The organism is Streptomyces sp. NPDC003393 (assembly GCF_053589015.1).
The window spans coordinates 56794-113597 of the sequence record NZ_JBSFRB010000008.1 but is presented as its reverse complement, the minus strand read 5'-3'; the positions used below and the strand labels follow the sequence as shown (position 1 = coordinate 113597).

General features: G+C 70.7%; 51 protein-coding genes and 1 pseudogene (1 of these 52 running past the window's edge). 35 read left to right on the top strand and 17 right to left on the bottom strand.

Going from position 1 to position 56804, the window contains the following annotated elements:
• Positions 1-218 precede the first annotated feature (218 nt).
• The 4 genes from ACWDUZ_RS11145 to sbnB all read left to right on the top strand — a co-directional run bounded on the left by ACWDUZ_RS11145 (position 219) and on the right by sbnB (position 7755).
• On the top strand, positions 219-2891 hold the full coding sequence (locus tag ACWDUZ_RS11145) for a Pls/PosA family non-ribosomal peptide synthetase (protein WP_451631535.1): 2673 nt from the start codon (positions 219-221) through the stop codon (positions 2889-2891).
• Positions 2892-2970: 79 nt separating this feature from the next.
• Positions 2971-5556 carry a non-ribosomal peptide synthetase gene (locus ACWDUZ_RS11140; RefSeq protein ID WP_451631534.1) on the top strand — a complete coding sequence of 862 codons (2586 nt, stop codon included), beginning with the start codon at positions 2971-2973 and terminating at the stop codon, positions 5554-5556.
• A 58-nt stretch (positions 5557-5614) separates the two neighbouring features.
• Complete coding sequence (locus tag ACWDUZ_RS11135) at positions 5615-6652, top strand: TauD/TfdA family dioxygenase (protein WP_451631533.1); 1038 nt, start codon at positions 5615-5617, stop codon at positions 6650-6652.
• Between the two features lie 35 nt (positions 6653-6687).
• Positions 6688-7755, top strand: coding sequence for a 2,3-diaminopropionate biosynthesis protein SbnB (sbnB, locus tag ACWDUZ_RS11130; protein ID WP_451631532.1), 1068 nt, complete (start codon positions 6688-6690; stop codon positions 7753-7755).
• Between the two features lie 462 nt (positions 7756-8217).
• Here the strand turns inward: sbnB and ACWDUZ_RS11125 are convergent, their stop codons facing one another.
• Together ACWDUZ_RS11125 and ACWDUZ_RS11120 are read right to left on the bottom strand one after the other, a co-directional pair.
• A complete protein-coding gene (locus ACWDUZ_RS11125) occupies positions 8218-8397 on the bottom strand; it encodes a hypothetical protein (protein WP_451631531.1) in 180 nt (59 codons plus the stop codon).
• Between the two features lie 228 nt (positions 8398-8625).
• On the bottom strand, positions 8626-10767 hold the full coding sequence (locus tag ACWDUZ_RS11120) for a protein kinase domain-containing protein (RefSeq protein WP_451631530.1): 2142 nt from the start codon (positions 10765-10767) through the stop codon (positions 8626-8628).
• 485 nt (positions 10768-11252) lie between these two features.
• On the opposite strand from ACWDUZ_RS11120, the gene ACWDUZ_RS11115 reads away from it, so the two are divergent.
• Complete coding sequence (locus tag ACWDUZ_RS11115) at positions 11253-13751, top strand: SpoIIE family protein phosphatase (RefSeq protein ID WP_451631529.1); 2499 nt, start codon at positions 11253-11255, stop codon at positions 13749-13751.
• A gap of 217 nt (positions 13752-13968) precedes the next feature.
• Here ACWDUZ_RS11115 and ACWDUZ_RS11110 read toward each other — a convergent pair whose 3' ends face one another.
• From ACWDUZ_RS11110 to ACWDUZ_RS11055, 12 genes are all read right to left on the bottom strand, one after another.
• Positions 13969-14721: a class II aldolase/adducin family protein gene (locus tag ACWDUZ_RS11110; protein WP_451631528.1), complete on the bottom strand. Its 753-nt coding sequence runs from the start codon at positions 14719-14721 to the stop codon at positions 13969-13971.
• Entirely contained in the window at positions 14718-15965 is a 1248-nt protein-coding gene (locus tag ACWDUZ_RS11105; protein WP_451631527.1) for an NAD(P)/FAD-dependent oxidoreductase, read from the bottom strand. Before ACWDUZ_RS11105 ends, ACWDUZ_RS11110 begins: the two co-directional genes overlap by 4 nt.
• Positions 15962-16159 carry a ferredoxin gene (locus ACWDUZ_RS11100; protein ID WP_451631526.1) on the bottom strand — a complete coding sequence of 66 codons (198 nt, stop codon included), beginning with the start codon at positions 16157-16159 and terminating at the stop codon, positions 15962-15964. Before ACWDUZ_RS11100 ends, ACWDUZ_RS11105 begins: the two co-directional genes overlap by 4 nt.
• Positions 16160-16196: 37 nt before the next feature.
• Positions 16197-16982 (bottom strand): 3-(cis-5,6-dihydroxycyclohexa-1,3-dien-1-yl)propanoate dehydrogenase, encoded by a 786-nt coding sequence (gene hcaB, locus ACWDUZ_RS11095; protein WP_451631525.1) that lies wholly within the window; start codon positions 16980-16982, stop codon positions 16197-16199.
• Positions 16979-17284, bottom strand: a complete 306-nt coding sequence (locus tag ACWDUZ_RS11090; RefSeq protein WP_451631524.1) for a hypothetical protein — start codon at positions 17282-17284, stop codon at positions 16979-16981. The genes hcaB and ACWDUZ_RS11090 overlap by 4 nt, the downstream gene beginning before the upstream one ends.
• Positions 17281-17910: a 3-phenylpropionate/cinnamic acid dioxygenase subunit beta gene (locus ACWDUZ_RS11085; RefSeq protein ID WP_451631523.1), complete on the bottom strand. Its 630-nt coding sequence runs from the start codon at positions 17908-17910 to the stop codon at positions 17281-17283. Before ACWDUZ_RS11085 ends, ACWDUZ_RS11090 begins: the two co-directional genes overlap by 4 nt.
• Entirely contained in the window at positions 17907-19373 is a 1467-nt protein-coding gene (locus tag ACWDUZ_RS11080) for a Rieske 2Fe-2S domain-containing protein (RefSeq protein WP_451631522.1), read from the bottom strand. The genes ACWDUZ_RS11085 and ACWDUZ_RS11080 overlap by 4 nt, the downstream gene beginning before the upstream one ends.
• Positions 19374-19586: 213 nt before the next feature.
• Positions 19587-20369, bottom strand: a complete 783-nt coding sequence (locus tag ACWDUZ_RS11075) for an ABC transporter ATP-binding protein (protein WP_451631521.1) — start codon at positions 20367-20369, stop codon at positions 19587-19589.
• Positions 20366-21130 carry an ABC transporter ATP-binding protein gene (locus tag ACWDUZ_RS11070; RefSeq protein WP_451631520.1) on the bottom strand — a complete coding sequence of 255 codons (765 nt, stop codon included), beginning with the start codon at positions 21128-21130 and terminating at the stop codon, positions 20366-20368. Before ACWDUZ_RS11070 ends, ACWDUZ_RS11075 begins: the two co-directional genes overlap by 4 nt.
• Positions 21127-22149, bottom strand: coding sequence for a branched-chain amino acid ABC transporter permease (locus ACWDUZ_RS11065; RefSeq protein ID WP_451631519.1), 1023 nt, complete (start codon positions 22147-22149; stop codon positions 21127-21129). The genes ACWDUZ_RS11070 and ACWDUZ_RS11065 overlap by 4 nt, the downstream gene beginning before the upstream one ends.
• The gene (locus ACWDUZ_RS11060; protein WP_451631518.1) at positions 22146-23024 is read right to left on the bottom strand and encodes a branched-chain amino acid ABC transporter permease; all 879 of its coding nucleotides are present in this window, start codon (positions 23022-23024) and stop codon (positions 22146-22148) included. The genes ACWDUZ_RS11065 and ACWDUZ_RS11060 overlap by 4 nt, the downstream gene beginning before the upstream one ends.
• Positions 23025-23027: 3 nt before the next feature.
• Positions 23028-24263 (bottom strand): ABC transporter substrate-binding protein, encoded by a 1236-nt coding sequence (locus ACWDUZ_RS11055; protein WP_451631517.1) that lies wholly within the window; start codon positions 24261-24263, stop codon positions 23028-23030.
• Positions 24264-24424: 161 nt separating this feature from the next.
• Between ACWDUZ_RS11055 and ACWDUZ_RS11050 the strand changes: the two genes are divergently transcribed.
• The 8 genes and pseudogenes from ACWDUZ_RS11050 to ACWDUZ_RS11015 all read left to right on the top strand — a co-directional run bounded on the left by ACWDUZ_RS11050 (position 24425) and on the right by ACWDUZ_RS11015 (position 29969).
• Positions 24425-25216 carry an IclR family transcriptional regulator gene (locus ACWDUZ_RS11050; RefSeq protein ID WP_451631516.1) on the top strand — a complete coding sequence of 264 codons (792 nt, stop codon included), beginning with the start codon at positions 24425-24427 and terminating at the stop codon, positions 25214-25216.
• Positions 25217-25275: 59 nt separating this feature from the next.
• On the top strand, positions 25276-25548 hold the full coding sequence (locus ACWDUZ_RS11045) for a hypothetical protein (protein ID WP_451631515.1): 273 nt from the start codon (positions 25276-25278) through the stop codon (positions 25546-25548).
• Positions 25549-25677: 129 nt separating this feature from the next.
• Positions 25678-27363, top strand: a complete 1686-nt coding sequence (locus ACWDUZ_RS11040; protein WP_451631514.1) for a tetratricopeptide repeat protein — start codon at positions 25678-25680, stop codon at positions 27361-27363.
• 117 nt (positions 27364-27480) lie between these two features.
• Positions 27481-27852, top strand: coding sequence for an FAD-dependent oxidoreductase (locus ACWDUZ_RS11035; protein ID WP_451631513.1), 372 nt, complete (start codon positions 27481-27483; stop codon positions 27850-27852).
• A 32-nt stretch (positions 27853-27884) separates the two neighbouring features.
• Positions 27885-28403, top strand: coding sequence for an FAD-dependent oxidoreductase (locus ACWDUZ_RS11030; RefSeq protein WP_451631668.1), 519 nt, complete (start codon positions 27885-27887; stop codon positions 28401-28403).
• Positions 28404-28502: 99 nt separating this feature from the next.
• Positions 28503-28859 carry a hypothetical protein gene (locus ACWDUZ_RS11025; protein WP_451631512.1) on the top strand — a complete coding sequence of 119 codons (357 nt, stop codon included), beginning with the start codon at positions 28503-28505 and terminating at the stop codon, positions 28857-28859.
• Between the two features lie 226 nt (positions 28860-29085).
• Positions 29086-29515 (top strand): annotated as a pseudogene (locus ACWDUZ_RS11020) (VOC family protein).
• An 88-nt stretch (positions 29516-29603) separates the two neighbouring features.
• On the top strand, positions 29604-29969 hold the full coding sequence (locus ACWDUZ_RS11015) for a hypothetical protein (protein ID WP_451631511.1): 366 nt from the start codon (positions 29604-29606) through the stop codon (positions 29967-29969).
• Between the two features lie 81 nt (positions 29970-30050).
• Here the strand turns inward: ACWDUZ_RS11015 and ACWDUZ_RS11010 are convergent, their stop codons facing one another.
• A complete protein-coding gene (locus ACWDUZ_RS11010; protein WP_451631510.1) occupies positions 30051-30623 on the bottom strand; it encodes a hypothetical protein in 573 nt (190 codons plus the stop codon).
• A gap of 212 nt (positions 30624-30835) precedes the next feature.
• Here ACWDUZ_RS11010 and ACWDUZ_RS11005 point away from each other — a divergent pair, with 212 nt between their 5' ends.
• Complete coding sequence (locus ACWDUZ_RS11005) at positions 30836-31639, top strand: arylamine N-acetyltransferase family protein (RefSeq protein ID WP_451631509.1); 804 nt, start codon at positions 30836-30838, stop codon at positions 31637-31639.
• Between the two features lie 246 nt (positions 31640-31885).
• The gene (locus tag ACWDUZ_RS11000) at positions 31886-32530 is read left to right on the top strand and encodes a dihydrofolate reductase family protein (RefSeq protein ID WP_451631508.1); all 645 of its coding nucleotides are present in this window, start codon (positions 31886-31888) and stop codon (positions 32528-32530) included.
• 7 nt (positions 32531-32537) lie between these two features.
• Here ACWDUZ_RS11000 and ACWDUZ_RS10995 read toward each other — a convergent pair whose 3' ends face one another.
• Positions 32538-32822: a hypothetical protein gene (locus tag ACWDUZ_RS10995; RefSeq protein ID WP_451631507.1), complete on the bottom strand. Its 285-nt coding sequence runs from the start codon at positions 32820-32822 to the stop codon at positions 32538-32540.
• A 56-nt stretch (positions 32823-32878) separates the two neighbouring features.
• Here ACWDUZ_RS10995 and ACWDUZ_RS10990 point away from each other — a divergent pair, with 56 nt between their 5' ends.
• Both ACWDUZ_RS10990 and ACWDUZ_RS10985 read left to right on the top strand, forming a co-directional pair.
• Complete coding sequence (locus tag ACWDUZ_RS10990; protein WP_451631667.1) at positions 32879-33412, top strand: NUDIX domain-containing protein; 534 nt, start codon at positions 32879-32881, stop codon at positions 33410-33412.
• Positions 33413-33621: 209 nt separating this feature from the next.
• The gene (locus ACWDUZ_RS10985) at positions 33622-34212 is read left to right on the top strand and encodes a carboxymuconolactone decarboxylase family protein (RefSeq protein ID WP_451631506.1); all 591 of its coding nucleotides are present in this window, start codon (positions 33622-33624) and stop codon (positions 34210-34212) included.
• Positions 34213-34320: 108 nt separating this feature from the next.
• Here ACWDUZ_RS10985 and ACWDUZ_RS10980 read toward each other — a convergent pair whose 3' ends face one another.
• Complete coding sequence (locus tag ACWDUZ_RS10980; protein ID WP_451631666.1) at positions 34321-35091, bottom strand: DUF6597 domain-containing transcriptional factor; 771 nt, start codon at positions 35089-35091, stop codon at positions 34321-34323.
• Between the two features lie 96 nt (positions 35092-35187).
• On the opposite strand from ACWDUZ_RS10980, the gene ACWDUZ_RS10975 reads away from it, so the two are divergent.
• From ACWDUZ_RS10975 to ACWDUZ_RS10890, 18 genes are all read left to right on the top strand, one after another.
• On the top strand, positions 35188-35772 hold the full coding sequence (locus tag ACWDUZ_RS10975) for a TIGR03086 family metal-binding protein (RefSeq protein ID WP_451631665.1): 585 nt from the start codon (positions 35188-35190) through the stop codon (positions 35770-35772).
• A 757-nt stretch (positions 35773-36529) separates the two neighbouring features.
• A complete protein-coding gene (locus tag ACWDUZ_RS10970; protein ID WP_451631505.1) occupies positions 36530-37576 on the top strand; it encodes a LacI family DNA-binding transcriptional regulator in 1047 nt (348 codons plus the stop codon).
• A gap of 330 nt (positions 37577-37906) precedes the next feature.
• On the top strand, positions 37907-39154 hold the full coding sequence (locus tag ACWDUZ_RS10965) for a sugar ABC transporter substrate-binding protein (RefSeq protein ID WP_451631504.1): 1248 nt from the start codon (positions 37907-37909) through the stop codon (positions 39152-39154).
• Positions 39155-39157: 3 nt separating this feature from the next.
• A complete protein-coding gene (locus tag ACWDUZ_RS10960; protein WP_451631503.1) occupies positions 39158-40213 on the top strand; it encodes a carbohydrate ABC transporter permease in 1056 nt (351 codons plus the stop codon).
• Positions 40210-41100, top strand: coding sequence for a carbohydrate ABC transporter permease (locus tag ACWDUZ_RS10955; RefSeq protein ID WP_451631502.1), 891 nt, complete (start codon positions 40210-40212; stop codon positions 41098-41100). The genes ACWDUZ_RS10960 and ACWDUZ_RS10955 overlap by 4 nt, the downstream gene beginning before the upstream one ends.
• A gap of 190 nt (positions 41101-41290) precedes the next feature.
• Positions 41291-42748, top strand: a complete 1458-nt coding sequence (locus ACWDUZ_RS10950) for a glucoamylase family protein (protein ID WP_451631501.1) — start codon at positions 41291-41293, stop codon at positions 42746-42748.
• Positions 42745-42975: a hypothetical protein gene (locus ACWDUZ_RS10945; RefSeq protein ID WP_451631500.1), complete on the top strand. Its 231-nt coding sequence runs from the start codon at positions 42745-42747 to the stop codon at positions 42973-42975. The genes ACWDUZ_RS10950 and ACWDUZ_RS10945 overlap by 4 nt, the downstream gene beginning before the upstream one ends.
• Entirely contained in the window at positions 42975-43130 is a 156-nt protein-coding gene (locus ACWDUZ_RS10940; RefSeq protein WP_451631499.1) for a hypothetical protein, read from the top strand. Before ACWDUZ_RS10945 ends, ACWDUZ_RS10940 begins: the two co-directional genes overlap by 1 nt.
• A 123-nt stretch (positions 43131-43253) precedes the next feature.
• On the top strand, positions 43254-45398 hold the full coding sequence (locus ACWDUZ_RS10935) for a glycoside hydrolase family 3 N-terminal domain-containing protein (protein WP_451631498.1): 2145 nt from the start codon (positions 43254-43256) through the stop codon (positions 45396-45398).
• Positions 45399-45543: 145 nt separating this feature from the next.
• Complete coding sequence (locus ACWDUZ_RS10930; RefSeq protein ID WP_451631497.1) at positions 45544-46980, top strand: sulfatase family protein; 1437 nt, start codon at positions 45544-45546, stop codon at positions 46978-46980.
• Between the two features lie 12 nt (positions 46981-46992).
• Positions 46993-48651 carry an alpha-amylase family glycosyl hydrolase gene (locus tag ACWDUZ_RS10925; protein ID WP_451631496.1) on the top strand — a complete coding sequence of 553 codons (1659 nt, stop codon included), beginning with the start codon at positions 46993-46995 and terminating at the stop codon, positions 48649-48651.
• Positions 48648-49592, top strand: a complete 945-nt coding sequence (locus tag ACWDUZ_RS10920) for a formylglycine-generating enzyme family protein (protein WP_451631495.1) — start codon at positions 48648-48650, stop codon at positions 49590-49592. Before ACWDUZ_RS10925 ends, ACWDUZ_RS10920 begins: the two co-directional genes overlap by 4 nt.
• Positions 49593-49719: 127 nt before the next feature.
• Positions 49720-50304, top strand: a complete 585-nt coding sequence (locus ACWDUZ_RS10915; RefSeq protein ID WP_451631494.1) for a DinB family protein — start codon at positions 49720-49722, stop codon at positions 50302-50304.
• Positions 50305-50319: 15 nt separating this feature from the next.
• Complete coding sequence (locus ACWDUZ_RS10910; protein WP_451631493.1) at positions 50320-51264, top strand: LysR family transcriptional regulator; 945 nt, start codon at positions 50320-50322, stop codon at positions 51262-51264.
• A gap of 120 nt (positions 51265-51384) precedes the next feature.
• Positions 51385-52686 carry an FAD-dependent oxidoreductase gene (locus ACWDUZ_RS10905; RefSeq protein ID WP_451631492.1) on the top strand — a complete coding sequence of 434 codons (1302 nt, stop codon included), beginning with the start codon at positions 51385-51387 and terminating at the stop codon, positions 52684-52686.
• A 144-nt stretch (positions 52687-52830) separates the two neighbouring features.
• Complete coding sequence (gene ilvD, locus ACWDUZ_RS10900) at positions 52831-54504, top strand: dihydroxy-acid dehydratase (protein WP_451631491.1); 1674 nt, start codon at positions 52831-52833, stop codon at positions 54502-54504.
• 151 nt (positions 54505-54655) lie between these two features.
• On the top strand, positions 54656-56038 hold the full coding sequence (locus tag ACWDUZ_RS10895; RefSeq protein WP_451631490.1) for an MFS transporter: 1383 nt from the start codon (positions 54656-54658) through the stop codon (positions 56036-56038).
• Positions 56039-56102: 64 nt separating this feature from the next.
• Positions 56103-56804, top strand: the 5' portion of a protein-coding gene (locus ACWDUZ_RS10890; RefSeq protein ID WP_451631489.1) for an aconitase X. The gene runs 600 nt beyond the window's last position; the window shows 702 of its 1302 coding nt (coding positions 1-702); the start codon lies at positions 56103-56105; the stop codon falls past the right edge of the window.

The following is a 56804-nucleotide window of genomic DNA, read 5'->3' as shown; positions in this document are numbered from 1 at the left end:
GCGCCGGCTCGGTGCCTTCCGCCCGGACTTGTCCCGGCGTGTACCGCTGCCCATGCGCGGTGTCAAGTCACGAGATTCAGCGGCGTGACGAAGCCGTGGCCGGCCGGGCGTACTGGTGGGGCGGGCGTCAGAAATCCGCCGCGATGAGGCTCTGGCGCTTTCGCGGGTGACAAAAACCCGCCCCACCACCACACCGACGACATCGGGGAGCAGCTCACATGGCAGGGAATTCCTCCCTCACCCGGACGGCCGGCCCGTCCCGCCCCTCAACGCGCCCCGACGGCAGCACAGAGCCCGCATCCGCCGCCGACGACGGGTCGCCGGCTGGCACCGCACGGCTGCTGGCCGAGGTGCTGGCCGGTGTCCTGGGCGTGGACCATGTGCCGGCCGGCAGTCATTTCTTCGACGATCTGGGTGCGGATTCGATGGTGATGGCCCAGTTCTGTGCGCGGGTCAGGAAGCGGGCGGACCTGCCGCCGGTGTCGATGAGGGACGTCTACCGGCATTCCACTCTTAAGGCTCTGGCCGCCGCGCTGACCGGGCCCGACACCGGGGCCGTATCCGCCGCCACCGGTGCGGGCAGCGCGGCCGCCGGGCCCACGGCCGGCGCGTCGGCCCCCACGGCGCCCCCCACACCCCTCTCCATGCCCCACCAGCCGTCCGCCCCCGCCCCGGCGCCGGCCGCGAACACCGCGCAGACCTCCAACGGGATGGCCGTGCGGGCCGGCACGCGTCAGTACATGCTGTGCGGAGTGCTGCAGCTGTTGTTCTTCCTCGGCTACTGCTACCTGGCCGCGCTGGCCGCGACACGGGGCTACGCATGGATCGGCGACGGCTCCGCCCTCGCCGACCGCTACCTGCGTTCCGTGCTGGCCGGCGGCGCCGCGTTCATCGGCCTGTGCGCGGTGCCGATCCTGGCCAAGTGGACGCTCATCGGCCGCTTCACGCCCCGTCAGTTCCCCGTGTGGAGCCTGACCTATCTGCGCTGGTGGATCGTCAAAACCCTGATCCTGACCAGCCCTGCCCGCCTGTTCGCGGCGTCGCCGCTGTTCGTGCCGTATCTGCGGGCGCTGGGCGCGAAGATCGGCCGCGATGTCGCGATCTTCTCCACGCACATTCCCGTGTGCACGGATCTGCTCACCGTCAAAGACGGCACGGTCATCCGCAAGGACGCCCTGTTCTCCTGCTACCGCGCCCATGCCGGCCTCATCCAGATGGGCCCGGTCACGCTCGGCAGGGACGTCGTCGTCGGTGAACAGGCGGTCCTGGACATCAACACCTCCATGGGCGACGGGTCCCAGCTCGCCCATGCCTCGTCCCTGCACGCCGGGCAGGCCGTACCCGCCGGGGAGCGCCGGCACGGTTCACCGGCCGAGCCCACCGGCACCGACTTCCGCAGTGCGCACGCCGCCGACCGCTCCACCGCACGGAAGGTCCGCTACGCCCTGGGGCAGCTGCTGGCCCTGCTGCTGGTGTATCTGCCCCTGGCCGCGGGCGGCACGGCCCTGCTGGTCGCCGCGGTACCGCAGCTGAAGGCGCCCCTGGATGCCGGGTCATGGCCGCACGCCGGCTCGGCGCTGTGCCTGAGCGCGCTGGCCACCTCCTTCATGCTGTTCTTCGGCGCCGCCCTGGCCGGGCTCGCCCTGCAGGGCGTGGTGCCGCGTCTGCTCGACAAGGCGCTCGAGCCGGACACGGTCTACCCGCTCTACGGCTTCCACTACGGTCTGCAGCGGGCGATCGCGACCCTGACCAACCGGAAGTTCTTCACCACGATATTCGGGGACAGCTCCGCGATCGTTCACTACCTGCGCTACCTCGGCTACGACCTGTTCCACGTCACGCAGACCGGCTCGAACTTCGGCACGGAACTCAAGCACGACAGTCCGTTCTTCACCTCGGTGGGCAGCAACACGATGGTCGCCGACGGCCTGTCGGTCATCAACGCCGACTTCTCCCACACCTCCTTCCGTCTTCGCCGCGCCTCGATCGGAGCGGACAGTTTCCTCGGCAACCGCATCGCCTATCCGGCACAGGCCCGCATCGGCGACGACTGCCTGCTGGCCACGAAGGTCATGGTGCCTGTCGACGGAGAGACACGGCGGGGCGTGGGTCTGCTGGGTTCGCCTCCTTTCGCCATTCCGCGCACCGTGATGCGGGACGCCCGGGTGAACAACCTGGCGGGCGGCAGCGAACTGCGCGACCGCCTCGCGCGGAAGAACCGGCACAACGCGGTGACCGTGGTGCTGTATCTGCTGGCGCGCTGGTTCCACGTCTTCGTCCTCACCCTGCTGACGCTGACAGCCGGAAGCCTCTACCCCTTCCTGGGCGCATCGGCAATCGCCCTGTCCATGGTCGCCGGCCTCGCCTTCAGCGTCTGCTACTTCACCCTGATCGAGCGGGCCGCCACCGGGTTCGCGGCACAGCGGCCGCTGACCTGCTCCATCTACGAGCCGTCCTTCTGGCGGCACGAACGCTTCTGGAAGATGGCGGCCGTCGATCACGCCCAGATGTTCAGCGGCACCCCGTTCAAGACCATGGTTCTGCGGATGCAGGGCGCCCGGATCGGCAAGCGGGTCTTCGACGACGGCTCCTTCTTCCCCGAACGGACGCTGGTGACCATCGGCGACGACTGCACCCTGAACGCGGGCACGGTCGTGCAGTGCCACTCCCAGGAGGACGGCGCCTTCAAGTCCGACCGCACCACGATCGGCGCCCGTTGCACGCTCGGTGTCGGCGCGTTCGTCCACTACGGCGTCACCCTGTCCGACCACGTCGATCTGGCCTGCGACTCCTTCCTGATGAAGGGCGAATACGTGCCCGCGCAGGCCCGGTGGGGCGGAAACCCGGCCCGTCAGCTGCCCGACAGCACCCCCGCCCACCCGTCGTCCTGACCCCCCGCACCTGGCGCCGCACCCCCCGGCACCCCGCCGCATCCGACCACCTCAGCACCCGAACGAAGGACCGATTCCGATGGCACCCGACACTCCCGCCGCCCGAGACTTCTGGCACGGCGTCCTGACAGAGTCCGGCGGCCGCACGCCCCTTCCGCGCTTCACCCGCGAGCCGGCCCCCCGCCCGGCCGGGCACCAGACACCGGGCTTCACCCGCGAGCCCGCCCCGGCCGAGCACCACGCGCTGATCCCCGCCCGTGACGCGGCAGCCGTGCTCCGGCTGGCCGAGGAGATGGCCGTGCCGGTGAGCACCGTGCTGCTGGCGGCGCACGCCACAGTGCTGGCCGCGCTGACCGGTGAATCCACCGTCACCGTCGGCCTGACGGGGCTCGCCCCCGGCCGGCCGCTGCCGTGCCGGCTGACCACCGCACCCCGCTCCTGGGAGGCCCTGCTGGCACACACCCACCAGGCCGTCTCGCAGGTTGGCGCCCACCGGGACTACCCGGTCGACGACCTCAGGCGCGAACTCGGCCTCGAGGAACCGTCCTGCGACACCGCACTGGATGTCACCGGCCCCGGCGACACCCCCGCCGCGGACGACAGTACCCCGGCCACCGGCACGGTGCTGCGGGTGGGCATCGCGCACCACGACGACGGCGGGCTCACCCTGCGGATGCGCTACCGCACCGATGTCCTCGACGCCGACAGCGCCGCCCGCATCGCCGGCTACCACCTCACCGCGCTCGCCCTGATCGCCGCCGACCCGGCCGCGGAACACGCCCGACAGAGCCTGCTGTCCGATGAGGAACGACGCTTCCAGCTCGAAAAGCTCGCCGCCGGACCCCGGCGCAGCCTGCCCGACGCCGCGGTCCACGAACTGTTCGAGCAGCGCGTCCGGCACGACCCGCACGCGGTCGCAGCGGTGCACGGCGACCGGGAGTGGACCTACCGGGAACTCAACGCCCGCGCCAACCGGCTGGCCCGCGCCCTGCTGGCGCGAGGACTCCAGCGCGAAGACGTCGTCGCGGTGGTGATGGACCGAAACCTTCACTGGCCGGCCGCCGTACTGGCCGTCTTCAAGGCCGGAGGCGCCTACCTGCCCATCGAGCCGCATCTGCCCGCCGAACGCGTCAAAGCCATGCTCACCGCCTCCCGGTGCACGCTGGTGCTCACCGCACCGGCCACCCCCACCAGCCTGCGCACGGCCCTGGCGTCCCTGCCCGCCGTACGGACGCTGCACACCCACGCCGCCGAGGAGGAGGGCCACGCCGACGACGACCTCGCTGTCGCCGCGGCAGCCGACCAGCTGGCCTACCTCTACTTCACCTCCGGCTCCACCGGTACGCCCAAAGGCGCCATGTGCGAACACGGCGGCATGCTCAACCACCTCCACGCCAAGATCGACGACCTGGAGATCAGTGAGGGACAGGTCGTCGCCCAGACCGCACCGCAGTGCTTCGACATCTCGCTGTGGCAACTGCTGTCCGCGCTCCTGACGGGGGGACGGACCCTGCTGGTCGAGCAGGACGTGATCCTCGACGTCGGGCAGTTCCTCGACACCATCGCCCGCGAACGAGTCGGCGTCCTGCAGGTCGTTCCGTCGTACCTGGAAGTCGTCCTCACCTGCCTGGAGCAGCACCCGCGCGCACTGCCCGACCTGCGGTACGTGTCGGTGACCGGCGAGGCGCTGAAGAAGGAACTCGCCCAGCGCTGGTTCGCCGCCCAGCCCCACGTCAAGCTGGTCAACGCCTACGGACTGACCGAGACCTCCGACGACACCAACCACGAGATCATGGACCGGGCACCGCAGGGCGACCGGGTCCCGCTGGGCCGGCCGGTCCACAACGTCCACCTCTACGTCGTCGACGAGCACCTGAACCCGGTGCCGCTCGGCGCGCCGGGCGCGATCGCCTTCTCGGGGATCTGCGTCGGCCGCGGCTACGTCAACGACCCCGAACGCACCCGCCCCGTCTACCTGGACGACCCCCACCGCCCGGGCCGGCGCTTCTACCTCAGCGGCGACATCGGCCGCTGGCGGCCCGACGGCAAGCTGGAGTTCCTCGGCCGCCGCGACACCCAGGTCAAGATCCGCGGCTTCCGCATCGAGACCGGCGAGATCGAGAACACCCTGCTGCGGGTGCCCGGCGTCCACGACAGCGCCGTGGTCGTCGCCGAACGACCCGACCACAGCACCCACCTGGTGGCCTTCTACACCTCCCCCCGGCCCCTGCACACCGACGTCCTGCTGAAGAGGCTGAACACCGTACTGCCCCCCTACATGGTCCCTTCGGCCGTCCACTGGTACGCGCACCTGCCGCTGACCGCCAACGGCAAGGTGGACCGCAAGGCCCTGACGGCCCTGGCCACCCGGCTGCTTGACACCGCGAAGGACGACCCCGAAGCGCCCGCCACCCCCACCGAACGGCGGCTGGCCGCCGCCTGGGCCCGCGTCCTGGACGTCGGGCAGGACCGGATCGGACGCCACGACCACTTCTTCGACCTGGGCGGCACCTCGCTGACGGCCGTGAAACTCGCCGTCGGCCTGGACCGCCTGGTGTCCCTGGCGGACATCACCCGCCACCCCGTCCTCACCGACCTGGCCCGCCTCCTGGCAGAGCAGGAGCGCGGCCGGCAGCAGCCGACCGCCCGGCAGGCCTCGGCCTGACCCGTCCGACGTCCCCGACCCCACGCACACCCCCCGACCCGCGAAAGGACACGTAAAGATGTCACTGCCCACCCCCGCCCTCCGCACGCCCGCCGCCGCACCCATGCCTGCCACAGAACTCGACATGCACCCCGGCAACCCCCCCGTCCTGCACACCGGCGCCCACGCCCGCAAGGACGCGCCGGGCTGGGCGGCCCAGCACCGCCAGGCCGTCCGCCGCCTGGTCACCGAACACGGCGCGCTCCTCATCCGCGGCCTCGCCCTGCACGAGGCCGGCCAGGCAGGAGCCGTCCTGCACCACCTGGCTCCCGCCCCGATCACCGAGAGGGAGGCCTTCGCACCCCGCCCCACCCGCGCCCCGGGCCTGTACTCCTCCACCCCCTGGCCGCCCAACCAGCCCATGTGCATGCACCACGAACTCAGCTACACCCACGCACCCCCCGGCCTGCTGCTGATGGCCTGCCTGACCGCGCCCCGCACCGGCGGAGCCACCGCCCTGGCCGACGCCACCGCCGTCCTCGGCGCGCTGCCGCCCGACCTGGTCCAGCGGTTCGAACAGGAGGGCTGGCTGCTCACCCGCACCTACCACGACGAGATCGGAGCCTCCTGGCAGGCCTCCTTCGGCACCGACGACCAGGCCGCTGTCGAGGACTACTGCCGCGCCCACGGAATCGCCTTTCGCTGGCTGCCCGACGGCGGCCTGCACACCCGCCAGCGCCGCCGCGCCGTGGTACGCCATCCGGTCTCCGGCCGGCGCTGCTGGTTCAACCAGATCGCGTTCCTCAACGAGTGGACGATGGGCCCCGAGGTGCGCGAGTACCTCATCGACCTCCACGGCCCCGACCGTCTGCCCTTCACCACGCGCTTCGGCAACGGCGATGCGATCGGCGAGGACGTCGTCCAGCTGATCAACACGGTGTACGACAGGCACACCGTTTGCGAGCCGTGGCAGGAGGGCGACCTGATGCTCGTCGACAACGTCCGCATGGCACACAGCAGGGAGCCCTTCGAACCGCCGCGTGACGTCGTGGTCGCCCTGGCCGAACCACTGCACCCGGCCGCCCGCCCGCCGGCCCTGGACGAGACCGCCCGATGACCACGCCCCCCTTCCCGCACCAAGGAGCCCGCACCATGCCCCAGTCCGCGATGCCCCGGCCGGGCACGACGCCACCGCAGGCCGCGGTGCCCCCGTTCGCCGTGATCCCCGGCGCCCAGGTCCGGCACACGCTGCAGGGCCGCGAACGGCAGATCGTCGATGTCGTCGAGTCGACCTACCGGCTGCACGCGGCCGGGGACTCGGTCAACCCGCCGTCGTACTTCCTGCGCTTTCCCGACCGGCCGACGGCGCGGATCATCGCGCTGCCCGCGTCGATCGGCGGACAGGTACGGGTGGACGGCCTGAAGTGGATCTCCAGCTTCCCCGACAACGTGCCCTCCGGCATCCCGCGGGCCTCGGCCGTGCTCATCCTCAACGACCACGACACCGGCTATCCGCTCGCCTGCCTGGAGAGCTCCATCATCAGCGCGAGCCGCACGGCCGCGATGGCCGCGTCGGCGGCCGACTGGCTCAGCCGCCACCGCCGGCGCCCCACCCGCGTCGGATTCTTCGGCACCGGCCTGATCGCCCGCTACATCCACGCCTTTCTCGCCGCAACCGGCTGGAACTTCCACCGGATCGGCATCCACGACGTCTCCCCCGACCACGCCGCCGGCTTCCACAGCTACCTGGAACACACCGACGCGGCCCCGCAGATCACGACCCACGACAGCCCCGAGGAGCTGATCCGCTCCAGCGACCTGGTGGTCTTCGCCACCGTCGCCGGCCGGCCGCACGTCGGCGACCCGGCATGGTTCGACCACAACCCCCTGGTACTGCACGTCTCCCTGCGCGACCTCGCCCCCGACATCGTGCTCGCCTCGGCGAACATCGTCGACGACGTCGACCACTGCCTCAAGGCCGACACCTCACCCCACCTGGCCGAACGGCTCACCGGCAACAGGGACTTCCTCACCGGAACGCTGGCGGACGTGATGACCGGCCGGGTGAGGCTCCCCGAGGACCGGCCCGTGGTCTTCTCGCCCTTCGGCCTCGGAGTGCTCGACCTCGCCGTCGGCAAGCACGTGTACGACGAGGTGACCCGCGCCGGGCAGCTGCACGTCGTGGAGGACTTCTTCCACGAACTGAGCCGCTACGGATGAGCGGCTGAGACACCCGGACGGCCAGGCGCGCGGCGTCTGCGCGCGGACCGGCCCGGCTCCCGCAGCCGGGCCGGTCCGCGGCTTCGGCCTGTCCCGGCGGCCGCCGGCCCCCGACCGGCGGGAGCACCGGCGCCCTCGAACGGTCCGCTCTCCGGCCGAACTCCGGCTGACCGGCGGCTTTCCGCCCCTGCGAGCAGCACCACCCACGCCCCAAGCAGCCGAACCCGGCGCCCACCGGAGGCATCACTCGGATCCCCGGCATGCCCGCCGTCGGCCACAGAACAGCGAAACGGCCCACCGACTTCGTCGGCGGACCGTCATGCACGATCGAGGCGGGCTTCTGTGCGGGGGCGGACGACTCGCATGCGGGGGGCGGAGGAGGCTGTACGCCGTTCAACGCGCCGCGCAACAGGCTTCAGGACGGACGCCCTGCAGGTGGGCGACGCCCGCCCCGACGCCGCCTCACACACAGCCCGGCGGGTTCTGGGGGCCTGTGCAGCCCTCGCTCGGCAGTTGCGTGGTGGCCTTCGTCGGCTGAGGCGTGGCCGCGGCGCTCGTCACGCCCGCCGTTCCGGCGAGCAGCGCAGCGACGCAGAACGCACCGAAGAGGTGCCGGAGGCGCTTGCGGGTGTGTGCCGTCATGATGATCTCCCTTCACTTGAGGCGTATTTATCCATGTTTGTCGGTTTAGTGCTCCAGCTTGGTCTGCGGCCGGGACCACTGTCAACCACTGTGTCTTTCCTGGTCATCGGTCATCGGCCCGGGGTGGTGGGGGAGTGCGGGGGGGGTGAGGGCGCCGGCCCCGGTGTCGGGCCGCGGCCGGCTCGGCCGCGCCGCCTTCAGGTGAGAAAAGAAAGAGGGGGGCGGGGGCTAGAAATTGATCACCGATACCGAGGCCGAGCCGGCGTTGGCCGCGTAGGCCCGGTGTCCGTCCGGGGAGACCGCCACCCACACCGGATACCCGCCGACCTTGATGGGTTGGCCGACGGTGCGGTTGGCGGCGGTGTCGATCACCGACACCGAATCGGGGCTGGCATTGGCCGTGTAGGCCCGGTGCCCGTCCTGGGAGACCGCCACCCCGACGGGCTTGTCGCCGACGTGGATGGGCGTGCCGACGGTGCGGTTGGTGTCGGTGTCGATCACCGACACCGAGTCCGAGCCGGAGTCGGCCGTGTAGGCCAGGCTTCCGTCCGGGGAGATCGCCACTCCGACCGGCTTGTCGCCGACTTTGATGGGTTGGCCGACGGTGCGGTTGGTTTCGGTGTCGATCACCGATACCGAGTCCGAGCCGGAGTTGGGCGTGTAGGCCAGGCTTCCGTCCGGGGAGACCGCCACCCCGTACGGCTTGTCGCCGACTTTGATGGGTTGGCCGACGGTGCGGTTGGTGGCGGTGTCGATCACCGACACCGAGTCCGAGCCGGCATTGGCCACGTAGACCCAGCGTCCGTCCGGGGAGACCGCCACCCCGACCGGGCTCTTGCCGACGTTGATGGGTTGGCCGACGGTGCGGTTGGTTTCGGTGTCGATCACCGACACCGAGTCCGAGCCGGAGTTGGCCGTGTAGGCCAGGCTTCCGTCCGGGGAGACCGCCACCCCGTACGGCTTGTCCCCGACCTGGATGGGTCGGCCGACGGTGCGGCCCGCCTCGGTGTCGATCACCGACACCGATGCCGGGCCGAAGTAGTTGGTCGCGTAGGCCCGGCGTCCGTCCGGGGAGACGGCGACCCCGCCCGGGGACTTGCCGACCTGGATCGAGGACACGGACGGTGCGGCGGGACCCGAGGAATGGGACTGTGCCAGGTAGATGCCGCCGCCCGTGGCGGCGAACGCCACCACCGCCACCCCCGCGACGAGCCTGGTCCGCCGGTTTCCGGTCCGCGGCGGGCGGGGCCGCGGCCGGGCCTCGTCCTCTGTGCGCGGCAGCGGTTCCAGAGGCGGGCCGGCCGGCTCCTCCGGCTCGGCCGGCGGCAGCACCTCGGCCGGCGAGCGGGCCTCGGCCGCAGACAGGATCTCCACCGGCGACAAAAGCTCGGTCGGCGGGGCCGGTTCCTGCAGGCGCGACGGCTTCGAGACGGGGGACCGCTCGGGCAGCGGCACCTGCGGCGGGGGAGCCGGCTGCTGCACGGGGGAGGGACGGGACTGGCCGGCGACGGCGGCCAGCCGCCGGGCGGCCTCCTCGCCGTCCATCCTGTCCGCGGGGTCCTTGGCCAGCAGCCCGATGAGGACCGGGGTCAGCTCCGTCGCCTGGCGCGGCAGGCTCGGGGACTCGAACAGCAGGGCGCTCAGCGTGGCGACGGCGGTGTCGCGGTCGAAGGGCCCGGCCCCCTCGAGGGCGTAGTACAAGGTGGCCCCGAGCGAGAACAGGTCGGCGGCAGGGGTGGGCGGCCGGCTGTTGGCCCGCTCCGGGGCCATGAAGCGCGGCGTCCCGAGGAGCTCCATGGTGGCGGTCAGGCGGTCCTCCCCGGAGCTCGGCTCCAGCGCGATGCCGTAGTCGGTGAGCATCACCTGACTGCCGCTGTCCGTCGGACAGGAGGGCTGGTGTCCGGGGTGGGCCAGCAGGATGTTGGCCGGTTTGACGTCCCGGTGCAGGACACCGAGCCGGTGTCCCTCCAGCAGGGCGTCGAGGACCGCCAGACCGACCCGGGCGACCTCACCGGGCGGCAGCGGCCCCTGCTCGCGCACCACCGCCTCCAGATCCATGGCGTCGGGCACGAACTCCATGACGATCCACGGCAGGCCGTCCTCCTCCACGATGTCGTGCACGGTGACGACATGCGGATGGTTGCGCAGCCGGGCGGCGTGCCGGGCCTCACCGCGGGCCCTGGCGATCCTGCTGCGCGCCTCCCCTTCAGGGACGTCCGGCGGCAGAATGATCTCCTTGAGCGCGACCTCGCACGCCAGTTCCTGGTCGTACGCCAGCCACACACGTCCCATGCCGCCGGTACCGAGCCGGCGCAGAAGACGGTAACGTCCGATGATCACGCGCCCGGTGGCCTCTTGCGCTCCTGACATGGCGCTCCTCGTCCAGGACGGCCAGCAGGGGTTCCTCGGCGACCGCTGAAGAGTCTCTTTCCACGTATTGCATATCGCTCGAAGAACGGCAAGTTACGCCTACCGGCACATTCCCCAAGAAAGCGGACTACCCGCGGTGGGCAGGGCACACACCGCCGTAGCCGTAGCCGTAGCCGTAGCCGTAGCCGTAGCCGTAGCCGTAGCCGTAGCCGTAGCCGTAGCCGTAGCCGTAGCCGTAGCCGTAGCCGCAGCCGCAGCCGCAGCGGTCGGGCCGGCTGCTCGGTCTGTCTCACCGGCCCCGGCGACAGGGCCCCTGCAGCCGCACACAGCGCACCGCCCGCTGTGGGCAGGCCCGGCCCGGGCGCCTCACGAGCACCGTGCTGGTGCTTCTTTCGCCCCGCAGGATCATGCTGGTAGGTAGGGCCTGCCGCCAAGGTTCACCCGGGAACAGCGGTCGAGGAACGAGCGAGGCGAGATGAGCGCCGATGGAGCACCTTCCCACTCCTCCTGGTGAACGGCCGGGCGAGGCGGACACCCTGCTCGAGCCGCCCCGCACCGCCACCGTCACGGCCACGGCCACGGTCGACGAACACGGCATCGTGACGGGGTGGGGCGAGGGCGCCCGGCGCCTGCTCGGCTACGAGCCCTCACAGGTCATCGGCCGCCCCGCCGGCCGGCTGCTCGCCGATGACACCGGCGAGGCCGCCCGCCGGGCGGCCGGCAAGGACCGGTGGAACGGCACGGTGGCGCTGCGCCACCGGGACGGCCACCGCCTCGAACAGCACCTGCTCGCCCACCGCCGCACCCCCACCGGCGGTGCGGCCACCGAGTGGCTCCTTGTGTGCGCCGTGACCAGCCCGCCGCCGCACCCCGGCAACCGCCCGCACGACACACCGGACGCGGCGGGCGAGCGGGGACCGCAGGAGCCGGGCGCGGTGGGGGAGCTGAAGGAGTGGGCGTTCGCGCAGTCCCCGTGCATCCTGGCCGTCTTCGGCACGGATCTGCGGCTCGTCGCGGCGAACACCGCCATGGAACGCGCCCTGGCGCTCACCGAGGCCCAGATGCGGGGGCTGCGCCTGACCGACATCGCGCCGCACCCCGTGGGCGAGGAGATCCAGGCGCGGATGCGCCGGGTGCTCCAGGACGGCCAGCCGCAGTGGACCGAGACCTTCCTGCCCGCCGTGCACGCCGGCCGCGCCGACGGCCCGGCGAGCGGCCGGCCGGTGTCGCTCACCGCGCTGCGCGACGGAGCGGGCCGGCTGCGGGGCGTGTGCCTGACCGCGTACCAGGGGCACGCGGACAGGGAACGGATGCTGGACGAGGCCGGCACCCGTATCGGCACCACCTTGGACATCGCCCGCACCGCCCAGGAACTCACCGACGTCGCCGTGCCCCGGCTCGCGGACTTCGCCGCCGTCGACCTGCTCCCCGCGCGCGGCGGGGAGGCGGACGCCGCCGCTCTGGCCGGGCCGATCACCATGCGCCGCGCCGCCGTGCGCTCGGTGTTGGAAGGAAACCCCGAGTCCCCGCTCGCCGTCGGCGAGTCCAGCACCTGCCCGGCGCTGTCCCCGGTGGCCGAATGCCTGGCCAGGGGCCGCGGAGCGCTCTACGAGATGACCGGCCCCGCCCTTGCCCGGTGGACCGGTGAGGACCCGGGCGCGGCCCGGCTGTGCCAGTGGGGCACCCACTCGCTCATGGTGGTGCCGCTGCGCGTCCGAGGCACCACCCTGGGCGCCGCCCTCTTCAGCCGCCACCGCAACCCCGCCCCCTTCACCCCCCAGGACCTGCAGCTGGCCGAGGAGGTCACCGCCCGGGCCGCCCGGAGCATCCACGAGGCCCGGCGCCACACCCCCGAACGCACCACCGCCATGACCCTGCAGCGCAGCCTGCTCCCGCGGGCCCTGCCCGAGCAGGCCGCCCTCGAGATCGCCTCCCGCTACCTGCCCGCCGACCCCCTGGCCGGCGTCGGCGGCGACTGGTTCGACGTGATCCCGCTGTCCGGCGCACGCGTCGCCCTGGTCGTCGGCGACGTCGTCGGCCACGGCATCCGCGCCTCGGCCACCATGGGCCGGCTGCGCACCGCGGTACGCACCCTGGCCGATGTCGACCTGCCGCCCGACGAACTGCTCACCCACCTCGACGACCTCGTCCTCCACCTCTCCGCCGACGAAGCCACCCCCGAAGGCGCCTTCGAAGGCGCCGCCGGCATCGGCGTCACCTGCCTCTACGCCGTCTACGACCCCGTCACCCGCCGCTGCACCCTCGCCCGGGCCGGCCACCCCCCGCCCGCCGTCGTCACTCCCGACGCCGCCTACCTCCTCGACGTCCCCGCCGGCCCGCCGCTCGGCCTGGGCGGCCTGCCGTTCGAGGCCACCGAGACCGAACTGCCCGAAGGCAGCCTGCTCGCCCTCTACACCGACGGCCTGCTCGAGCCCCGGGACCACGACATCGACGAAGCCTTCGACAAGATGTTCGCCGGCCTCGTCCGCCCCGCCCGCACCCTGGACACCGTCTGCGACCACGTCCTGACCGCCACCCTCACCCACCGCCCCGACGACGACATCGTCCTGCTCGTGGCCCGCACCCGCGCCCTGAGCGCCGACCGCGTCGCCGCCTGGGACCTGCAGCCCCACCCCGCCGTCGTCGCCCGCGTCCGCCAGAACGCCACCGCCCAGCTCACCGCGTGGGGACTGACCCAGGCCGCCTTCATCACCGAACTCATCGCCAGCGAACTGGTCACCAACGCCATCCGCTACGGCAAACCCCCCGTCCAGTTCCGCATGATCCACCACAACACCACCCTCATCTGCGAGGTCTCCGACACCAGCAGCACCACCCCCCACATGCGCCGCGCCCGCTTCTACGACGAAGGCGGACGCGGCCTCCTCCTCGTCGCCCAGCTCGCCGACCGCTGGGGCACCCGCCACACCCACACCGGCAAGACCATCTGGGCCGAACAGAACGTCACACCCGGCAGTGAGTAGATCGCCTGCCGGGCCGGACGGCCCGGCCGGGCCCATGCCGGCAGCACCCATGCGGTCGGCCCTCTGCCGCACGCCTGCCCGTGTCCACGAAGCCGGCCGCAGCGTTGTCCGAATCTCCGCGGTGCATGGCTGGGGCCCGGCGAGCAGCCATCCACCGGCAGCAAGAGGCTCCCGGGGTTTTCCAGCGGGGTGGTTGCACCGGTCGGTCAGCGGGCTGTCACACCCAAGCGTCCCGAGACTCGTGTGCGTCGATGCGGGCGAGTTCGTGGCGCCAGGCCGTGGCGTGGTTGAAGCCGCTTCCGAGGTCCGGCAGTTCACGCATGTCCTCGGGCGGAAGGTCCTTGAGTGTGCCGCCGGCCTGGGTGACGGTCAGGGACAGGCCGGCGATGGTGTCGATGGAGACGGCGCGCAGCACCGCCTCTTGGACGGACGAGCCGGTGCTGGTCAGTCCGTGGCCGCGGAGCACCACTGCCGGGCGGTCGCCGAGGAAGCCGGTCATCTCGCCGGCCAGGTCGCGGTTGCGGATGAGGACGCCCCGTGGGTAGACCGGTACGCCTCCGGCGGCAAGACGGGTTCCGGGAATGTCGAAGGCGCCGATGATCGGCCGGATGGCCAGGCCGGCGAGGTCTGCCGCCACCACGGCCATGGGGTGGGCGTGGACGACGGCCTTGACGTCGGGGCGTTTGCGCAGGACTTCGGTGTGGAGCGGGAGTTCGTTGGGCACCGACCATCCGCCCTCAAGCTCGCCCTCGGCCGCCGGGTTCCCGTCGAGGTCGACCAGGTGGATGTCCTCGGCGGTGGTGTACAGCAGTCCTCTTTCGCGGGGTCCGCGGCAGCGTACGAGGAGGGTGTCGTCGTCGACACGCATGCTGATGTGGCCCAGGATGCCGTCGGCCAGGCCGCGTGCGGCGAGGATCCGGCAGGCGTCCGAGACGAGTCGGCGCTCGGCGTCCAGGGGGCGGTCGTTCATGTGGCGGCTCCGGAGATCTGTGCGGGGCGCGGGGAGAGGGTGTCCAGACGGGCGAGGACGGCTTCGAGGGGCGCGGTGCCACCGGCGATCAGCCGTCGGCACTCGACGAGCGCGCGCGGCCAGTTGACGGTGGCCGCGGCGGTGAGCACGCCGGTGTCGTCGGCGTACAGGGCGGCTCCCTTGGCCGACGGTCCGTCGAAGGTGCCGACCAGTGTGTGGCCGGCCGCGTCGGCCGGGCGGCCGACGATCTGGATCTTCCAGTCGTACTGATCGCTCCACACGTACTCGAGGGGTGCGTAGGCCCGCGGCTCGTCGGGGTGGGTGATGTTGTGCGCGACGGCGGCGGCCTGGTCGACGGCGTTGGTCCAGTGTTCGACGCGGATGTGCCGGCCCCGTCCGGGGTGGAACCAGCGGGCGACGTCTCCTGCCGCGTACACGTTGTCCACGTCGAGGGCGCGGCAGTACTCGTCGCAGAGAACGCCGTCGTCCACGCGCAGCCCTGAGCCGGCGAGCCAGGTGTCGTTGGGGACGGCGCCTATGCCCACGACGACGGTGTGGGCGGGCAGCATCTCGCCGTCGTCGAGCACCACCGACAGGTTCCCGGCGTATCCGGTGACGGCGGTGACGCCGCGGCCGAATCGGGTGGTCACCTCGTGGCGGGTGTGCAGGCCGGCGAAGACGGCTCCCGCGGCGGGGCCGAGAACGCGCCCGATGGGGGTGGGCAGCGGATCGACCACGGTGACATGACAGCCGAGCCGGTGTGCGGTGGCGGCGGTCTCGGCGCCGATGAATCCTGCGCCGATCACGACGACCGGGCCGCCGGCGCGCAGGTCGTCGCGGAGCGCTGCGGCGTCGGCGAGGGTTCGGACGACGTGCACGCCGGAGGTGGCCTTCCACGGGGAGGGGCGGGCCGCGGCCCCGGTGGCCAGGACGCAGGTGTCGTAGGCGAGTGCGCTGCCGTCGGCGAGGGCGACCCGCTGGACGGCCGGGTCCAGGTGCCGGGCGGCGACTCCGAGGCGCAGTTCCAGGCCGGTGTTCCGTGCGTCGTCGGGGGTGAGGAGCCGGAGACGGCCGGTGTCCCATTCACCGGCGAGAAACTGCTTGGACAGCGGGGGTTTGTCGTAGGGGATCTCCGTGTCGGCGTCCACCAGGACGATCCGGCCCTGGTGCCCTTCCGCTCTCAGGGCCTGGGCGGTGCGGATGCCGGCGACCGAGGCACCCACGACGACGACGGTGCTGTTCACGCTTCCTCGATCATCAGGGCCGAGACGGGGCAACTGCGGGCGGCCTCCTGGACGCGGGGCAGGTCCGCATCCGGAATGCTGTCCTTCAGCAGGACCACCACGCCGTCGTCGTCGAGGTCGTAGGTGTCGGGCGCTGCCATCACGCAGTTCGCGTACCCCTGGCACGCGCCGAAGTCCGCCTTGAGCACGGGCATGACTCTGTTCCTTCCACGCCGTTCTTGGTGTTGCCGTTCAGGCCTTTACGCCGATTCCGCCGTCGGGATGGACGGCACATCCGGTGATGCCGCGGGCCCGGTCGGACGCCAGGAACACATAGCTCCAGGCATGGTCGTCCCCGGAGAGGGCCACCCGCAGCGGTACGCGTCCCGCCAGCTCTGCCGCCCGGCCCGGCGTCTCTCCGAGGCTGCGGGTGTCAAGCCCGAGGCTGCCGAGACCGCGCAGGTCGGTGCCCAGCGTGCCGCCCGGCGCGACCCCGTTGACGCGGACCTCGGGAGCGAGTTCGTGGGCGAGCGTGGTGACCAGGCCGCGCACTGCGAACTTCGACGCGACGTACAGGACGCCACCGCGCCCCGGGTAGTAGGCGGACGTCGACTCGGTGAGGACGATGGAGCCCTTGGTCTTCCTCAGTTCGGGCAGTGCCGCTTTCACGGCGTGCAGGTGGCTCTTGACGTTCACCGAGAACATCTCGTCGAATGCGGTGTCGATGAGCTCGGAGTCGAGATCGGTGAGTCCTTTGTAGAAGTCGAACACACCGACGCAGTTGACCAGCACGTCCAGGCCGCCGAACGCCTCCACGGCCGTGGCGACCGCCCGCTCGTTGGCGGCGCGGGTCGTGGCGTCGCCTGTGACGACCGGTACGCCGGGGGCCTCCTCTCTCAGGGCCCGGCACTTGTCCGGGTCCCGCTCGAGCACCGCCACCCGGGCGCCCTCTTCGCGGAACGCGTCGACGACCGCTCGGCCGATCCCCGAGCCGGCACCGACCACGAGCGCCCGCTTGCTCTTCAGCCAGTCCGTCACAGCTCCTCCTGCAGCAACGGACCGAACGGGTTGCCGATCATCGCGGAGAACGTGGCGGTGTTCTGCCAGGTGAGTGCTTCCAGCTCCAGCGGGCAAAGGGCCACCCACTGGCCGGAACGGGTCGACTCGATCAGGAGCCGCGTCCCGTTGCGGGTCTCCACCTGGCTCACCCGGATCTCCGCGAACTCGTTGCCCAGGGTGATGGGTTCACCCACCGTGCGGGAGACCAGGTCGGCCCTCTCCGCCGCCGCCCTTCGGGCGGCCCGCGCGTCCTCCTCCTCGCCTTCCCAGTGCAGGTTCACAGGAACACCGCCAGGTTCTGCATACGGATGACCGAGTCGTCGGCAAGGATCGTCCGGCGCGCCAGCTTCCACCCGCCGTCCGTGCGGCGCAGCAGGTCCTCGCGGCCGTAGGACATCTGCGCCGCCTCGCGGACGTCGCCCCGGCTGCGGTACAGCAGGACTCCGGACTCGACGACCAGGTGGTCCGCGTCGTCGGCGGCGAAGGTGCGGACGTTGGTGAGGTGGTGGCGCATCCTGGAGGGTGGGTCCTCGGTCCAGGCGTGCTCGGTGAGGAAGCGGGCGACCCGCCGGGAGAGCGAGTACTTGTCCTCGTCGAAGTGCGCCATGCCGGGTGCCGTGTCGAAGCCGGCGCCGAGCGCGGTGGTGACCCGGACGGGCATCAGGTAGTGGATGTCGCCGGTGAGCAGGTCGAGCCAGCTCTCGTAGCTCTGCGCGTCGAGCAGGTACGTCTCGTCGACGAGCCACTGGTGGGCCAGCAGATGCCGCTCGTCGCCGAAGGCGAGCGTGCCGCCGGAGCGCTTCACGCGTGAGGCGCCGCGTCCGAGGACGGCCTGTTCGGAGTGGGTGCCGGTGCGGCCGGCCGAGTAGCTGCCGCCCCGGTAGGTTCCGGTCTGGGTCGTGGTCATGCGCCGTTCACCGCCGTGTCGTTCGTGGCCTCGGTGCCGCCGGACGCCGTCGCGCCGGCCGGCTCGCCGGCGCAGTGCGCCTTCGTCACCTTCCGGGGGTCCTGTCCGCCGACCTCGACCGCCGCCGCGGTGGTGACCGGGGTGGACAGGTGGTCGGCCCACCGGTTGAGCAGTTCGCGCTGGTTGTACTCGCCGTATCCGGTGTGGGCCGTTCCGGGGCCGGCGAACTGTTCCCGGGTGAGGGCCGGGACGACCTCGGTGTCGTCGGCGAGGATGCCCATGCGGCTGTTGAGCAGCAGGCGCCGGGCCATGGAACCCGCGGCGGTGTTGGTGAGGGAGACCCAGTTCTCCACGTCGTCCTGTTCGAACATGCCGGTGGAGCCGAAGCACATCAGGTAGGCCTTGTAGGAGAGTTCCTTGAACTCCTCCGGGGCCTCGGCGTCGACGGCGAACCAGGACAGGACCTCGGTCTCGTCCTTGCCGACGGGCTGCCACTGGCGGATGGAGATGAAGGGCAGGACGTCGTCGCTGTCGGCGACCTTGGGCCAGTTGTGCACGAAGCTCAGGTTGGGGAAGACGGATGCCGCGGAGATCATGAAACCGTCGTCGCCGACCACCTTCCGCTGCTCGGCCGACCAGGCCTTCTTCATCCGGTCGATCATCCCGTCCGGGTAGCCGACGTACCGCAGGCGCTCTTCCAGCGTGCCGGGCGGCAGCTTGTATGTGGTTCCGCCGCCGTTGCCGGCCCAGTAGGTGCAGCCGTCCTTGCGCTTCTCCGCCTTGGGCTCCCGGAACAGGCCGATCTCGACGACGCTCGTGTGGGTCTGCGGCGTGTGGTACATGTCGCCGGCGAAGTTCTCCGCGCCGATCTTCCAGTTGGCCTTCACCCGCCAGCGCTGGGGGCCGCGCAGTTCGATCCCGCTGGGGCTCTGCTTGGTGTAGTAGTCCAGGTAGAAGGCGAAGTCCCCGAGGTATTCGCGTAGCGATGGCGCGTCGGGGTCCATGTTCAGGAAGATCAGCCCGTTGTAGGTGTCGAGGTTCGGGGCGGGCAGCAGCCGCTGTCCCTTGCGCCGGAAGCCGGCCTCCCCGCCGTAGGCGTCCTGGTGGAAGGGCAGACCCACGATGCGGCCGTCGTTGCGGTAGGACCAGCCGTGATAGGGACAGCGGAAGTGTGAGGCATTGCCCATTTCCGCTCTGCAGACCTGCATGCCACGGTGGAGACACATGTTGAAGTGGGCGTGGATCTCGCCCTTCTCGTCCCTGGCCAGGATGAAGGAGTCCTCGAGGACCCGCCTGACGACGTAGTCGCCGGAGTGGGGTATCTCGGACTCGTGCCCCACGAACATCCAGGCCCGGCTGAACAGCCGCTCCTTCTCGAGGTCGAAAATCTCCTGGTCGTTGTAGATGTGCGCCGGGATCATGCCCCTGCGCACGTCCTCGAAGACGCCGACGTGGTCGGTCATCGCGTCCCTTCCTCCTCGGAGCGAACGGAAAGCCTCCTGCTCTTTTCTTTAGAACAGATGCCGCCTCTGTTCAGTAGAACAACATTCGTAGGGTGCGTCAACTCCTGGATTCAGCCCGGCAATCGCCTGTGGGCAAAGGGACGCGGGCACGGCCGTGAGCCCCCGGGAAGCAAGGTGTCCCCGGGGGCTGCGGTGTGGTGTCGGCCGGGTCCCTCAGACCTCCAGGCGGTCCAGACCGCGGGGCAGCTGACGGCGGGCCCCTGCGATCCCGGCGTCCGTCGCCGTTCCGATGCCGAGGTAGTGCCGGCTGACGTCCTCGTCGTCCAGGAGCTCCTGTGCCGAGGATGTGTGCGTGATCGTGCCGTTGGACAGCACGATGCCGCGGTCCGCCGCGCGCAGGGCTGCGGACGCGTTCTGCTCGGCCAGCAGCACCGTGATGCCGGTGGCGGCCAGCTCGCCGACCACCTCGAGAATCTGCGTGACGTACTTGGGGGCGAGGCCCAGGGACGGCTCGTCGAGCAGCAGGACGCGTGGACCGCCCATCAGCGCCCGTCCGATGGCGACCATCTGCTGCTGGCCCCCCGAGAGCATGCCCGCCGCCCGTCCGGTGAACTCGCGCAGAACAGGAAACAGTTCGTAGACCCTTTCCAGCTGGGCGTGTTGTTCCTCACGGCCGTACGGTGAGGCGTATCCGCCCATCCAGAGGTTCTCGCCGACCGTGAGATCGGTGAAGAGCTGGCGCCCCTCCGCAACCAGACGCAGCCCTCTCCGCGCCACCTCGTGCGCCGGTGCCCGGCCGGTGTCCCGGCCGAACAGACGGATGGATCCGCCTCGGGGGGTCTCCAGCCCGGCCAGGGTGCGCAGCAGAGTGGACTTGCCCGCGCCGTTGGCCCCGATGAGGGCCACCACCTCGCCCTCGGCCACATCGAACGAGACCTCACGCAACGCGCGGGTCGCGCCGTACCGCACGTCCAGCCGGTCCACTTCGACGATCATGCCGTTGCTCCCAGGTATGCCTCGATGACCGCGGGATCGCGCCGGATCTGCTCCGGCGGGCCGTCCGCCAGCACCCGGCCGGCGTCCAGGACGAGGACACGGTCACTGACCTTCATGACAAGGTCGATGTTGTGCTCGATGAGCACCAGGGCGATGCCGCCGGCGTGGACGGCGGTCAGGGCGTCGGCGAGTTCCGCCGTCTCGGTGTCGTCCAGGCCTGCCGCCGGTTCGTCGAGCAGCAGGATGCGGGGGCCGCCCGACAGCCCGCGGGCGACCTCGACGAGCCGTTGGGCGCCGGCCGGGAGATCGGCTGCCGGACGGTCGGCGAAGCCCGTGAGGCCGAGGAAGTCGAGCAGTTCGGCTGTACGGGCGCGCAGTGCGCGTTCCTCGCGCCGGGCGCGGGGCAGGCGCAGCCCGTCGGAGAGGAACCGGGAGCGGGTGAAGCGGTGGGCACCGAGCATGACGTTTTCACGGACCGTGAGCAGCGGGACCAGGCGCGCCGACTGGAAGGTCCGCATCAGACCCCGCTGCGGGAGCCGGTGCGGAGCCACGCCCGTGATGTCCTCGCCGTCGAGGAGGATCCGACCCTGGTCCGGTGCGGTGAACCCGGTGATCAGGTCCAGCAGGGTGGTCTTCCCGGCCCCGTTGGGGCCGATGACGGCGCGCGCGCTGCCCGGGGAGACGGTGAAGCTGACCTGGTCGACTGCGGTGACACCGCCGAACCGGCGGGAGAGGCCCGCCACTTCGAGCAACTGGGTCATCGTGCGTACCTCCTGCGGACCAGTGCCTTGGCCGTGCCCCACAGTCCGTGGGGGAAGTAGGTCATGACCGCGATCAGGACGATGCCGGCGACCAGCGGCATCCACAGGGAGAAGGCCTGTCCGGCCTGGGGCAGTCCCTGCAGGATCAGCGCGCCGAGGAGCGGCCCCACCAGGGTTCTGGCCCCTCCCAGCGAGAGCATGATGACCACGCTGAAAGCGACGGTCACGCTGATCACGTCGGGGGAGTAGAAGCGGAGATAGAAGGCGTAGAGGCTGCCGGCCACCGAGGCGAAGACCGCGGACGCCACGAAGGCCTGCGTCTTGTAGCGGGCCGTGTCGATGCCCAGCATGGCGGCGGCCGGGGTGTCCGCGGCGACCGCGGTCAGGGCCCGACCGGTCTGGCTGCGCTGGACATTGGCGACGAACCAGGCGCCGAGCCCGCACACGAGGAGCATCACGTAGTAGTTGGCGCGGTCGGAGAAGACCGTCCAGCCGCCCAGTTGCAGGCTCGGGACGGCGACGAGACCGGAGGGCCCGCCGGTGAAGTCGGTGAGCCCGGAGGCCAGGGACTGCGTGATCACGGCAAGGCCGAGGGTGGCCAGCGCCAGGTAGTAGCCACGCAGCCGCAGCAGAGCTCCGCCGAGGAGCGCCGCGAGCAGCGCCGAAGCCAGGGCCATGACCACGGTGGCCACGGTCGTCGGCCAGTGAAGCCTGAGCGTCAGCAGTCCGGCGCCGTATCCGCCGATGGCCATGAACAGGGTCTGGCCCAGGGACACCTGACCGGACAGTCCGGTGAGCAGGTTCAGGCCGAGGACCACCAGAAAGAAGATGCCCACCACGACGAACAGGCCCGTCCAGCCCGGGACCGCGAGGGGAAGACCCGCCGCCACGACCGCGGCGAGGACGGCGGCGACGGTGCGCAGCAGGCGGGGGCGTCGCAGGGAGCGTCCGGCTGCGGCCCGGCCTTCCGTGTCCGGGGCGGGTACGGGCATGTGCCCGGAGAACGCGGGCGACGTCATCGGCGCACCTCACTCAGCTTGCCGAACATGCCGCTCGGCCGGAACAGCAGGACCAGGATCAGCGCGCCGATGGCGACGACCTCGGAGATGTCGCTGCTGATGTAGCGGCCGAAGACCGCCTGCAGCAGGCCGAGGACGAAACCGCCCACCACTGCGCCCAAAGTGCTGCCGAGGCCACCGGCCACAGCCGCGATGAACCCGGCCACGGCATACGGCGTTACCGTGCTGAACTGCAGGAATGTCACAGGGATGATGGTGGTTCCGGCCAGGGCGGCCATCGCACCGGAAAGACTGAACGCGATAAGCCGGACCCGGTCGGTGTTGACGCCGGCCAATGCGGCCGCGGTCGGGTTGTTCGCGGTGGCGCGCATCACCGTGCCCAGCGGGGACCGGTGCAGCAGCAGCCACAGCCCGAGGACGGAGACGACCAGCGCGCCGGCGATCCAGTAGTACTGCGGATTGATCCGGACTCCGCCCACGACCGTCGCGTCGGCTGCGACGAACGGCCGCATGGTGTAGGGAAGGTTGCCCCAGACCAGGAGCAGCAGGCCGCCGATGGCCTGCAGCAGCCCGACCGTGATCAGCAGCATCCGGTCCGGCGTGGTGCGCCGGCTGCCGGGCATGACGATCACGCGGTCGACCACGGCGAGGACGCCGGCGAACAGGACCACCACGACCGCCGCGGCGGCCAGCGGCGCAAGACCGGTGTTCTGCTGCAGCGAGACAGCGGTCAGCGCGGCCAGGACGACGAATCCGCCCTGCGCCAGGTTGATCACCCGGCTGATCGAGTACACCAGTGTCATGCCGAGCGCGATCAGCGCATACACACAGCCGTCCACCAGTCCGGAGATGATGATCTGAAGAGTGCCCGACATGGCTCACCGTCCCATGTAGGTGAAACCGCGGGGCGTCGCGCGCACGACGGCCACGTCGTCCACGGTCAGCCCGCGGTGATCGGACGCGCCGAAGGAGTACGTTCCCAGGACTCCGTGGTACGAGCGAAGCCGCTCGAGCTCCTCGACAGCCTGTCCGGGATCGCCGTCCGCCCGCCGCAGCGCCTCGGCCACCAGCATCGTCGCGTCGTAGGCCACACCGGGACCGAAGTCGGGTGCCTCCTTGAAGCGGTCACGGTAGCCCTCCTGGTAGCGGCGGATGCGGTCCGCCTGGTTCCCTTCGGCCTGCGCCCCCCAAAAGTCCCTGGTCGCGGGAATCAGCAGGGTGCTGGGGGTGTAGTCCGCGATGCGCTTCATGAAGGTGAACGTGAGGTTGGCGTCCGTGGTGGCCACCGGCAGGGTGTTGCCCGAGTCCCTCAGTCCCTTGAACGCCACTCCCGCGGCGGCGCCGCTCGCCCAGACGACCAGCGCCTGCGGCCTGTTGGCGGTGACCGCCTGGAGCTGGGAGGTGACCGAGATGGCGTCGGGGCTGTAGTTCGCCGCCCCGGTCAGCCGCATGCCCGGAGTCTTCGTGATCGCGGTACGGAGTGCGTGGGCGCCGTCGAGACCGCTGGCGTCGGTGGTGTTGAGCAGGCCGATCCTGGTGATTCCCCGGTGATGCCAGTAGTCCACGAGCCGGTCCGCCAGCGCCTCGGTCGAGGCACTCGCCGACCAGGTCGTCGAGCCCGGTTTCGGGCGGATGCCCGGCGACAGGCAGTAGTCGACACGACCGGCGCTCGTCGCCAGTGGCGCCGCCGCGTTGCATGCGCCCGCCACCGAGGGACCGACGACGGCCGCGACCTGGGGCAGCATGCGTCGCGTGGCCAGCACCGTCTGCGAGGGGTTGCTCTGGTCGTCCGCGACCCGCAGCGAAACCCGGTGCCCGTTGATCCCGCCCGCCGCGTTGATGGTGTCCACGGCGAGCCGCGCACCGCGCAGCTCGCCGACGCCCAGCTGGCTGGCGCTGCCGGTCTGACTGATGACGAGCCCGATGGTGTAGGAATCGCCGTCCGCCGCCGCAGCGCCGAAACCGCAGCCGGAGCAGAGCACACCGACGAGGGACATCGCGCCGGCGGCGAGGGAGGCATGCCGAAGCCTCCCGGAGAGGGTGGCGGCTCGGCCGCCGGGTGGAGACTCCGCAGAGACGGGCCCGCGCACCCGTTCCAGACCCAGCCAGGACATGCAACCAGCTCCCAGTCTTCTGTACTGAAGAATTAGACTCTGTCCTACAGTGAAGGGAGGGGAGGGTCAATACATGTGACATGTCGGGATGCCCAAACTTCCCGTGCAGAACCTTGAGTGGCTCGCGCGCTCATGCCGGGGGATTGGGCTATTCTTCTGCTATGAAGAAAAGTGAGAGTGTGGAGTCATTGGGCGGCGGCCCCACGCCTCAGTACCCCATCGAGTCGGTGGACAACGCGCTCAAGGTCCTGCTGCTGTTGGGCGAGCAGAGCGAACTCCGGCTCACCGACGTGGCCCACTACCTCGGTGTGGCAACGTCCACGGCCCACCGGATACTGGCCATGCTCCACTACCGCGGCTTCATCCGGCAGGCGGAACGAGGCAAGGCCTACGTGCCGGGCCCCGCCCTGACCGGTGTGGCCTTCTCCGTCCTGCAGCGCTTCGATGTGCGTGACGCCCTGCATCCGTACCTGGAGCGCATCAACACGGAGCTGAAGGAAACCGTCCACCTGGGCATGCTAGACGGCACGACCGTCCGGTTCATCGACGCGATCGAGAGCCCGAGAGCGGTCCGCGTCGCCTCCCGTCTTGGACGGTCCATGCCCGCGCACTGCACGTCGACGGGCAAGGCCATGCTGGCGCAGTTCTCCGCAGACGCCCTGCGCCAGCTCTACCCCCAGGAGCTGCCGGGTCTGACTCCCAACTCCGTCCGCACCCGCACCGAGCTGGAGGAAGAGGTCGACAAGGTGCGCCGCCTCGGGTACGCGACGAGCGTCGAGGAGAGCGAAGACGGCGTCGGGTCGGTCGCGGTCGCCCTGCCCGCAGAGCGCATGCCCGTGCGCATGGCGATCAACGTCTCCGTCCCCATCAGCCGAATGAACCGCACGGATCAGCGTCACATGAGCGATGTCCTGCTCCGGACCGTTGAAGAGGCCACCGACGCACTCCTGTGACACGCCGGCCCGATCGTGCGCCGGCCCCCCGACACGTGGAGTCAGCCGGCGTCGGCCTCATGGCCGGGTTACGACGTCAGGACGATGCGGCATTCGGCTGTGCCCTGATCGAGCAGGTCGCCGACGACCCGGACTCGGAGGTCGAGCGCGCCGAAGCTGCGCCGTGCGACCTCGAGGAACGCGCGACTGAACCGGCCCGGCAGCTCCACGCCACGGTCGAGCTACGGCGCCGCATGCGCAACGACCTGGACCGCGCACACCGGCGGGAGCGGTCGCGCCCGGTCGGCCGAGCCGGTGAGCCGGTGCTGCGGCACCCGGAAGATCACCACTAGACTGCGTTGTACGGCCTCTCGCCGTATCGACCACGACCGGGGCCCGGCCCCGCCCTGGCCCGGCAGAAGTCCGATCGAGACACCTGGTCCCGTCCGGGACCCGGGCGGTCTCGGAGTCGGGAGGCAGGCGTGGAGTACTACGACCTCGGCAGCCACCACCGCCCCGTTGCGACCTCATCCGCCCGGGCCCAGGCATGGTTCGACCGAGGGCTGGCATGGACGTACGGGTTCAACCACGAGGAGGCCGTCCGCTGCTTCGAGGCCGCCGCCGCGGCCGACCCCGGCTGCGCCATGGCGTACTGGGGCATCGCCTACGCGCTCGGCCCCAACTACAACAAGCCGTGGGAGTTCTTCGACGAGCAGGACCTCGCGGGCACCGTCGCACGCACGCACGCCGCTGTCGAATGCGCCCATGACCGGGCCGCCGGCGCCACCCCCGTCGAACGCGCCCTGATCGAGGCGCTGCGTGCCCGCTACCCGCAGGCGAAGGCCGTGGACGACTGCTCGGTGTGGAACGCGCCGTACGCCGACAGCATGCGCGCCGTCCACGAACTCGCCCCCGACGACCCCGACGTCGCCACGCTCCATGCCGATGCGCTGATGAACCTCACCCCCTGGAAGCTGTGGGACCTGCGCACCGGCAGACCGGCCGACGGCGCCCGCACCCTTGAGGCCAAGGCCGTCCTGGACCGAGCGATCGCCACACCCGCGGGCGCGCAGCACCCCGGCGTCCTGCACATGTACATCCACCTGATGGAGATGTCCCCGACCCCCGAGGCGGCCCTGCCCGTCGCCGACCGCCTGCGCGGCCTGGTGCCCGACGCCGGTCACCTTCAGCACATGCCCTCGCACCTGGACGTGCTGTGCGGCGACTACCGGCGTGTGGTGTCCGACAACAGCGCGGCCATCACCGCCGACGAGAAGTTCCACGCGCGGGCCGGCGCGATGAACTTCTACACCCTGTACCGGTCGCACAACTACCACTTCAAGATCTACGGCGCCATGTTCCTCGGCCAGGCCGAAACAGCCCTGAAGACCGTCGCCCGGCTCGAGGCGTCCATCCCCGAGCAGCTGCTGCGGGTACCGAGTCCGCCCATGGCCGACTGGCTGGAGGCCTTCCTCGCCATGCGGGTCCACGCACTGATCCGCTTCGGCCGCTGGGCCGACATCCTGCGCACGCCCCTGCCCGCCGACCCCGACCTCTACAGCGTGACCACGGCCATGCTGCACTACGCCCGCGGTGTCGCCCTCTCGGCCACCGGCCGGATCGCCGAGGCCGAGACCGAACGCCGTCTGTTCCACCGGGCGGTCAGCCGCGTACCGGCGACGCGCATGCTGTTCAACAACACGTGCACCGACATCCTCGCGATCGCCTCCGCGATGCTCGACGGCGAACTCCAGTACCGCAAGGGCCACTACGACGCCGCCTTCGCCGCGCTCGAGCGGTCGATCGACCTGGACGACAACCTCCCCTACGACGAGCCGTGGGGATGGATGCAGCCGACTCGGCACGCCTACGGGGCACTGCTGCTGGAACGGGGACGCGTCGCGGATGCCGAGGCCGTCTACCGTGCCGATCTCGGGCTCGACGACACCCTCCCGCGCGCGCTGCAGCACCCCGGCAACGTCTGGTCCCTGCACGGACTGCACGAATGCCTGATCCGTTCAGGCAAGACCGGACAGGCACAGATCGTGGCCCAGCAGCTGAAGATCGCCACCGCGATGGCGGACGTACCGATCCAGGCGTCCTGCTTCTGCCGCCGGAACGTCGTGGACACCGGTGGCAGAAGCGGCTGCTGCCCGACCGAGCGCTGAACGACGAGGCGGTGGGCGCCGCACGAGCCGTGGAGCGGGGCCGGCGGACGGCACCCGAGGCGGCCGGCCCGGCCGCGACCGTGTCCGCCGCGCGGCCGGGGCCGTAGCCGGCACCGGTTGCCGCCCGCCGCGCTGCGGCTTCGGACGTGCTCGGTCCTGGCCACCGGCAGCCGGCTCCTACGCCCCCGCCTGCCCGGCTCCGAGCACCTCTTCGACGTCGACACCCTGCCCGCCGCAGCGCGCCTGGACCACCATCTGCGGCGGCTGCCGCAGGTCCCGTCCGAGGGCCGCTACACCGCCGTCTTGGTCGGCGCCGGCTTCACCGGCCTGGAGATCGCCACCGCCCTGGTGGACCGCCTGCGCGCCGTCGCCGAGCCGCACGGCGCCGCCGAGGACGTACGCGTCGTGCTGGTCGACCGTGCCGACGTCCTGGGACCGGAACTCGGCCGGGGCCCCGGCCCGTCATCGAAGCCGCCGTCGACGAGCTGAAGATCGACCGATGCCTGGGGCGCACCGTGGCCATGCTGACCCCGAAGAGTGTCACGCTCTCCGACGGCGAGGTCATCCCCACGGCCACCGTCGTGTGGACCGCCGGCATGATCGCCAGCCCCCTCACGCAGCAGATCCCCGGCGAGCGCGACCGGCTCGGACGGCTCACCGTCGACCCGCAGCTCCGGGTCGTCGGAGTCCCCGACGTGTATGCCGCGGGCGACACCGCGCACGCCCCCGCGGAGGACGGCCACACCACCATGCAGTCCTGCCAGCACGCCCAGCCCATGGGCAAGTTCGCCGGGCACAACATGGCGGCCGAACTCCTCGGCAACGACCTGCTCCCCTGCACCCCCGACCCCTACGGCACCTGCCTCGACCTCGGCCCGGCCGGCGCCGTCGTCACAAAGGGCTGGGACCGCGACGTCGTCTCCACCAGCGAAGAGGCCAAGGCCCTCAAGCGGAACATCAACGCCGTGTGGATCTGTCACAAACCAGGACATCACCCGGACAGTCCGGTGCCAGCAACCAAAAACCTGCGACCACCATGACTCGCGCAGGCGCGTCGTGTGGCCGCGGTGATCCATCCAGTCGTGGGGAGACGAGACAGCATGCTGCTTCCGTCACGAAACCGCCAACCGCAGGCAACCGTGACCAGCCGTCCCATCGCCTGGCCGGATGCCGACACCAGCCGGGCCGCACACCGAGCCGGCATCACCACGGACGCGCCGCCGGCCCGACCCGCCTCCCCACGCGCGAGCGGCGACAAGTGGCTGGTCGGCCTGGAATTCATCACCGCCGACCGGCACCGCACACGGCTGTACTACGTCGTGGACGGGGCCCTCGACACCACTCAGGCCGTGCGTGAAGGCAACCGGCGGGCCGGCAGTGAACTGCGGAAGCGGACGGCACGCACCGGCAGGAAGCCCGCCGGTGAGCTGATCGAAGTACGACAGCTGCACCAGGACCTCCTCGGCCACGTCGACCTGGCCCCCAGCCGCCCCTGACACCCCGCGGCTTCGAGCAACCTCCCGGTACGCTCCGCTCTCCTCGACGCACTCGGCTCCCAGCAGTCCTGCACCATCGAACCCTGACCATGTGTCAACGACATCTGAGTGGAGCGAACCCGCTCGCTGAGATGCGTGGCGCAGGATGTCGAGAACGTGCCACCGGCCCCGTCCCCGGGGCATCCACGGCCACCACCGGCCGCACGCGGAAGAAGGAGAGAACAGCATGGCGATTCAGCGGATGGACAACGTCGGCATCGTCGTGGAGGACATGGATGCCGCCATCTCGTTCTTCGTGGAACTCGGCATGGAGCTGGAGGGCAGGGCGGAGGTTCGCCGACCAGTGCACCGGACTCGACGGTGTCCGCTGCGACATTGCGATGCTCAGGACCCCGGACGGTCACAGCCGGCTCGAACTGGCGAAGTACCGCAGCCCCGCGGCGATCAGCGCCGGCCCGCGCAACAGGCCGCACAACATTGTGGGCACGCACCGCGTCATGTTCGCCGTCGACGACATCGAGGACACCGTTGCCCGCCTGCGCCCTCACGGCGCCGAACTCCTCGGAGAGCTGGCCCAGTACGAGAACAGCTACTGGCTCTGCTACCTCCGTGGCCCCGAGGGCATCATCGTCGGACTGGCCGAGCAGCTCAGCTGAAGGGCGGCCGGCCGGGCGCGCTGATCGAGGTCCGCGGACCAGGGCTGCGCCTCTACGATCAGGTTGATCACCGATCCAGGGGAGGGACATGGCCGAGGGGGCCGTCGGCCGCGCAGCCGGATCCGTCGGACTGTTGCTGCTGGGGCTGCTGCTGTTCCTCTTCGCCTTTGCCGGGGTCCTGGAGGCCACGCACCCGGACAGCTTTCCCGGGATCCGGGACAACAACGCCCCGACATCGGCCGTCATGCCGGGGCTGGGTGCGCTTGCGGTCACCGGGGCCTGGTGGCTCGTACGGCGGATGACGGCCGTGCGGACCGTGACCGCTGTGCTCGCCGTCCTTGTCCTGCCGGCCGGTGGCGCCGCCCTGTACCGCATCGCGCCGATGCTCCACTGCTGGAGCTCGGAGCGGATCGCCCGCGGGCCCGAGGGCGCCTGTGTCTGCTACGACTCCTGAGCGGGCCACGGCCTCCCAGCGAGCGAAGGGGCCGGTTCCCGGCGGCGGGCCGCTGAGCCTTCCCGCCGCCGGGAGGGTTTCTCATCCCTGGTCGTAGGCGGACCCTTCCGCATTGAGCAGCACATGGGACGGGTCGAGCGCCGCGGCTGTGCGGGCGAGTTCGAAAAGCTCGGTCAGAGGCGGCAACGGGGTGAGGCCGAGGCGGTCGAGGAGTTCGGAGCGCATCCCCGGCAGGTCCTCGAGGTCCGCCGCCTCGATGTACTCGTCGTCGTCCTGCGCGCGCAGGGCTTTCAGGGCCGGCTCGTCCATCACGCGTCCCTGCCGTTCCCCGTGCAGGGCTTCGCTCGCGCAGGGCAGAGCCATGAGCAGCAACAGCGCGTCGCGCAGGGTGGCGCCTATCACCCCGCAGGCTCCTTCGGAGTCCGCGAAGAGCACCGGCCGGTCCTCGCCGTCGCCATCGCCGCAAAGGAAGTAGGTTCCGCCCCCGTCGTCCTTCGCGATGGCCTGCAGCGGTTCCCCGGACGACAGCCGCACGGGCTCGACATGCGTGATGGGCGGAGTCGTCAGAGTGTCGAAGCCGAAGGGGAACGCGGCCGGCAGGGCGGCCCTGCGGTCGGTTCGGAGCCGGGCGAGCAGTGATCCGGAGACGGTCATGCGGGGACGTTACAGCGGGATCCGGCAACGCGGTCGCGGCCTCGTGCCGGCCACGCCGCGGCTTGCCGCGGCCGGCACAGAGGGGGAGCGGTGGACGACGAGTGGCGAGGAGGGGCCGGCGAGTGGCGGTGCGGGTCCCGGCAGGCTCCGACCACGGTCCCGAGACCAAAGGCGTATGGCGCGCGGACCATCGTCCGTGCCCCACTGGTTGCATGAAGACGACCACGAGTATGGGCACCGCACAGACCGATGGCTACCTCGCCCGGATCGGAGCCGAACGCCCCCGTCAGCCGAACGCCGCCGCACTCGCCGAACTCCACCTGCGTCACCTGCAGGCCGTCCCCTTCGAAAACCTCTCCATCCACCTCGGCGAGGACCTGTCCCTCGAGGAGAAAGCCCTGTACGACAAGGTGGTTCAGGCCCGCCGTGGCGGCTTCTGCTACGAACTCAACGGCTTGTTCGCGGCCCTGCTGACCTCCCTCGGCTACCGGGTGACGTATCTCGCCGCTCGCGTGCACACCGCGGGCGGCCTCGGTATCCCCTTCGACCACCTCGCCTTGTGCGTCCGCCCTGCCGACGGCTCCGGTCCCTGGCTGGTCGATGTCGGCTTCGGCGACCACAGCCACCATCCGCTGCGCCTGGACGCCCTCGACTCCGACCAGTCCGACCCCGCAGGCGTCTTCCGGATCACCGCGGCCCCGGACGGCGACCTGGACGTGCTGCGCGACGGCACCCCGCGATACCGCTTGGAAACCCGCCCCCGCGCGCTCACCGACTTCGAGGCCGGCTGCTGGTGGCACCGCACCTCACCGAAGTCCGGGTTCGTCGCCAAGGGCCCGGTCTGTTCCGTCCTTGCCCCCGGCGGCCGCCACACCCTCTCCGGCCGCTCCCTGATCACCACGACGACCACCGGCCACCGCCAGGAGCGCATGCTCGCCACGGACGCCGAGCTGCTGTCCGCCTATCACGACGTGTTCGGCATCACCCTCGACCGCATCCCGGCGGCACGGCCATGAAGGATGGGGCCGGCGGGCGGGCGGCGCGGCATGGTCCTCAACCGCGCGGCCGTGACCTTGTTGACAAGCAGGGGCGCGGCCGGGCCCACGCCCTGGACGGGTGTGCCACCGAGGAGGTGCTGGACGGGCGGACCGCCCGGCCGATCCCCGACACCGCAGAGCAGATCGACCGTTTCGCAAAGCAGCGATGAGTTTCTCCGTCCCCGACGGTCTCCTTGTTGTTGTCCGACAACACCGGAGGAACACGTGGCTCAGCTTGTGAGGGTCCAGAACTTCAACGTCTCGAGTGACGGAATCGGTGCCGGGGAGGACCAGAGCCTTCACAGGCCGTTCGGCCATGTCGATCCCGAGCGGCTGTTCGCCTGGGCCGGCGCCACGGCGAGTTGGCCCAGGCGCACCGACCCCGGGGGAAGCCGGGGCATCGACGACTACTTCACGCGGGACTACGCACGCAACATCGGTGCGGAGATCATGGGCCGCAACAAGTTCGGTCCCCAGCGAGGGCCCTGGCACGACCATGAGTGGCGCGGCTGGTGGGGTGACGAGCCGCCGTTCCGGACCCCGGTGTTCGTCATGACTCATCATGAGCGTCCCTCCCTCACGCTCTCCGACACCACGTTCCACTTCGTCGCCGGCGATCCTGCCGCAATCCTCGAGCAGGCCCGGGAAGCGGCGCAGGGCAAGGATGTCCGGCTCGGCGGCGGGGTCACCACCATCCGGCAGTTCCTGGAGGCCGACCTCGTCGACACTCTGCACGTGGCGGTCTCACCGGTGAAGCTCGAATCCGGGCTGCGGCTCTGGGAGTCTCCCGAGGAGCTGCTCGACCGGTTCCACCTGGAGGTCGTGCCCAGCCCGAGCGGCGTGACGCACCACCTGTTCTGGCGGAAGTGACCGGCGCTCAGGGCAGCCTGCCGGGCCGGGCTCCTCGCGTGCCCAGGCTGCCCTGAAGCGGCCATCGCGTCAGGCCTCGGGTGGCCGGTGACCGGCCGGCGTTGGCGGGATCCTCGGCTTTGGCGCAGGAAGAGACGAGCCGACAGGAGTCGGTGCCCCTCTCGACGATGGTGCCGTCGCGGGTGAGGCGGTCGACGACGGCCGAGCCGACGATCATGACGGCCGGGTGGGTGTCGCCGAGCACCTCCCGCCGGCCGCCGAGCACCTCCTTGTGCAGCGGCAGCGCACCCATGGAGGCGGGGTAGCGGCAAGTCCGGTCATTCCGGGCGGGTGTCGGTGGTGCCTGCGATGGTGTGCGGCGTGGATGAACTCGTGGAACGTGTTGACGCTCAGGACCGGGTGCTGGGGGTGGTCAGTCGGCGGGACGCCGTTCGGGAGGGCTGGCTGCACCGGGTCGGCGTGGTGGTGTGCCGAGATGGGCATGGCCGCTTTTTCGTCCATCGGCGGGCCGGGCACCTGTCCCGTTTCCCGGGGCACTACGAGGTCGGGGTCGGCGGTGCCGTGCGAGTCGGCGAATCCTATGAGCAGGCAGCTGCCCGCGAGCTCGGTGAGGAGCTGAGAGTGCGGGCGGCAGTGTGCCTTCGGTTCAAGTTCCTCAACCGGTGCGGGCTCAGCCCTCACTGGCTTGCGGTCTGTGACGCCGTGCTTTCAAAGTTCGTCGTCCCTGATCCGGAAGAGGTGGCCTGGCACGGGTGGCTGACCGAGTCCGAACTGCGGCTAGCTCTGCAGCAGTGGACCTTCACTCCTGATAGCCAGGCGGTTCTCGATCGATATCTCGCGTGTCGCGCTGACCCGGCCTCTGCGCAGGAACGGTGCCCCTGAGCGGGGTCGGCGGGACGAGGGCGCCGGTCGTTGCGAGGTCTCGTTTTGAGACGGTCAGCAAGCCCCGCGTCAGGTCGGGTGTGGCTCGCGAGGCAAGAGACCCTCGTTTCGCTTGCGCGTGTCGAGAACGACAGATCGAGACGACACTGGAGCGACCATGCGCCCACACAGGTCCTGATCGCGCTCGCCGACCGCCCGACGCCGCGAACGTGTTCTCGCCCTCGGCCAACCCGGCGGTTTTGCTGCAGATGACCGAACGGCTCGATGCGGGCCCCGGGAACGCGGGCAGAGAAATGACAAGCATCGAAAGGACCGAGATGACTGACAGTATTCGGATCGCGAACCGCCGGCTCGACGCGAGCGGGAACGAGGCGCTGACCAGAATCGCTCGGATGGGTGCGGATGCGTTCGGATACAAAGCGGAGCTGCGGATCGACCGCGGCCTCGCCGAGCTCCTGCGTCTGCGGGTTTCGCAGCTCAACAACTGCACCTACTGCCTCAACCTGCACTACGAGGCGGCGCGCGAGGCGGGCATCCCCCGGGTCAAGATCGACACCCTGACCGCGTGGTGGGAGACCGAGCTTCACTCCGAGGCCGAGCAGGCGGCGCTCCGCTACACCGAGGCGCTCACCCTGGCCGCGGACACCGGCCGCGACGCGGCGTTCCAGCGCTTCCACGACGCGCTCGCCGCGCACTTCAGTCCGGAGGAGATGCTCGAGATCGTCGGCGTCGTCGTCAATATGAACGTCTGGACCCGCGTCAAGCTCGCCGAGGGCGCGATGCCGGGCCCGGCGGACTGAGCGGCCCGCGCCGACCGCCGGATCGCCGCAACCGCTCCGTACCGACACCCCTCGTGCCGCTGTCTGCTCCGCCTGCTGTCTGAGTGGAAGACCGTGCCTGCCGACGCATCATCGGCGTCCCGCCGATGATGCGTACCTCGCTGGGGAGGTGCCTATGGATGCGGTGAAGTCGCGGGTGAAGTGTGCTTGATCGGCGTAGCCCAGTTCGGCGGCGAGAGCGGACCAGTCCTGCGGGTCAGTGGCCGCACGTGCGGCGGCTTCCTGCATGCGGGCCCGTCGGATCACCCACTTGGGTCCGATGCCGACGTATTCGGCGAACAGCCTCTGCAGTTGGCGCACACTCATCTCGGCGATCGCGGCCAGCTGGGACACCCGTAGGACAGCAGGGTCGGTGCTGATCGTTTCGACCAGCCCGGCCGCCTTGTCGACGGCAGGGTCGGGCAGGGGCCGGAAGTCGCGCAGGAGCGTGGCTGCGAGGTGGAGCGCGTCGGGCACGCAGGGTTCGGCGATGACGGCGTCTGCTGCTGCCCGCGCTGCCGGGCCGAAGATCTCTTCGATGTCCAGGACTCGGTCGGTGAGGGTGGACACCGGGGCAGTGAGGAAGGGGCGGAAGCCGCCGGGTCGGAATCGCAGGCCGAGCGCCCGGCCGGTGCCGGAGATCTCTCGGGTGAACGTGTCGCTGACGATGCCTGTGATGTGGGCCTGTCCGCCGGTGGTGAAGGTGAGGTGGACCACCGGGTGAGTGAGGACTTGCTGCCGGTGTGGTTCGGTCAGGTTCCAGTGGAGGATCCAGTACCCGTTCACGAATGGGGTCAGATCCGCCGGGGCCGGCTCGTGGTCGAGTCGGAACCGCTCAGCCGCGGTGCGCGGGTCGAGGATGGCCCGCTGTCGCGTTTGTTCAATACCCGTCATCGTCGTCCTGTCTACCGTGCCGATGGCACGCGGGGAAGGGATGACGTGGAGACGAGATCTGTGATGGCCCGAGCCGCCGAATCGGCGGTGGACATCGTCCGGGGGATCGGGCCGGAGGCGTTCGAGGGGCGCACACCGTGTGCGGAGCTGAAGGTCGGTGCACTCCTGAATCACCTGATCTTCTTCACCGGCGTGCGGGGGCACGCCGCGGGACTGAAGCAGCCGCCGCAGGCTCCGAGCGAAGTGGCGCAGGGGCATGACTTCACCGCGCAGCCGGATTGGGCCGAGGCGTATGCCGCCCGGTCGGCGGCGACCGCCGCCGTCTGGAGCGCTCCGGAGGCATGGGCCGGTGAGACGGTGCTGACCGGGAGCGGGCGGATGCCGGCCCGCTTCATCGGCGGGATCGTGCTGGGCGAGTGGCTGCTGCACGGCTGGGACCTGGCGGTGGCCACCGGGCAGGAACTGAACGTGGACGACGAACTCGCGGCAGTGCTGTACGAGGACATCGCCGGCAAGGCCGAGATGGCCAGGCGGTACGGGGTGTTCGGCCCCGAGGTCAGCGTGCCGGAGACCGCGCCGCTGTTCGACCGCGCTTTGGGACTGGCGGGTCGTGACCCGTCGTGGAAGCGCCCGGCTGACCGCATGTGAAGGGGCGCAGGCAGCCCCTTGTGGTCCTGCGGATCGCAACCCACGTTCCCTGCTGTGGGCAGGGCGCAGCGGCCGCCGGTGGCTGGGACGTCCTCGTCGAGCACGCGAGGCGCTGCATCTCGGCGAGAGCCAACCCTGTGGGGTTCGGCCGCCGGCGAAGACAAGAGCGGCGGCCTCGCCGACCAGGGCGTCGGCGTTGCCACTTGACGTCCGGTCCGTGACGATCTGGCGGCTTGGCGGGGTTGCGGGGACGTGACAGGCGCGAGCTTCCAAGATCAAGAAGTTCTCGACGCCCCGCGACCTGTGTGGAAGACCGAAGCCCTGCACCGCGTCCGAGATGTGACGTTCGCCGAGGACGCCTCCCAACTGCCGGACCGGCGCCGCACCCCGCGCCATGGCGACCTGGCGCAACCTCGCCATCGGCGCCCTTCGCCTCGCCGGGAAGACCAACATCGCCGCAGGCCTCCGGCACAACGCCCGCGCCGCCGGCAGGCCGCTCGCCCCCGCCGGATCCGGGGCCGTGAGCGCGGCCTCACCCGTCCGACGCGGCCTGCTTCCGTTATCGCCCCGGGTGGGCGACCGCCAGGCTGCCCGGCGTTGAGGAGGTCGACCGCCCGGACGTGGCGCCGCGCCGGCCGCGCCCTTCGGTGGTCCGGTTGTCACCATGGTGCGTGCAAACTAGACTGAATGCGCTTCCATAGTCAGACGGGGCAGGTCTCCGAAAATCTCAGCGGGTATCGAGGGCGGCGGTTTCATCATGGGTGATCCCACCGTTTACGACGTCGCCGAGCGTGCCGGTGTGTCCATCGCGACGGTCTCACGCGTCTACCGCAGCCCCGACTCGGTGCGGGCCGCGACACGGGAGAAGGTGCTCGCCGCCGCGCAGGATCTGGGCTATGTGCCCAGTGCGAGCGCACGGGGGCTGGCCAGCCGGGCCACCGGAGTGCTCGGGCTGTGCTTCCCCGATTTCGCCGATCCGGAGGCCGAGGGGACGGCGCCCGACGCCGACGAGGTTGAGCCGAGTTTCTACGGCGACGAGGTCATCCGGGGGATGGAGCGCGCCGCGAGGCGGCGCGGTTATGCGCTGCTCATCTCCGCCGCCCATGCCGACCGGGCGGGCGAGGTGCTCTCGGACGTGGCCGGCCGGGTCGACGGCCTGGCGATCCTCGCTCAGGACGTCCCGTCGGCAGTGCTCGACGTCGTTGCGCGGCGGCTGCCGGTGGTCGTGCTTGCGGGGCGGGCGCTGCCCGGTCTCGACCGCATCGAGGTCGCCAACTTCGACGGCCAGTTGGAGCTCACCCGGCACCTGATCGACGGCCACGGGCTGACCGACCTGGCGTTCATCGGAGGAACCGAGGACTCGCCGGACGCGGAGGCCCGTTTCCGCGGCTTCCAGGCGGCCCATCTCGCGGCGGGGCTGCCGCTGCCCGAGCGCCCCGCCGCGCGGGGCGACCTGACCTTGGCCTCCGGGCGCAAGGCCGCGCTGGAGCTGCTGGACCAGGGCAGGCCGCTCCCGCAGGGCCTGATGTTCGCGAACGACCAGATGGCCGTGGGGGCGCTTCAGGCGCTCACCGAGCGGGGGATCAGCGTCCCCGCGGACCTCGTCATCACCGGGTTCGACGGTATCCCGCTGAGCCGCCAGGTCAGCCCGGCGCTCACCACTGTCCGGCAGCCCATGAGCCGGCTCGGCGAGGAGGCGGTGGAGTTGCTCGTCGCGCGGCTCGCCGACCGTGGCCGCCCGGCGCTTCTGCGCACGCTGCCGACCGCTCCGGCCCTGCGCGCCAGTTGCGGGTGCGGAATTTAGGACACGCCCCGCAGCTGGCCGGTCCACGGCGCCCGGCGCGCGCTGCGCGTTCCGGGGGAGGCCGGGTGCGCAGGCGGCGAGCCATGCCGGTGGTGCGCCGCACCGGCGCTCGTCGTCCGGCCGTCCGTCGCCGCGGTGGTGCCGGCCGTGCCTCCTGTGAACCCCTACCGGGGTACGGCGGCCTGCGCAGCCCGTCATGACGGCCCCGCCGGCAAGGTTTCGCCGGGTTTACGAAAGCGTTACCAGGCGCCTCTTGTGTCGTCGGAGTGCCTCCTGGAAGGTGATGTATGCGCTTACAGCACGACCGCGCGTACTCGAGGAGGAGCCCGCATGTCCCGCACTGCCTTGTCAGGTACCACCCTCGCGGCAACCGCCGTGGTCTTGTCGCTCGGGCTGACGGCCTGCAGCAGCGGAGGCGGCGGCCAGGTGGGCGCGGACGCCAAGCAGACCCTCACCGTGTGGGCCATGGGTGAGGAGGGCAAACGGGTCGCGGACGTCGCCAAGAAGTTCAACGAGAAGCATCCGGACATCACCGTCAAGGTGACCCCGATCGGCTGGGACGTCGCGCACCAGAAGCTCGTCTCCGCGGCGGCCGCCGACCAGCTGCCCGACATGGCGCAGCTCGGCTCGACCTGGATGGGCGAGTTCATCGACCTGGGTGTGCTGGAGCCGGTGGACACGAAGGCGTTCCAGGCGGACGACTTCTTCCCGGCCGCCTGGAAGGGCACCGAGAAGGACGGCGAGGTCTACGGCGTGCCGTGGTACGTCGACACCCGTGTCCTCTACTACCGCACCGACCTGGCCAAGCAGGCCGGAGTGACCGCGGCGCCGAAGACCTGGGCCGACCAGCTCGCCCTCGCCGAGGCGTTCAAGAAGCTCGACACCACGAAGTGGGCCTTCTCCCAGCCCGCGGGCGGCCAGGGCTCCTGGCAGAACTGGGCGCCGTACCTGTTCTCGGCGGGCGGCACCGTCCTGGACGAGGACGGCAAGCCCGCACTGGACTCGCCCGAGGCGGTCACGGCGTTCACCGAGTACGCCAAGTACTTCGACAAGGGCCTGTCGAAGAACACCCCCGCCCCTCCCGGGTACGACGTGATCAAGGACTTCGGTGCGGGCAGCGTGCCGATGTTCGCCTCCGGCCCCTGGATGGTGCAGAACATCGCGGACCAGGCCCCGCAGATCGAGGGCAAGTGGGCGGCGGTCCCGCTCCCGGCCGGCAATCAGCCCGCCTCCATCATCGGCGGCGCCGACCTCGTCACCTTCGCGAGCAGTGAGCACAAGGCTGCGGCCCAGGAGTTCACCAAGTTCCTCACGAGCCCGTCGACGCAGGCGGACTGGTACAAGCTGGCCAAGTCGCTGCCCGCCAACAAGAAAACCTGGGACGAGCCGGCGCTCAAGAACGCCGATGTGGACGTGTTCAAGACGGCACTGAACAGCGCCGGAGAGATCCCGCCGCTGGCGCAGTGGGAGCAGGTCGCCCACGAGATCGACATCACCCTGGAGAAGCTCGCCAAGGGCGGCGACCCGGCTGCGCTCGCCAAGGAGCTGCAGAAGAAGACCGAGGGCCTGGTGTCCTGAGCCATGAGTGGCACGACCTCCGCCGAACGGCCCGCCCCAGGCGGGCGGGCCGCCGCCGACGCCACCGACGCTCCCGCCGGGCCGGAGCCCACCGGCACGTCCGCCGCCCCTTCGCTGCGCAAGAAGGCCGGACTCGGCACCCGGACGACGCCGGGCGGTATACCGCTGCGGGCTGACCGGCTCTCCCGGCACAACCTCGCCGGCTGGCTGTACTCGGCACCGTTCCTGGTGTTCTTCGGTACCTTCATGGCGTTCCCGATCGTGGCGACGCTGGTGATGAGCTTCACCGACTTCCGCCTGCGCAACGTCACCAAACCGTTCGACGCGCACTTCGTCGGCTTGGAGAACTACTCCAAGCTGTTCGGGGACGAGCAGTTCCTGCGGGCGCTGCTGAACACCGGATACTTCGTGGTGCTCGGCGTACCGCTCACCATCGGCAGCGGCCTGCTCGCGGCGGTGCTGCTGAACTCCGGCATCGAGCGGTTCCGGACCTTCTTCCGGGTCGGCTTCTACGCCCCGGTGGTCACGGCCATCGTCGCTGTCGCCGTGGTGTGGCGCTTCGTCCTCGACCCCAGTGAGGGCCTGATCGCCGGGCTGGCCCGCGAGGTGGGGCTCACCGCCCCCGACTTCCTGAGCTCCGAGGTCCTCGCCATGCCGTCGCTGATCGCGATGGCGGTGTGGCGCAACATGGGCACGGCGATGGTGCTGTTCCTCGCCGGACTGCAGGCGATCCCCACCGAGGTGCGGGAAGCGGCCGAGCTCGACGGTGCCGGCGCCTTCCAGGAGTTCCGCAGGATCACCGTCCCGCTGCTGCGGCCCACCATGCTCTACGTCACGGTGATGACGACGATCGGCTTCCTCAACGTCTTCGAGGAGCCGTTCGTGATGACCAACGGCGGTCCCTCGGACAGCACGCTCACGGTATCACTCCTGATGTACCGCGAGGGCTTCAACTTCTTCCACATGGGCTACGCCAGCTCGATGGCCTACACCCTGTTTGTGATCATCCTGGCCGTCACACTGCTCCAACTGCGGCTGCTGAAGGACAAGACCAAATGAGCGCCACCACCGAAACGAGCGCCACCACTGCCACCCGCACCGGGTACGCGGTGCGGGACCGCCGTACCCGCATGACAAGGGGCATCACTTACGCAGTGCTCGGCCTCGGCCTGCTGATCACGGCCGCGCCGTTCCTGTGGATGGGCCTGGCCGCGTTCAAGACGCCCCGGGACCTCTCGGCGAGCCCGCCGGTGTGGATCCCCACCGACTGGACGTCGGCCAACTTCAGCAAGCTGTTCGACCTCCTGGACGTGCCCCTGTACTTCTTCAACTCGGTGCTCGTCGCGGTCTTCGTCACCCTGTGCAACCTGCTCTTCTGCTCCATGCTCGGCTACGCGCTGGCCAAGCTGCACTTCGCGGGCAAGAAGGTGATATTCGGCGTCGTCATGGCGGCCCTGATGGTGCCCGGCAATCTGATGCTGATGCCGCAGTTCGTGATGATGAGCAAGATGAACCTCATCGACACCTACGCGGCGCTCATCCTGCCGTTCGCCGCCGGTGCCTTCGGGGTCTTCCTGATGCGGCAGTTCATGTCGACTGTCCCCGACGAGCTGCTGGAGGCCGCCCGGGTGGACGGGGCCCGCGAGTGGTACATCTTCTGGCGGATCGTGATTCCCCAGGTCAAGCCTGCTCTGGCGACCCTGTCGATCTTCGTCTTCCTCGGCTCGTGGAACAACTTCCTGTGGCCGCTGGTCGCTACCAACGACCCCGGCAAGTACACGCTCCCGGTGGCCCTGGCCACCTTCGCCACCGACCCGACCAAGGCCAACGGCTCCAACGGGGTGCTGATGGCCGGCGCGTTCCTCGTGGTCCTGCCGGTGCTCGCCGTCTTCGTCGTGCTGCAGCGCTACTTCACGCAGTGCATCGCCACGGCGGGTCTGAAGTAGCCGACGCGCCCCCGATCCGTACGGGGCCGGCGGCAACCTGACGGCCGCCGGCCCCGTATGGCCCACCGCCGCGCGAACGAGCCCTCTCGACCACCACTGCACTGCCCTGCCGGGCACCGCCCTGCCCCTGTCCGGCATGCACCACCCCTCGCACACACATCGTCTGCTGCAAAGGGAGTTGGATCGCTCCATGCACCGCCGTACCTTCCTCGCCGCGACGGCCGGCGCCACCGGTGCCCTCGCGCTCGGCGCCGCCCCCGCGTACGCCCGCCGGCGCCCCGCGCAGGACGCCGAGGCGCTGCTCACCCACTGGTTCGTCGACACCTACCGCTCGCTCGAGGCGATGGTCGCCGACAGCGGCCTGCCCGCCGACACCATCAAGCTCGGCGGCGAGCGGCCCGTGCTCACCGAGAACACCTCCAGCACCAACATCGGCTGCTGGCTGTGGTCCACCGTCGCCGCCTGTGGGCTCGGGCTGATGAGCGAGCCCGAGATGCACCGCCGCCTCGCCCGCACCCTGACCACCGTCGAGAAGATGGAGCGGCTGCACGGCTTCTGGTTCGACTGGTACAACACCTTCACCGGCGAGGTCCTGGACGCCTGGCCCGGAAGCGGGGCGCCCGTCAGCCCTCTGCTGTCCACCATTGACAATGCCTGGCTCGATGTGGGCCTGCGCATCGCCGAGGACGCCGACCCCGCCCTGCGCGGCCGGATCCGGCGCCTGCGCAAGGACATCGACTGGTCCTTCTTCTACACCCCCTACGACCCGGCCGACCCGGTCGAGGGCCCCGGCCAGATGCGCACGGGCTTCCGCGTCGACGACAACGCCCTCACCCCCTACTTCTACGGCTCCCTCGTCTCCGAGACCCGCATGGCCGGCTACCTCGGCCTGGGCGACGGCTCCGTCCCCGGTGAGCACTACTGGCACATGCTGCGCACCTTCACGCCCGAGCAGAAGCAGGAGATGCCGCCGGGCGGCGGCTGGGTCACCCGCGACGGCGTGCGCTACTTCAACGGCCACTACGTCTACCGCGGTCGCAAGCACGTGCCCGGCTGGGGCGGCTCGATGTTCGGCGCGCTGATGCCGGAGCTGTTCGTGCCGTCGGCCCAGTGGTCCAGCTCCTGGCGCACGAACCTCACCCGTCACGCCATGGGCCACCGCGACCACGGACTCCTCGACGCCGAGTACGGCTACTGGGGCTTCTCCCCGGCCAGTGTTCCCGAAGGCGGCTACCAGGAGTACGGCGTCCAGTACTTCGGCATCTCGCCCGAGGGCTACTGCTCCAACACCGACCGCACCTATGTGCCCTACGGCGAGCCGAAGCCCGACCCGTCCGCGTACACCAACGGTGTCGTCACCCCGCACGCCGCCTTCCTTGCGCTGATGGTCACCCCCGGGGCCGCGCTGAGGAACCTGCGCAACATCGCGCGCGACTTCGACGCCTACGAGGACGGCATGGGCTTCTACGACTCGGTCAACGTCAGCACGGGCAAGGTCAACGACCGGATGCTCTCGCTCGACCAGGGCATGGTGGCCGCCTCCCTCGCCCAGGTGCTCAGGCCGGGCCTGCTGCAACGGCCGTTCCGCAGCGCAGGCTTCGCCCGCCGTCTCAGGCCCCTGCTGTCGAAGGAGGACTTCGGTATATGAGCACGCCAGAGGCACAGGAGAAGAAGAACATGGCCGGCCGCAGGACCGTGCTCGGCGGTATCGGCGCCGCCACCGTGGCGGCCGTGACCGCGTCCGGCAGCGCGGACGCCGCGCCTGCCATGCCTGCCGCGGCCGCATCGCACGTCACCGCGGCCAAGGAGACGGACCCGGTCACCTACCGGGACAAGCAGATCCTCGTCGACGGCAAACGCTTGAGGCGGAAGTAGTGGATCTCACCGCAGAGGACGACGGCCGGGGGGAGGAGGAGGCCGTCGTGGCCGTCGACGGCCGGGCCCGTTGCAGTGTCGCCAAGAGCTCCTTCGAGGGCGGGTGCACGCTGCTGCGGGTGCGGCGGGCGGAGTTCACCATCCACCGGGGCTGAGCAGCCGGGGCGCGCCAGGGCCGACTACCCCCCTTGGTGCGCCCCGACGCACCGGACCACAATGTTGTATGCGCTTACATGGTGGCAGTGCCAGGCGTGACACGCGGGACAAGAGGACAGGACATGCACCGACCATACGAACACGAGGTCAAGGCCCTGCTCGGCCGGATGACGGTCGAGGAGAAGCTGGGCCAGCTCCAGCAGTTGACCTGGACCGGCGACACCGGTCCCGGCGGCGGCCAGACCGAGGAGGTCGAGCGCGCGGCCCGGGCCGGCCTGCTCGGCTCGGTGCTGAACCTGTACGGCGCGGCCCACACCAACACCCTGCAGCGCATGGCGGTCGAGGAGTCCCGGCTGGGCATTCCACTGCTCTTCGGCTTCGACGTGATCCACGGTTTTTGGACCACCTTCCCGATCCCGCTCGCCCAGGCGTCCAGCTTCGACCCGGCGGTGGTCGCGCGCGACGCTGAGGTCTCGGCGAAGGAGTCCAGGTCCAACGGCGTGCACTGGACGTTCTCGCCGATGATGGACGTCACCCACGAGCCCCGCTGGGGCCGCATCGCGGAGAGCTGCGGCGAGGACCCGTACCTCAACGCCGTCCTCGCCGCGGCCAAGGTCCGCGGCTACCAGGGCGACGACCTCACCGCCGACGACCGCGTCGCCGCCTGCGCGAAGCACTTCGTCGCCTACGGCGGCGCCGAGGGCGGGCGGGACTACAACACCGTGGACGTCTCCGAGCAGCGGCTGCGCAACCTGTACCTGCCGCCGTTCCGGGCGGCCGTCGACGCCGGGGTGGCCACCGTCATGGCGGCGTTCAACACCGTCAGCGGCGTCCCGGCGCACGGCAACCCGCACACGATGACCGGCATCCTCAAAGGCGAGTGGGGCTTCGACGGGGTGATCGTCAGCGACTACACGGGCGTCGAGGAACTCATCGCCCACGGCTACGCCGAGGACGGCGCCGACGCGGCACGGCTGGCCCTGACGGCCGGCCTCGACGTGGAGATGGTCAGCACGAACATCGCCGACCACGGCCGGCAGCTGCTCGCCGACGGCAAAGTCACCGAGGACCGGCTCGACGACGCGGTCGCCCGCATCCTGCGCCTGAAGTTCGCGCTCGGCCTCTTCGACAACCCGTACACCGACGAGTTGGCGGCCGTAGACGCGCCCACACCGCAGGCGCGGGCGGCGGCGCGGCAGACCGCCGCCCGCTCCATGGTCCTGATGAAGAACGACGGCGGTGTGCTGCCGCTCGACGCCGGCAGTGGGTCCATCGCGGTGGTCGGCCCGTTCGCCGACCACACGGACCTGCACGGCGCGTGGGCCGGCCCCGGCTGCCGCCGGTTCCCGTCGGTCAGCGTCCTGGACGCGGTACGCGCCGCCGCACCCGGTGCGACGGTCACTCACGGCGGGGCCGACGTGGCCCAGGCCGTCGCCGCCGCCGAGTCCGCCGATGTCACGGTCGTCGTGATCGGCGAGGAGCCCGAGCTCAGCGGCGAGGCCGCGGTGCGCAGCGACATCTCCCTGCCCGACGGGCAGGAGGAGCTCATCGCCGCCGTCGCCGCCACCGGCAAGCCGTTCGCGGTCGTCCTGCTCAACGGCCGGCCGCTGACGATCGGCGACTGGGTGGACAGTGTCCCGGCGCTGCTGGAGGCGTGGCACCCGGGCATCGAGGCCGGCAACGCCATCGCGGATGTGCTCTTCGGCGCCGTCGACCCCGGCGGCAGGCTGCCGGTCACCTTCCCGCGGGCGATCGGCCAGATCCCCCTCTACTACAACCGGGAGAACACCGGACGCCCGTACGACCCGGCGCACGACGACGAGAAGTACGTCTCCAAGTACCTCGACCTCGCCGACGGACCGCAGTTCGTCTTCGGGCACGGCCTGAGCTACACCACGTTCGCCACCGGCGAGCCGCAGCTGGACCGGCAGTCGGTCACCGTCGACGAGCTCCAGCGCGGCGCGTGTGTCGAGGTCCGCGTGAGCGTGACGAACACCGGCGAGCGCACCGGCGACGAGGTCGTCCAGCTCTACGTCCACGATCCGGTGGCGAGCATCACCCAGCCGGTGCGCCGGCTGCGCGGATTCCGCCGCATCACGCTGGAGCCGGGACAGTCCACGCAGGTGTGCTTCACGCTCGGCGCCGAGGACCTCGGCTTCTGGACGAACGACCAGGCCGGTCACTTCACCCTCGAGCCGGGCCGGATCGACCTGTACGCCGGTACGAGTTCCCTGGCCGACGCCCGCTGCACCCTGACGGTCGCCTGAACCGCTGGGTCCGGGCACGCCCGCCGTGGGAAGCGGCGGGCGTGCCCGGACCCGTGCCAGTGGCCCTTGGCCGCGGTGCGGCGCCCCACAGGTCTCATATCGGAAAAGCACGGTCCCACCCCCCATCCACCGGAGTCCACCGACCATGGCCATCTCCCAGCGCCCGAACATCATCCTGTTCATGACCGACGACCACGCCCCCGCGGCCATCGGCGCCTACGGCAGCTTGATCAACAAGACCCCGGCGGTCGACCGCCTCGCCGCCGAGGGCACGGTCTTCGAGAACACCTTCTGCACCAACGCGATCTGCTCGCCCGCCCGCGCCACCCTGCTGACCGGCACCTACAGCCATGTCAACGGCATGACCTCGCTGGAGGGCCCGAACCACCGGTTCGACGCCGGCCAGCCGTCGTTCCCGAAGATGCTGCAGGAGGCGGGCTACCAGACCGCGATCGTCGGCAAGTGGCACCTCGGCCACGGCGAGGGCCACGACCCCCAGGGCTTCGACTACTGGGAGATCCTGCCGGAGCACGGCGTCTACCACGACCCCGACTTCGTCAGCGCCGACGGTAGGAAGAAGTACCAGGGCTACGTCACCGACATCATCACCGACCTCGCGCTGAGCTGGCTCGACAAGCGCGACCCCGACAAGCCCTTCTGCCTGCTGATCCAGCACAAGGCGCCGCACCGCCCGTTCGAGCCCGCCGAACGCCACCGGCACCTGTACGAGCACGAGGACATCCCCGCCCCGCCCACCCTCCACGACGACCTCGACACCCGCGCTCCCGCCGCGCACGAGGCGAAGATGAGCATGGAGGACCTCACCGACGAGGACCTCAAGGGCGTACCGGTGCCGCCCGGACTGTCACCGCGTGAGGAGCGCGAGTGGCGCTACCAGCACTACATCAAGGACTACCTCCGGGTGATCGCCGCCCTCGACGAGAACGTCGGCCGCGTGCTGCACTACCTCGACGTCACCGGCCTCGACACCTCCACCGCCGTCACCTACACCTCCGACCACGGCTTCTTCCTCGGCGAGCACGGCTGGTTCGACAAGCGGTTCATGTACGAGGAGGGCATGCGCATCCCGCTGGTGCTCCGCTGGCCCGGCGTCGCCGAGGCCGGCTCACGCCACGAGGAGCTGGTGGCGAACATCGACTACGCCCCCACGCTGCTGGACATCGCGGGCCTGGCGCCGCATCCCCGGATGCAGGGCCGGTCGCTCGTACCCCTGGTGAAGGGGGAGGACCACAAGGAGTGGCGGGACGCCGTCTACTACCGCTACTACATGCACCTGGACGTCTGCCACAACGTCCAGGCCTGCTACGGCATCCGCACCCGGACCCACAAGCTCATCCACTACCCCGGCCACGGCTCGGGCGCGGACGGAGCCAAGGACGCGCCGCGCACGCCCGCCTGGGAGCTGTTCGACCTGACCCGAGACCCCCACGAGCTGCACAACCGCTACGACGACCCGCAGTACGCGGACGTGGTCAAGGACCTCACGGCCCGACTGGACGAGATCCAGCGCCACTTCGGTGACACACCGCAGGGCGTGCTGCCCGCGCCGACCGCCTCCTGAAGGGACGGCACCATGACGACACCCGACCCCGGCCGCGACACCCGCCCCGCCACCGAGTGGCTGGCCGACGCCGTTCTCTACCAGATATATCCGCAGAGCTTTGCCGACGGGGACGGCGACGGCATCGGCGACTTCGCCGGCATCGAGCAGCGGCTCGACCATCTGGCCTGGCTCGGCGTGAACACCGTCTGGCTCAACCCGTGCTTCGCCTCGCCGTTTGAGGACGCCGGCTACGACGTGTCCGACTACCTCACCGTCGCCCCCCGCTACGGCACTAACGACAGCCTGGCCCGGCTCGTCGAAAGCGCCCGGCGCCGCGGTATACGCGTGCTGCTGGACCTGGTGGCGGGCCACACCTCCGACCAGCACCCGTGGTTCACACAGTCCGCCGACGACCCCCTTGACCACCGCTACATCTGGGCGGAGGGCGACACCCACCCGGGCGACGGCTTCCAGCCCTCGCCCGGCACCCGCCGCGGCTGGTACAAGCCGAACTTCTTCCCCAGCCAGCCCGCCCTCAACTTCGGCTACGCGCGCTCGCACCCGGACGAGCCCTGGCGCCAGCCCGTCGACGCCGACGGACCGCGAGCCAACCGCCAGGCCCTGCGCGACATCATGGAGCACTGGCTCGACCTGGGCCTGGCCGGATTCCGCGTCGACATGGCCGCCTCGCTCGTCAAGGACGACCCCGGCCACGCCGAGTCGGCCCGCCTGTGGCGCGACATGCGCGACTGGATGGACAACAAGCATCCGCAGGCCGCTCTCCTGGCCGAGTGGGGCGACCCGGCCGTCTCCGTGCCGGCCGGCTTCCACGCCGACTTCTTCCTGCAGTTCGGCGCCGCCGACGACGGCCTCAAGCTGCGCTCGCTGTGGAACAACAACACCGGCACCGTCAGCGAGAACTGGGCCCCGCTGGAGCCCTACTTCGGCGCCGACGGCACCGGGTCCCTGACAACCTTCCTCGACGGCTGGCGTACCGCCACCACCGCGATCCGCGACGCGGGCCGCGGCGGCTTCGTCGCCCTGCCCACCGCCAACCACGACTTCTCCCGCCTCGCCTGCGGCCCGCGCACCGCCGAGCAACTCCCCGCGGCCTTCGTCTTCCAGCTCACCTGGCCGACCCTCCCGGCGGTGTACTACGGCGACGAGATCGGCATGCGCTACATCGCCGGCCTGCCCGAGCACGAGGGCAGCGTCCTGGGCCCCCGCTACAACCGGGCCGGCTCACGCACCCCGATGCAGTGGGACTCCACCGCGAACGCCGGCTTCTCCACCGCCCCCGCCGACCGCCTCTACCTCCCCCTCGACTCGGACCCCGCCCGCCCCACGGTCGCCGCCCAGCGCGAGGACCCCGGCTCCCTCCTCAACCTGGTGCGCCGCCTGATCGCCCTGCGCACATCGACGCCGGAACTGGGCAGCAGGGCCGGGGTGCAGGTGCTGCACGCCGGATACCCCTTCGTGTACGTGCGCGGCGGGCGGTACCTGGTCGTGGTCAACCCCCGCCGCGACCGGGCGGAGTTCACGCTGCCCGAGGGCATCGCCGGCGGCCTCGCCATAGTCGATGCCGTCGAGGCCGCGGGAGTCGAGGTGAACGACGGCCTGGTGGGCGCCGCGGGCTTCGCCTACGGTGTCTTCGATCTCGGCCGCACAGGCGTGAGGGCAGCACGATGAGCAACGACTCGGGCCGGCCGGCCTGCTGCGCCCCGCGGCGGCCGTCACCGACACCCGCGGCAGCAGTCACCGTGACCACCCGCGACGAGCACGCCCCCGCCGCCGACCCGCACGGCGGCTGGCGGGAACTGCCCGGCGGCCCCTTCCTCATGGGCAGCGACGACTCCCCGTACCCGGCGGATGGCGAGGGGCCCCTCCGCGAGGTGAGGGTCGATGCCTTCACCATCAGCGCGACGGCCGTCACCAACACCGAGTTCGCCGCGTTCGCCGACGCCACCGGCTACCGGACGGACGCCGAACGCTTCGGCTGGTCCTTCGTCTTCGGCGGTTTCCTCCCCGATGACTTCCCGCCCACCCGGGCGGCGGCCGCCACCCCCTGGTGGCGGCAGGTCCACGGCGCCGACTGGCGCCACCCGGAGGGCCCCGCGTCCGTCCTGGACGGCCGCGAGGACCACCCAGTGGTGCACGTTTCCTACGACGACGCCCTCTCCTACTGCCGCTGGTCCGGCACGCGCCTGCCGGCCGAGGCCGAGTGGGAGTACGCGGCACGCGGCGGCCTGGAGGGCAAACCGTATCCCTGGGGTGACGAACGCGACCCGGGGGGCGAGTACCGCATGAACATCTTCCGCGGCACGTTCCCGGGGCGTAACACCGCCGCCGACGGCTACCGTGCCACCTGCCCGGTGGACGCCTTCCCGCCGAACGGCTATGGCCTTTTCAACATGACGGGAAACGTCTGGGAATGGTGCGCCGACTGGTTCGCCCCGGGCGCCCGCATCCTCAAGGGCGGCTCGCACATGTGCCACGAGTCGTACTGCCTGCGCTACCGCACGTCGGCCCGCATGGGCAACACCCCGGACAGCTCCAGCGGGAACACCGGGTTCAGGGTGGCGCGGGGACCGCAGAGACGTGCGGATCGTGCCGCACTCCGGGGCGGCTGACCGGCTCGACGGTCAGGCCGAGGCGCTGTCCGATCGTCCTGGGGGCCGGGCGGGCGGATGCGCGTGCGGCCCAGGGCCACGTACGGGAGGTTGAGACCACGAGCAGTCCATGGCAGGCTCACGCCGCATGATCGACGCATTCGCGAAGGACAACCTGCACGGGAGGCTGCGGCGGGACCGCAAGGCGCTGCTGTGGAAACTCGACGGCTTGTCCGAGTACGACGCCCGCCGGCCTTTGACCGCGACCGGGACTAACCTCCTCGGCCTGGTCAAACACGTGGCCACCGTGGAGGCCAGGTACTTCGGCGAGGTCTTCGGCCGCCCTTCCCCGGAACCGCTGCCCCGGTGGCAGGATTCCGACGGCAGCGATCTGTGGGCGAGCGAGGACGAGACCCGCGATCAGATCATCGGGTTCTACCGGCGCACGTGGGAGCACTCGGACGCGACGATCGACGAGCTTGCCCTCGACGCCCCCGGCCACGTGCCGTGGTGGCCGGAGCCTTATCTCAACACGAACCTGTTCGCCGTCATGGTCCATGTGCTCGGTGAGTCCGTCCGGCATGCCGGACACGCCGACATCCTGCGCGAGGGCCTCGACGGCCGGACCGGGTTGCGCGCCGAGCACGAGCAGCGGATCGACGAGGAAGCGCGCGCGGCCTACTGCGCGAAGATCGAGCAGGCCGCCAGGTCGGCCGCTGCGCTCAAGGCGTGAGGTTATAGTCCGCCCGTGACACGGCAAGCCTCCGTCCATCTGGCGAACCTGGACCTGAACCTGCTGGTGGCCCTGCGGGAGCTGCTGCGTGAGCGGAACGTGACGCGGGCGGCGGCACGGATCGGGGTGACGCAGCCCGCGGCCAGTGCCGCGCTCGGGCGGCTGCGCCGACACTTCGGGGACGATCTGCTGATCCGCGGCAGATCCGGGTATGTGCTCTCGCCGCTGGCGATGCAGCTGGCCGATCAGGTCGAGACGGTGTGCGCGACTGCGGAGCGGCTGTTCGCCACGGACAACCGGTTCGATCCCGGAAGCTCACGCAGGCAGTTCACGCTGTTGATGGCGGACTACACCGTGGCCGTCCTCGGTACACGGCTCTCGGCGGCGCTGGCGCAGCGGGCGCCGCGGGTGGAGACGCACATACGTCTGGTGCGCGAGGCGTTCACCACGGACGCGGCGGAGACCGTGCGGTTCATCGACGGGATGATCGCGCCGCCGGTGAGCCGGTTCGAGGTGCCGGGGCTGAGGTCGGTGGACCTGTTCACGGACCGCTGGGTGTGCGTGATCGACGCGTCGCACTCGTATGCGCTGCGCGGTTCGCTGAGCCTTTCCGACATGGCACGGATGGATTGGGTGGCGCCTTTCCACCCCGATCCGGGTTCCATGACGGCGGCCCCGATGACACGGCAACTGGCCCTGTTCGGAATCGAACCGGACATCCGGGTGCGGGTGGAGAGCTATCAGGCCGTGCCGCATTTCGTGGCCGGCACCGACCGTATCGCGCTGCTCCAGGAACGCCTCGCCCAGCGTGTGGCGGGGCCGATGGGCCTTTCCGTACTGCCCTGCCCCGGAGATCCGGAACCCATCACGGAAAAGCTTTGGTGGCATGTGGACCACGACCGTGACCCGGCCCATCAATGGCTGCGGCAGACCCTGGTGGAAGCAGCGGCCGGACTGTGAATGCCACCTCCAGCACCCACTCTGACCTGGGAACATCAATCACACTGATGTTGGATCAGCTGGATTGTCTATCTTCCGGTGCCTTCCAAGGGGAGCGCCGCCCTCCTTACATTGACGCGCATGCCCCATGCACTGACTGAACTCAAAGTCCGTACCGTCACCAAGGCCGCCACACCCGCTGCTCATGAACTCGAAGCCGATGTCTGTGTGGTCGGTGCGGGAATCGCGGGACTTTCCGCGGCCGTTGAATCGGCGCGACTGGGCAGAAGCGTCGTCCTCGTCGATGCGCTTCCGGTGCTCGGCGGGCAGATGGTCAATTCGCTGATCGGTCTTTTCTGCGGCGTGTTCGGCAACGCACCGCAGCACCGACAGATCACCCATGGGATCTTCGACGACATTTTCCGCGATCTGGGGGCCAGCGGCGACCTCTTCTACAAACGGACGCACACCACCACCGTCGGCTACGACGAGGTGGCCCTCGGGCGCTGGGTCGAGAACACCGTCCGTGCGCACGGCATCCAGGCGGTGACCGGGGCGGTGATCACCGAAGTGACGCGCGACGAGGGGCGGGTGCGCGCGGTGCGGTTCGCCACCCGCTACGGCACCCTCGACGTGCGGGCCGCCGGATTCGTCGACGCCAGCGGTGACGCCTCGCTCGCCTGGGAGGCCGGGCTGCCGTGCCGGCTGCCGGAGCGGGAGATCTACGGTTCCCAGCAGCTGGTCGTCGAGCACCTGGCCGAGGAGGGGCGGCCCGAGCCCGACGTGCTGGCCGCACGCGTCAAGGAGAAGGCCGACCGGTACGGTCTGACGCGCCACGACGGCCTCGCATTCTTCTTCCCCGGCCGCGGTACCGCCGTCCTCAACATGACCCACATCCAAGCCCCGCTGGAGCCGGTCGCCGCCGCGCGCGCCCAGCTGGACGGCAAGGCGCAGGCCGACCGGGTCGTGGAGTTCCTGCGGGCCGAGTTCCCCGAGTCGTTCGCCAAGGCCCGGGTGCGCAGTTACGGGTTCCCCGGCCGGCGGCAGACCCGGTGGGTGCAGGCGGTGCACCAACTCACCGTCGACGAGGTGCGCTCCGGCAGCCGTTTCCCCGACGCGGTGGCCCGTACCGCCTGGCCGATCGAGCTGCACGACAGTCCGCGGGGATACGTCTGGGAGACCTTCGGACCCGACCACCTGCACTATGTGCCGCTGCGCTCGATGACCCCGCCGGATGTGCACAACCTGCTGGTCGCGGGCCGCTGCGTGGACGGTGACGCGGCGGCGCTGTCCAGCATCCGGGTGATGGGGCCGTGCGGGGCGATGGGGTTCGCGGCCGCGCACGTCCTGGAGATGATCGGCGTGCCCTCCGGCTCCGGAAGCGTGCACGACGTCGACCTGGGGGAACTGGCGGGGCGCCTCGCCGGCAATCTCGACGACTGAGGGCGGTCACGGGCCAAGCGGTTTCTGCTCGCCGGTCCGTGCGAGCCCCGACCGCCTCCCGTGCGGCGGGCGCAGACCCGCGCCCGGTTTTCCGAGAAGAACACCCATCACCCGTCCATGCGGCAGAAGTCCACGGGAGGACGCATGCTCCGCAGCAACTACCGGCCCGGCACCGTGCGCTGGGCCACGCGCCGTGCCCAGTGGCGGGCGCTGGGCCTGTCCGACGAGGACATGCTCAAACCGAAGATCGCGGTGGTGAACTCGTCGTCGGACCTGGCGATCTGCTTCAGCCATCTGGACGGCGTGGCGGCCCGGGTCAAGGAGGGCATCCGGGCGGCCGGCGGGCTGCCGTTCGAGGTGCGCACCACCGCGCCCAGCGACTTCATCCACTCGGCGGGGCACGGCGGCGGTTACATCCTCTCCGCCCGCGATCTGATCGTGAACGACATCGAGGTGGGGGTGGAAGGCGCCCAGCTCGACGGCATGATCTGCCTCGCGAGCTGCGACAAGACCGCCCCGGCCCAGCTGATGGCGGCAGGGCGGCTGAACATCCCCACCCTGCTGCTGGCCTGCGGCTACCAGCCGAGCGGACGGTTCCGCGGGGCGCACTGCGACATCGAGGACGTCTTCCTGCACGCCTGCGGCACGCCGAGCGACACGCTCACCGGTGAGCTGACCGAGATGAGTGAGGACGCGGTGCGCGGCCCCGGTGTCTGCGCCGGCATGGGCACCGCGAACTCGATGCACATCGTCGCCGAGGCCCTGGGCATGGCCCTGCCCGGATCCACTCCGGTCGCAGCCGATTCCCCCGCCATGTGGCGGGAGGCGGACCGGGCGGCTGAACGGATCGTGGCCATGGTCCGCGAGGAGCTGCGGCCCCGCGCGATCATGACCGAGGCGGCCTTCCGTAACGCGGCCCGGGTGGCGCTCTCCGTCGGCGCCTCGATCAACACGATCAAGCACCTTCAGGCGGTGGCGGCGGAGACCGGGGTCGACATCTCCATCACCGCGCTCTACGACGAGTTGGGCGGGCAGACGCCGCTGCTCTCGGCTGTGCGGCCCAACGGCCCCCACACCATTGAGCAGTTCGACGCGGCGGGCGGGGCACGCGCGGTGATGGCGCAGCTCGAGGACCTGCTGGAGCTCGATGTGCTGACGGCGACGGGCGCATGCGTCGGTGACAACATCGCCGGGGTCACGGCGGCCGATCCGGAGGTCATCCGGTCCGGGGAGCAGCCGTTCTCGAGGGATCCGCTGATCCTCGTCCTGCGGGGGTCGCTCACTCCGCTCGGCGGCATCGTGAAACTCTCCGTGGACTCCGCGGGAGGGGCGCGGCCCGAGACGTTCACCGGGCCCGCGCGCTGCTACGGGAGCCAGGAGGACGCGCTCGCCGCGCTCACCTCGGGTGCGATCGGGGCGGGCGAGGTGGTGGTGGTCCGCGGGCTGGGGCCGCGCGGGCGTCCAGGGATGGGGATGGCTTCCCAGATCGTCTTCGCGCTCGACCGCGCCGGGCTCACCGGCAAGGTCGCCGTGATCACCGACGGGCAGCTGTCCGGCCTGGTCAACCGCGGCATCGTGGTCGGCGAGGTGCGGCCGGAAGCCGCGGACGCGGGCCCCATCGCGCTGGTCCGCGACGGCGACGTGGTCCATATCGACCTGCCGGGGCGGCTTTGCGAACTGCGCGTTCCGGCCGACGAACTCGAACGTCGGCGCGCTCAGCCGTTGCCCGCCCCGGAGCACGGCGAGACGGGCTGGCTGTCGGTGTACCGGCGGACGGTGCGGCCGCTGGACGAGGGGGCCGTGCTGCGGCCCAGGTAGCACGGGGGCGTCGCCCCACGGCGCCCCCGATCCCCGCTTCCCTTCGTCCCTGTCGTCCCCGTCCCCCTGCCGTCCCCACCCCTTTGAAAGAACCCGCAAACCCACCCCCACGTCCCCGACAGTCCCCGTTCCCGGCCTTCAGGAGCCTGCAGTGACGCTGTCCGAAGCCCGTCTCGCCGCCCACGTCGACGAAGCCGACGCGCGGCGTTCCGCTCGTGCGGGTGCGTTCTCGATGTTCATCGACAGCTTTGATGTGTATCTGCCCGCACTCGTGCTGCCCGCCGCCATGGGGTACTTCATGCCGGACGGCATGCCCGCCGCGACCCGGGCCACCATGACCACGCTGATGTTCACCGTCGGACTCCTCGGCCGGCCCATCGGCAGCGTGATCTTCGGCAACGTCTCCGACCGTATCGGCCGCAAGCGGACCACGCTGATCAGCGGGTGGGGCTTCACCATCAGCACCCTGCTGATGGGGCTGCTGCCGGGCCACGCCACCTGGGGGTCCGGCGCCATTGTGGCCTTCGCGGCACTGCGCCTGACCAGCGGCGTCTTCCTGGCCGGAGGCTACGCCGCGCCGATGCCGCTCGCGCTGGAACAGGCGGGGCCGGAGCGGCGCGGGTGGGTCGGCGGGCTGATCGGTGCCGGAGCGCCCGCCTCGTTCCTGGTGATCAACTCGCTGCTGCTGCTGATGCTCAACGTCGTGCCGGAGGACGGCTTCCTCTCCTGGGGCTGGCGGTTGCCGTTCCTGCTCGGCTTCCTGCTGGGCCTGGTCTACCTCTGGTCGTACCGCAGGGTGCGGGAGGACTCGGAGATGTTCGCGCAGCGCCGTGCGGAGGGCCGGCGGCAGCCGGTCGTGGAACTGTTCACCACGCACCGGGCACTGATCCTCAGCGTGTTCCTGTTCACCTGCGGCTACTGGTTCGCCACCCAGATGTCGGTGTCCTTCCTGCCGACGCTGCTGGTGCAGGTGCTGGGGTCCAGCGCGAACCTGAGCACCACGGCAGAGGTGATCGCCGCGGTGCTGACCATCGGGCTCATCCTGGTGCTGGCCAGGGTCGGGCAGCGGATCGGGCGCCGGCGACTGCTGATGATCTGGTCGCTGGTCATGGCGTTCGTGGTGGCCGGTGCGTTCCTGGCGCTCGCGCTGGGCCGCGGCGGGCACCAGCCGGCCTGGCTGACGGTGGTGATCTATCTGGTCGCGAAGGTGATTCCGTCCGCGCCGCTCGGCGTGATCCTCGCCTATCTCAACGAGCGGTTCCCGGCCTCCGTCCGCGCCAGCGGCTACGGCATCGGCTACATGTTCGGCCTGATCCTGCCGGGCCTGTACACCTTCGAACTGCTCTGGCTCAGCAAGATCATGCCGTATCAGTACACCCCGATCGTGCTGATCGTCTTCGGCGGCCTTCTGATGCACGTGGCGGTGCGGCGCGGCCCCGAGACGAACCCCGTGACGGCCCCGGCCGGTGCGGGCGCCGCGGGTACGGCAACACCGCTTACCGTGGAGGGCGTTCCGGCGGAGGGCGCCCGATGAGTCTCACCGACGACAAGGCGGTGCTCGGCGGCGCCGAGAGCCCGCGAGGACCGAGGAGGAGCCGATGGTCGCTCTGACGGACGAAGAGAAGGCCATGCGCGACGGCCGTGACGGCGATGCCGTCGCGGCGGCGATGGACCTGCTCATCAGGTACGCCGACGCACTGGGTGCCGAGCAGTTGTGCGAGACCCGCAATGTGGCGGGGACCAACACCCAGCCCTCGCCCGCCAAGACGCGGTTGTTCGAGGAGGGCGGCTGGTCGAAGGCGTTCGCGGTGATCAGCCTCGACTGCGACGACGACATCGAGGTGCCGCGGATGAAGGTGCCGACCTGTCAGCTCCAGCACGGCTTCGGCGACGACGCGCGGGGGATCATGCCGTACTCCGAGCGGACCATCGAGCTGCAGGCCGACGCCGAGTCGTTCTACAGCTCCAAGGGCGTCAACGTCCTGGCCACCTGCACGCCGTACCAGGTCGGCAACCTGCCGACCTACGGCGAGCACATCGCCTGGATGGAGTCCTCGGCGGTGGTCTACGCCAACTCCGTCCTCGGTGCGCGCACCAACTGCGAAGGGGGCGCCTCGACCGGGGCGGCTAGCATCACCGGCCGGATCCCCTGCTGGGGCAATCACCTGGTGAAGAACCGTTACGGCACCCATCTGATCGAGTCCGGGCTGCGGATGACCGGCTTCCAGGACTGGGGGATGTTCGGCTACTTCGTCGGCGACGCGGTCCAGGAGGCGCGGCCGGTCATGACCGGCGACCTC

What these genes read in the sequence shown, in the direction of transcription:
- ACWDUZ_RS11145 (WP_451631535.1), top strand. Translation starts at nt 219, where the DNA reads ATGGCAGGGAATTCCTCCCTCACCCGGACGGCCGGCCCGTCCCGCCCC.
- ACWDUZ_RS11140 (WP_451631534.1), top strand. Translation starts at nt 2,971, where the DNA reads ATGGCACCCGACACTCCCGCCGCCCGAGACTTCTGGCACGGCGTCCTG.
- ACWDUZ_RS11135 (WP_451631533.1), top strand. Translation starts at nt 5,615, where the DNA reads ATGTCACTGCCCACCCCCGCCCTCCGCACGCCCGCCGCCGCACCCATG.
- sbnB (WP_451631532.1), top strand. Translation starts at nt 6,688, where the DNA reads ATGCCCCAGTCCGCGATGCCCCGGCCGGGCACGACGCCACCGCAGGCC.
- ACWDUZ_RS11125 (WP_451631531.1), bottom strand. Translation starts at nt 8,397, where the DNA reads ATGACGGCACACACCCGCAAGCGCCTCCGGCACCTCTTCGGTGCGTTC.
- ACWDUZ_RS11120 (WP_451631530.1), bottom strand. Translation starts at nt 10,767, where the DNA reads ATGTCAGGAGCGCAAGAGGCCACCGGGCGCGTGATCATCGGACGTTAC.
- ACWDUZ_RS11115 (WP_451631529.1), top strand. Translation starts at nt 11,253, where the DNA reads ATGGAGCACCTTCCCACTCCTCCTGGTGAACGGCCGGGCGAGGCGGAC.
- ACWDUZ_RS11110 (WP_451631528.1), bottom strand. Translation starts at nt 14,721, where the DNA reads ATGAACGACCGCCCCCTGGACGCCGAGCGCCGACTCGTCTCGGACGCC.
- ACWDUZ_RS11100 (WP_451631526.1), bottom strand. Translation starts at nt 16,159, where the DNA reads ATGCCCGTGCTCAAGGCGGACTTCGGCGCGTGCCAGGGGTACGCGAAC.
- ACWDUZ_RS11085 (WP_451631523.1), bottom strand. Translation starts at nt 17,910, where the DNA reads ATGACCACGACCCAGACCGGAACCTACCGGGGCGGCAGCTACTCGGCC.
- ACWDUZ_RS11080 (WP_451631522.1), bottom strand. Translation starts at nt 19,373, where the DNA reads ATGACCGACCACGTCGGCGTCTTCGAGGACGTGCGCAGGGGCATGATC.
- ACWDUZ_RS11075 (WP_451631521.1), bottom strand. Translation starts at nt 20,369, where the DNA reads ATGATCGTCGAAGTGGACCGGCTGGACGTGCGGTACGGCGCGACCCGC.
- ACWDUZ_RS11070 (WP_451631520.1), bottom strand. Translation starts at nt 21,130, where the DNA reads ATGACCCAGTTGCTCGAAGTGGCGGGCCTCTCCCGCCGGTTCGGCGGT.
- ACWDUZ_RS11065 (WP_451631519.1), bottom strand. Translation starts at nt 22,149, where the DNA reads ATGACGTCGCCCGCGTTCTCCGGGCACATGCCCGTACCCGCCCCGGAC.
- ACWDUZ_RS11060 (WP_451631518.1), bottom strand. Translation starts at nt 23,024, where the DNA reads ATGTCGGGCACTCTTCAGATCATCATCTCCGGACTGGTGGACGGCTGT.
- ACWDUZ_RS11055 (WP_451631517.1), bottom strand. Translation starts at nt 24,263, where the DNA reads ATGTCCTGGCTGGGTCTGGAACGGGTGCGCGGGCCCGTCTCTGCGGAG.
- ACWDUZ_RS11050 (WP_451631516.1), top strand. Translation starts at nt 24,425, where the DNA reads ATGAAGAAAAGTGAGAGTGTGGAGTCATTGGGCGGCGGCCCCACGCCT.
- ACWDUZ_RS11045 (WP_451631515.1), top strand. Translation starts at nt 25,276, where the DNA reads ATGGCCGGGTTACGACGTCAGGACGATGCGGCATTCGGCTGTGCCCTG.
- ACWDUZ_RS11030 (WP_451631668.1), top strand. Translation starts at nt 27,885, where the DNA reads ATGCTGACCCCGAAGAGTGTCACGCTCTCCGACGGCGAGGTCATCCCC.
- ACWDUZ_RS11015 (WP_451631511.1), top strand. Translation starts at nt 29,604, where the DNA reads ATGGCCGAGGGGGCCGTCGGCCGCGCAGCCGGATCCGTCGGACTGTTG.
- ACWDUZ_RS11010 (WP_451631510.1), bottom strand. Translation starts at nt 30,623, where the DNA reads ATGACCGTCTCCGGATCACTGCTCGCCCGGCTCCGAACCGACCGCAGG.
- ACWDUZ_RS11005 (WP_451631509.1), top strand. Translation starts at nt 30,836, where the DNA reads ATGAAGACGACCACGAGTATGGGCACCGCACAGACCGATGGCTACCTC.
- ACWDUZ_RS10995 (WP_451631507.1), bottom strand. Translation starts at nt 32,822, where the DNA reads ATGGGTGCGCTGCCGCTGCACAAGGAGGTGCTCGGCGGCCGGCGGGAG.
- ACWDUZ_RS10990 (WP_451631667.1), top strand. Translation starts at nt 32,879, where the DNA reads ATGGTGTGCGGCGTGGATGAACTCGTGGAACGTGTTGACGCTCAGGAC.
- ACWDUZ_RS10975 (WP_451631665.1), top strand. Translation starts at nt 35,188, where the DNA reads ATGGCCCGAGCCGCCGAATCGGCGGTGGACATCGTCCGGGGGATCGGG.
- ACWDUZ_RS10970 (WP_451631505.1), top strand. Translation starts at nt 36,530, where the DNA reads ATGGGTGATCCCACCGTTTACGACGTCGCCGAGCGTGCCGGTGTGTCC.
- ACWDUZ_RS10965 (WP_451631504.1), top strand. Translation starts at nt 37,907, where the DNA reads ATGTCCCGCACTGCCTTGTCAGGTACCACCCTCGCGGCAACCGCCGTG.
- ACWDUZ_RS10960 (WP_451631503.1), top strand. Translation starts at nt 39,158, where the DNA reads ATGAGTGGCACGACCTCCGCCGAACGGCCCGCCCCAGGCGGGCGGGCC.
- ACWDUZ_RS10955 (WP_451631502.1), top strand. Translation starts at nt 40,210, where the DNA reads ATGAGCGCCACCACCGAAACGAGCGCCACCACTGCCACCCGCACCGGG.
- ACWDUZ_RS10950 (WP_451631501.1), top strand. Translation starts at nt 41,291, where the DNA reads ATGCACCGCCGTACCTTCCTCGCCGCGACGGCCGGCGCCACCGGTGCC.
- ACWDUZ_RS10945 (WP_451631500.1), top strand. Translation starts at nt 42,745, where the DNA reads ATGAGCACGCCAGAGGCACAGGAGAAGAAGAACATGGCCGGCCGCAGG.
- ACWDUZ_RS10935 (WP_451631498.1), top strand. Translation starts at nt 43,254, where the DNA reads ATGCACCGACCATACGAACACGAGGTCAAGGCCCTGCTCGGCCGGATG.
- ACWDUZ_RS10930 (WP_451631497.1), top strand. Translation starts at nt 45,544, where the DNA reads ATGGCCATCTCCCAGCGCCCGAACATCATCCTGTTCATGACCGACGAC.
- ACWDUZ_RS10925 (WP_451631496.1), top strand. Translation starts at nt 46,993, where the DNA reads ATGACGACACCCGACCCCGGCCGCGACACCCGCCCCGCCACCGAGTGG.
- ACWDUZ_RS10920 (WP_451631495.1), top strand. Translation starts at nt 48,648, where the DNA reads ATGAGCAACGACTCGGGCCGGCCGGCCTGCTGCGCCCCGCGGCGGCCG.
- ACWDUZ_RS10915 (WP_451631494.1), top strand. Translation starts at nt 49,720, where the DNA reads ATGATCGACGCATTCGCGAAGGACAACCTGCACGGGAGGCTGCGGCGG.
- ACWDUZ_RS10905 (WP_451631492.1), top strand. Translation starts at nt 51,385, where the DNA reads ATGCCCCATGCACTGACTGAACTCAAAGTCCGTACCGTCACCAAGGCC.
- ilvD (WP_451631491.1), top strand. Translation starts at nt 52,831, where the DNA reads ATGCTCCGCAGCAACTACCGGCCCGGCACCGTGCGCTGGGCCACGCGC.